Below are 57,671 nucleotides of genomic sequence, written 5' to 3' on the forward strand. Positions count from 1 at the left end.
AACTCGACGTGCACTGCATCGTGGACAACTATGGCAGTCACAAGCATCCCAAGGTCAAGGCGTGGCTCGCAGCAAAGCCCCGCTGGCACATGCATTTCATTCCTACCTACAGTTCGTGGCTTAACCAGGTCGAACGCTTCTTTGCGCTGATCACCGACAAGGCCATCCGCAGGGGCTCGTTTGGTTCGGTCAAACAACTGATCACGCGTATCGATCAGTTCGTTTCCCACTACAACGAAAACTGCAAACCATTCATGTGGACCGCATCCGCTGATTCCATCCTCGAAAAGCTACACAGACTTTGTTCGCGAATCAGCGGAACGGAACACTAGTAGTCAGCGGTCCAAGCGTGAAGGCTCGGTCCGCTGATTCGAAGTAACTCCCCTCGCGGTTGGGCTGTATTACAGCTATGCCTACGCGAACTGAGCGCCGCATGTCACGGGGTTCACGCCATCCGGTTTCAGCTGTTTCCGTACCGGCCTCGTGGCCCCTGCCATCGTCATCGGCTGCTTCAGTCAGGGGCAAAATAGCCAGCTATAACCTTCACCTCCGAGAAGTCGTGCAGGCCGAATTCGCCCCCCTCGCGGCCGTTCCCTGACTGCTTGTAACCCCCGAACGGAAGGCTCACATCCCACTCGGGATAGTTGAGTTCGACGCTACCGGCCCGGAGTTGGCTCGCGATCCGTCGTGCGTGATCGATATCCGCCGACTGCACGTACGCAGCCAATCCGTACACGCTGTCATTTGCCATGTCCACCGCTTCTTCCTCTGTGCGATATGTGGAGATAGAGAGGACTGGGCCGAAGATTTCTTCACGGAAGATCGACATTGAGGGGTGCACTCGTCCAAATACAGTCGGCTTCACGTAAAAGCCCTGCTCAAGACCCTCAGGACGCCCGACGCCTCCAGCGACAAGCTCAGCGCCATCGCCCAACCCGACCTCGATCATCTGTTGTACTTTTTTGTGCTGGCGACGGTTCGCAAGCGGACCCATGAAGGTCTGCGGGTCGGATGGCACGCCTACAATGGATTCATGCACGACCCGACGCGCAATCGCCGCGGCGTCGTCATATCTCTCGGCCGGAACCAGCATCCTGGTCGGTGCGCTACAGGACTGGCCCGTGTTATAGAAACACGAACGAACACCACGTTTGACTGCAGCCTCAAACGGCGCGTCAGGCAGAATGATGTTTGCCGACTTTCCGCCAAGTTCCAGCAGCACACGTTTTACGGTGGGCGCAGCCGCCATTGAAACGGCGACACCTGCACGGGTCGAACCGGTCAGCGAGACAACATCGACTTCCGAGTGTCCCGACAGCACCTCGCCTACCGATGGCCCGTCACCGTTGATCATGTTGAACACCCCGCGTGGCAAATCAGCGGCAGCCATTACTTCCGCAAACACCATCGCACTCAAAGGCGCCACTTCGCTTGGCTTCAAAACGACCGTATTCCCCATGGCAAGGGCGGGTGCCAACTTGCTGACAATCTGGTTCATTGGCCAGTTCCAAGGGGTAATCAGCGCAGCGACCCCTACCGGTTCACGCACGATCGCAGCCCTTCCCTGCATGGAGACCAAATCGATATTCTTCAAGGCTTCGATAGTTGCCTGCAGATGACCGATGCCAGCTTGCACTTGGGCATTTCGTGCCATCGTGATCGGAGCGCCCATCTCAAGGGAGATCGCCTGCGCCATATCTTCGGCGCGCGCAGCGTAGGCCCGCAGAATCCTGTTTAGCAATTCGATTCGAAACGACTTCTCGGACATCGAGAAGCGTTCGAAGGCGCGTCGTGCCGCTGCAACTGCGGCGTTAACGTCGGCTGCTTCGCCCATCGCGACTTTCCCGATCACGCCTTCGGTGGCAGGATTGACGACATCGGTTGTCGCAAGGCTCACCGGAGAAACCCACCGGCCATCGATGTAAAAGTTCTTCAGATTCGATTGGTCAAGCATGCTGGTTTTGCCTCAGGGAAGTATGTCGTGAGTAGGTTAATCAAAGCCGCATGCGCCCGGACGCAACGCATGCAGCGCCACGGAAGCTCAGGCTGCGAGCGACGCTTGAGCTCGTATTCCCCGGGCTCGCAGAAATTGCACCGTGAGCAGCAGCAGCACCGAAATGACCGTAAGCACCGTCGCGGCAGCAAGGATAGTCGGGCTCAACTCCTCGCGAATTCCCCCCCACATCTGTAGCGGAATTGTTCGCTGATCAACCCCCGCAAGAAAGATCGTCGTGACAACTTCATCGAGCGACGTGGCAAAGGCAAATACAGCTCCGGAGACCACACCCGGCAAAATGAGCGGCAGGGTGATCTTCATGAACGTGGTGAAAGGCGACGCAGCGAGGCTGTGGGATGCCTTGATCAGATCCCGGTCAAAATTCGAGAGGGTCGCCATGACGGTCATTACGACCATAGGTACCGCGAGAATGGTGTGCGCTACGACCAGTCCGGGCAAACTTTGGGTCAGACCGATTCTCGAAAATGCGAAGTAGAGGCCAGCCGCCGTCACCACGACGGGGACGATCATCGGTGCAAGAACGACTCCGAGAACCACGGATCTAAACGGAAGGTTGCGGTCCGTCAGCCCAATTGCGGCAATCGTTCCCAAGATCGTGGCAACCACGGTCGTAGACAGACCGACAATCATGGAATTGACTATCGCTCGATGCCAATTATCGGAAGTGAAGAAATCGTGATACCACCTTGTCGAGAACGCATCAGGGCGCAGTTCCAGCATTCGTGTTGAGATCGTCAGATACTCTCCCGAACTAAACGAGAGCGGCACTAACACGATCAGCGGCAGGAGAAGGAATCCAAGGACGGCCGTGCACACGAGAAGATATAAAGCACGAGTCATTTTGCCACCCCCATCTTTTCAAGCCCGACGACGCGGTTGAAAACGTAGAACACTAGCCATACCGCGACCAGTAAGACAGCAGACAGCCCTGCGGCTAAGCCCCAATTCAATGAACTCTGCATGTGATAGGCGATCATGTTCCCGATCATCTGTCCACTGCTGCCGCCAACCAGCGCCGGCGTGATGTACACCCCAAGCGTAGTAATGAAAACAAGTACAGATCCCGTGGCGATCCCGGGCGCCACCTGCGGCAAGTACACGCTCCAGAACGTTCTCAACGGGCTCGCGCCAAGAGAAAGTGATGCTCGAACGTAATCTTTCGGCACACCTTTCATGACGCTGTACAGCGACAGAATCATGATCGGCAACAAAATGTGCGAAATGGCGACCAATGACGCAAACATCGTATATGCAAGCTGCGGCCGATTTTGCCCGTCGATCAGCTTCAGCGACGCCAAAAGGTCGAGTAGCGGACCGTCGCGCTGAAGCAGTACGATCCAGCTTGTCGTTCGGACCAGAAGCGACGTCCAGAACGGCACTAACACACACATCATCAAAACACTCGCGATCCGCCCGGACGCGTTGGCCAGCAGATGAGCAAGCGGAAAACCCATCAGAAGAACAATGGCGGTGACAGCAAGACCCACGATAGCCGTGCGTTTGTACAGCTCGACGTATATGCGCTGATCTTCGGGTTGTTCAACTATGTGTCCTTCCGTGTCTAGACGTGCATCGAATGAGCCCAGCAGGTGCGCGCTCGTGACGGCCCCGGTCTGATCCTTCAACGTTGCCCAGACCGAAAGCTGAGTCCACGCAGTGTCAATAGAAGATAGACGGTCCATACAACTAGTGCCAGCTTCCTCGCCAATTCGACGGGCGGTTTTGAACAGCACGCGGTTGATACCCGATCGCTGGTAACCCAGTTCCCGCGCGACAGGACCGAGGCGCTCCTGTTCCCGTGCCTGATTCAAATCAGCAATCAAGGCCCGGCACGCTTGCTCGCCAGGTAGCGATTTTCTGTCCCATTCAGCCAGTGCCCTGTGCGTGCGGGGAAGGACATCCGATATGCTGCGATTGTCGATCGAACGACTGAGCATCTGCGCGATGGGTGCCACAAAGAAAATGCACAGGAACGCGAGAAGTGGCAGCACGAAAAGAAATGCCTTGACGCGCGCGCGCCGCAGCGCTCGCTGCGCCGGATTCGCTGTTGACGCCTTGATATCTATGGGCAACGCGACCTCAGTTGCGGAACCGTTCATTCTGTCACCCGTGCACTTGTGCTGCCAAAGGCGGAGCAGTCCTCTGCGTGGAAGCCGGCTATCACCACCGACCCAGCCTCGAGCAAATCTGCTCCCCGTTTGTTGGGGATCTTGGCTACAAGGATTTCCTCGGAAGGCGCCTGCAACTTCACGCGCACGTGATCGCCCTGATAAATGCGATCGAGCACCCGGCAGGGAAAATGGTTATCTGCCTTCTGCGCAATATCACCTAGCAGCAGTCGCTCGGGACGGATCGACATGCTCAGACCCTTCCCGACGCCGGGCGAGTCGGTTCGCCCGATCGCTCGGATCTGCCCGCCCCCGCGCATATCGACTGTCCAGGACGATCCCTGCACATTGGCCAATCGCCCCGACAGCTGATTGTTCTCACCAATGAATGCCGCGACAAAAGCGTTTGCCGGATGCTCATACAGGTCCATTGGAGGTGCTAGTTGCTGAATTACTCCCTCGCTGAAGATCGCGATACGGTCTGACATCGTCAGCGCTTCGCCCTGATCATGGGTGACATAAACGACTGTAATTCCAAGGCGCTCGTGCAGTTGCTTGATCTCGTACTGCATATGCTCACGAAGTTGCTTGTCGAGGGCGCCCAGAGGCTCGTCCATGAGTACAAGACGAGGTTGGAAGACGATCGCCCTCGCCAAAGCGACGCGCTGCTTCTGTCCACCTGAAAGTTGCGCTGGCTTCCTGTCCTCGAATCCCCGCAACTTCACCGTGTCGATTGCCTTCTTAACCTTCTCGTTGATTTCTGCTTGACTAGCACGCCTTACACGTAGGGGATACGCCAGGTTCTCGGCGACTGTCATATGCGGGAAAAGCGCGTAGCTTTGGAAGACCACTCCAATCCCTCGCTTGTGCGCCGGAGTGTCTGTAACGCAGCGGCCGTCGACAATGATGTCCCCATGACTAGGCGTTTCGAAGCCCGCAAGCATCATGAGGGTCGTTGTCTTCCCCGACCCGGACGGTCCAAGCAGCGTAAGGAATTCACCCTGCGCGACTTTCAGATCCAGATTGCGCACGACCATCGACCGTCCATCATAGGTCTTTTGAACGCCGCGAAACTCAACCATAGACTCTGTCATGTTGTCCTCACCAAGCGCGGTTGCGCGCCATAAATTCAGAAATTGCACCGTGCGTTCAAACTTCAGTCGATAGGAAATAAATCCAGGACTCGCACGGATTCAAGCGCGATCAGACATTATGAATCGCAGCCGCGATGGCTTGCCCGACTTCTGCGGTCGTCCCGCTCCCGCCGAGGTCCCTAGTACGCGGGCCTCCCGCTACGACTTTTTCAATCGCCCTCAAAATGCAGTCGTGGGCCTCCTTATAAACGGCTGAGCCGGCACCAAGGAAATCGATCATCATTGCGACTGACCAGATCATGGCCACCGGGTTCGCGATCTGCTTTCCATAGATATCCGGTGCCGATCCATGGACCGGCTCAAAAAGCGACGGATAGCGCCTTTCCGGGTTCAGATTTGCAGAGGCGGCCAGACCGATTGTTCCGGTGCAAGCGGGGCCGAGATCCGAAAGAATGTCGCCAAACAGGTTCGATGCGACCACTACATCGAAACGGTCAGGTTTCAGCACGAAATGAGCGGCGAGAATGTCGACGTGCGCTTTCGTCCACGCCACATCGGGGTAACCTTTCGCAATTTCCGCAACACGCTCATCCCAGTAGGGCATGCTGATCGCGATTCCGTTCGACTTCGTGGCTGCCGTGAGTGTCTTCCTCGGCCGATTGTTGGCAAGTTCAAAGGCGTAACGCAGGACACGGTCTACACCGATCCGTGTAAATACCGACTCCTGGATGACAAGCTCACGATCCGTGTTCTCGAACATCCGGCCGCCAACCGAAGTGTATTCCCCTTCCGTGTTCTCGCGGACGACATAAAAATCGATGCCCCCCGGACTTCGGCCGGCCAACGGACACGGGACACCGGGCAACAATCGTACCGGTCTGAGATTGATATATTGGTCGAAATGACGCCTGAATTTCAGCAGCGAGCCCCAAAGTGAAATGTGATCAGGCACGGTATCTGGCCAACCTGCTGCCCCGAAGAGGATCGCGTCTTTGTCATGAAGTCGTTCGAACCAGTCGTCCGGCATCATCACATCGTGTTGGGTGTAGTAGTCGCAACTTGCCCATTCGATATGATCGATCTCAATTCCGATGCCGAACCGTGTAGCCACAGCCTCCAGAGCGCGCATGCCCTCCGGCATCACCTCTTTTCCAATCCCATCGCCCGCAATTACAGCGATCTTGTGTGTCTTCATCATGTGATCCGAAAGCGCTCCCCGGCGTGGCGTCCACGCAGGTATACGCAGGTTATTTCGCCGCGACACGGGCGATCCGCGGTCGATCTACCTGTCGATGCCACCCACGCAGAGGTACTTTGTCGTCAGATATTCGTCTAGCCCGTAACGGGAGCCTTCGCGCCCAAAGCCCGATTGCTTTATCCCACCGAAAGGTGCTACCTCGTTAGAGATCAAGCCAGTATTGATGCCTATCATCCCGTACTCCAAGGCCTCCGCCACTCGCCATATCCGTCCGATGTCACGGCTGAAAAAATATCCGGCGAGTCCGAACTCCGTGTCGTTCGCGAAGGCAACAACCTCGTCGTCGGTGGTGAACCTGAACAGCGGGGCAAGCGGACCGAATGTTTCTTCCTTCGCCACCAGCATCGTTTGATCAGCCCCGATCATGACGGTGGGTTCAAAGAAATTTCCGCCCAGCGAATGACGCCTGCCGCCCTGAATGACTTGTGCGCCTTTTTTCTGCGCGTCCTCGATATGCTCCTCAATCTTTCGCACCGCGCTTAGATTGATGAGAGGACCCTGGGTGACTCCTTCGTGCCTGCCATCGCCAACGTTAAGCCGCTTTACCGCTTCGACCAACCTCCTGCTAAATTCTTCGTACACCTTGTCATGCACGTACAAACGGTTCGCACACACGCACGTCTGGCCGGCGTTCCTAAACTTCGATGCGATTGCACCTTCAACCGCCATCTCCAAATCCGCGTCATCGAAAACGATGAACGGCGCATTACCGCCTAGTTCGAGCGATAGCTTCTTGACGGTCGAAGCGCAACGGCTCATCAAGGCCCGGCCGATCTCGGTGGAGCCCGTGAAGGAGACCTTGCGTACCAGAGGGTTCGACGTGAGCTCATCGCCGATTTCGCGCGCGTCACCGGTCACAACAGATAAGACGCCGCGGGGCATGCCGGCTCGCTCGGCCAACCTCGCAAGGGCGAGCGCCGAAAGCGGAGTCGCGCTTGCGGGTTTGACGACGACCGCACACCCGGCTGCGATTGCCGGCGCAGCCTTTCGGGTGATCATCGCGGCCGGGAAATTCCACGGTGTAATCGCAGCACAAACACCGATCGGCTCTTTAACGACAATCAACCGCTTGTCAGAGGAAGGGGAAGGGATCGTTTCCCCGTAAGCCCGCTTTCCTTCTTCGGCAAACCACTCAACGAAGGAAGCCGCATAAGCGATCTCGCCTCTCGCTTCTGCCAGCGGCTTCCCCTGCTCTTCCGTCATAATCCTTGCAAGGTCTTCGGAATTTTTCAGAATCAATTCGTACCATTTGCGAAGAATTGCGGCACGATCCTTCGCCGGCCGTTTCCGCCATCCATGCATCGCTTCGTTCGCCTCCTGGATCGCAGTCCGAACCTCGCTTACGCCCAGACGCGGCACCCGAGCGACAACGTTTCCGTTTGCCGGGTTGACCACTTCAAACGTTGCACCATTGAGTGCCTGGATCCACTCTCCTTTCACGAAAGCAGATTCCGTCAGGAGCGACATATCGTTCAAGTTTTCCACGTTTTAGCCTCGAAAGATGATTGAAATTCGGTTGCACTGCACTGTGTGGGGGAAGTCATTGGTCTCGGCGGTGAACCTAAGCGTCAGAGATCAAGAACCAAGCGAGGCGATTTTGAACGGGAAACGCACGGTGTCATGCAGTTGTTGGCTGCCTTATCATCGTCGCTCAGGCAGAGATCATTGTGATCGGGAACGCCATCGAGCACGCGGGTTATACATGTGCCGCAGAACCCTTGAGTGCACGAAACGGGAACGTCTAGTCCCGACTCGTGCAAGACATCAACCAGCGTGCGCTCAGGCGGGACTTGTAGTACCTGACCCGTGCTGGCAATTTCGACCTCGAAGCTTTGAGTGTCGCCGGCCGGCACCGTAGCGCCGGCGAAATATTCAACGTGCACGGACCCATCAGGCCAACTGTTGGCGCACGTGCAAACTAAATCCATGAACGGCCCCGGCCCGCAGACATAAAGATGATCACCGGCATCCCTCGCCGATGCGATCGCCCGGGCTTGCTCAGTTGTCTCTGACGGCGAACAACCAAAATGGAAAGTGACATCACCTCGAAGGTTCGGCGCGGACAGATCGTCGACGAACGCAGCATGCTCCCGAGAACGCGCGAAATAATGCAGGTGAAACTGATCGCCCCGAGAGGCCAGATGCCTTGCCATACTGATCAGCGGCGTGATACCAATCCCGCCCGCAACAAGAACATGGCGACTAGCGCCGCCGGAAAGCGGAAATTTATTGCGGGGATGTCCCACCAATAGTGTGTCGCCCACATGGACGTTTGCATGCATGAAAGACGATCCCCCACGAGATACGGGCTCTCTCTTTACGGCAATCACGTAGCGACCATCGGCTCTTGCACTATCGCAGATCGAATACTGGCGCACCATCTGCGGCGAGATATGGACGTCCACGTGAGCGCCTGGCTCGACCGCAGGTAGCTGACCGCCATCTAATCTCGCGAGCTCGAACGACGCGATGTCGATGGCTTCTCGGTTCACGGCACAAACCAACAGGGGCAGAGCACTAAGACTTTCCATACCGACTCGACGAGTAACTGAGGGTAAACCTGATGCCGGCTCCGGAAATCTAAGTGCCAAGCATCCGCATATTCCGATTTTAGTTCTACAATTCCGTTTTTCAAAATTATGTTTCGGCTGGGCTAGCTTTGATATGCGGGTTTCCCCCTGACCGCGGTCACGAAATCGGTTCGGACAAAGCAAGTAGCGCTCGGGTCAGGGCTCTCGCCCCGATCGCCAGGTCTTCAGGGTTCGTGTCTTCTGCCGGATGGTGGCTAAGGCCGCCAATGCTCGGTACGAAAAGCATCGCTGTCGGACAATGTCTCGCCAGATACATTGAGTCGTGAAATGCGCCTGACAGCATCTCTATGGCATGGCTGTCGCAAGTCCGAGCGGCGGTTCGGACGACGTGCACCATTTCCCTGGGAAAGTGGGTGGGAGGATTACTCATGATGCGTTCAACGCGGACGTCGCAGCCCTGATGGCTGCCACTCCACGATCTGAACAGCGTCTCGAGGCTATCTAGCCGCTCGTCGTTTGGGTGTCGTAGGTCGATAGTGAACTCCACGCCCGCGGCAACGGTGTTGACGGCTCCGGGGTCGACATTGAATCTCCCGACGGTGAGGCGAAGCTGTGGATCACTTCCGTCCGATTGAGCATACGCTTGGATCACCAGGTCTGCGGCACACCTCACTGCGTCAAGCCGCGCCTCGAAAGGTGTGGTACCAGCGTGGGACGAGCGTCCCACGACCGTGAACCGGAACCATCTGACGCCTTGGATACCGGTAACGATGCCGAGCTTCGCGCCTGCCAGTTCCAGAATCGGTCCCTGCTCGATATGGGCTTCTACAAAAGCGCGAAATGGCACTGACATTGCCCGTTTAGGTACATCGAAAAACGTGCTGTCAACGACCTCGAGCTCCTCTGCGAATGAGCGACCCTTGTCGTCCTTTGATGCAGCGAACTCCTGCATTCGGTCTGCCTGGACGAACGCGGCCGACCCCATCGACCCGGGTGCAAACCGACATCCTTCTTCGTTTGTCCACACGGCAACCTCGATCGGATGTGCCGTGGAGATGCCGGCATCGTTTAGCGCGGCAATCGTCTCTAGACCCGCACAAACCCCATAGGCTCCATCTAATCGCCCCCCCGTTGGTTGAGTGTCGATGTGGCTGCCCGTCACGACGGGGGAACCATCCTTGCCACCCGGCCTGCGAAAGAACAGATTTGCTGCGTCATCTCGCAGCACCGAGCAGCCCAACTCTTGCGCGTACCCGATCAGATAGGCCCTCGCCCGGATGTCATCAGGCGTGAGCGCCTGCCTGTTGACGCCCCCGGATTTATCGCCTCCGAACGACGCCAGAGAAGCGATCAGCCGCTGAAGTCGGGGAGGAGAAACTGCCGCTGCGGCCCGATCAACGGGGCTGCCCACGAAATGATCGATAGGTCGGGGGTTCATGACTGCTTCCTTTTGGGGGCGCCCCTCATGTCGCAAGGCCGCGCGTTTTGACTGGTTGACATCCCTGGAAATACGCTGCAATATTTCTTAAAACGGAAGTTTATTCCGTATTTAGGAACTTCACAACTCGAAGGATATGTCATGAGCGAAAGCCCGTCGGCCTCATTTCTGGACTCCGGTGTGGTGCCGCGGTTCGCGGAACCTGCCACGTTTATGCGCGCGCCATACACGCGCAGCCTCGAAGGTGTCGATATCGCTCTTGCGGGCGTTCCGTACGATCTTGGCTGCACGAACAGGAACGGGCCGAGACAGGGACCCGCTCAGGTTCGAGAAATGTCGCGCCTGATTCGGAAGATCAATCCCTATAGTGGAATCTGCCCGTTTGACCTTGCAAACGTGGCGGACATTGGCGACGCACCGGTCAATCCCCTCGACAACAACTGGAGCCTCGACGCGATCACTGCGTTCTATGCACAGCTGCGCGAGAAAAACATCGCCGTTGTTTCCTGCGGCGGCGACCACACGGTCACCTACCCGATTCTTAGAGGTCTAGCGCCCAAGAACCAACCGATCGGCGTGATCCATTTCGATGCGCATTCCGATACGCTGGACGAGTTGTACGGCAGCAAGATCAATCATGGGACAGTGTTCCGGCGCGGGGTCGAGGACGGGATCATCGATCCTCATCGAGTCATTCAAATTGGCCTGCGCGGTACACGCTTTAGCGAAAGTGATGTTCAGTACGCGTATGACAGCGGAATGGCGGTGGTCACGATGGACGACTACGAACGCATGGGACGCGACGCCGTGATCAAGCAGATGCTCGAAACTGTGGCGGGCGGCCCGGTTTATATCACCTTCGACATCGACGGACTGGATCCCGTCTACGCCATCGGAACGGGAGCGCCGGAGCCGGGCGGCCTCTCGATGCGCGATGTGCAGGTGATCATTCGCGCCTCTCAGGGCTTGAACATCTTTGGCGGCGATGTTTGCGAAGTCGCGCCGCCTTTGGACCCTTCGGGTCATACAGCGCTAAACGCCGCCAACCTGATGTTTGAGATTCTCTGCGTCACCGCCGACGCTCGCGCACGCAGCCGCGCCAAGTAACCATCCAAAGCCAGGTGACGCCCATGAACGATATTCAAGCAGCCGGTCGCCCAGCAGTGGGAGGCCCGCAGGATCTGTTTTACTCGACCGCGAACACCGTCGGCCTACCTCGCATTGTTCGCGGCGAGAACATCTATGTTTGGGATGATCAGGGACGCCGCCTCGCCGACGTTTCGTCCGGCGCAATCGTGAGCAACATCGGCCAAGGAAACGAACGCGTCTTACGTGCGATGTACGAGCAGGGGAAAAAACTTTCGTTCAGCTATGTCCGCGTCTCCAGACACGACCCCAACTCGGATCTGTCGGAAAAACTCGCTAAGCTCGCCGGTCCGGGCTATGAACGATGCCATTTCACGTCCGGAGGCTCGGAAGCGAACGAAATGGCTATCAAATTCTGTCGCCAGTATGCCTATGCGACCGGCCAGACCCGGAAAACGCGGGTTATCTCCTGTATGCCGTCGTACCACGGCGGCACCCTCGGCACCATTGCAGTGACTGGCGACCTGGACTTCGCGCCGGTATACGGTGACATGGTCACATTCTCCGCGAAAGTGCCGAGCCCATTTACTTACCGGGTTCCGCAAGGACACACGGCCGAGACATACGCACTCGAGTGCGCACGGCAACTGGAAACGACGATCGTTGAATTGGGTCCGGAGAACGTCCTCTGCTTCATCTTCGAACCGGTGGGAGGGTTATCTACCGGCGCCAACGTACCTCCTGCTGCCTATTTTCGTGAAATTCGCCGGATCTGCAGCCGATACGGCGTGTTCCTCGTTTTTGACGAGGTGATGGCCGGCGCCGGTCGCACCGGAAAGTTTCTGGCAGCCGACCATTGGCCTGAGGCCAAGCCCGACCTGATCGTACTCGCCAAAGGGCTTGCGGCGGGCTACACGCCATTGGGAGCCGTTCTGGCGCCCGCGCGCCTGGTTGACGAACTTGCTTCGCTAACTGGATTCAATCTCGCCCACACCTATAACGCCAACCCGATCACATGCGCAGGTGCATGCGCCGTGCTCGATGAAACCGTTGAGTCCCGGCTAGTTGAAAACGCCGCGAGCATGGGGCGTTACATGTTTTCTCAGCTTCGTGAGCTCGCGGCAACGAGCCCGATCATCGGCGATGTCCGGGGCAAAGGGTTTCTCTGCGCAATTGAACTGGTTAAAAACAAAGATACGAAAGAGATGCTCGCCCCGCACGTGCGCGCTGCGGATCGCGTACGTCAGATTGCAATGGAACACGGCATGCTGATCTATGCCCGTCGAACCAGCGGCGGCAGATTTGGCGAATGGTTTATGGCCTCACCGCCGTTGATCACCACGCAATCTCAGGTCGACGAAATCGTTGCAGGGATCGGAGCCACGCTCGGAGACTTGACCGACGAGCTTCATCGCGCGAACGCACTGTAACGAGGCATGTGATGGCAATTCCTTATGCAGAATATGAACACCTACTGTTCGATCACAAGCCGAACGGGGTGTTGCTGGTCACGATCAACCGCCCCGAAAAATACAACGCGACGAATGAGCGGCTTCACTGGGAACTGAGCAAAGTGTGGCTTACCGTTGGCGAAGATGCCAATACGAAAGTCGTGGTGATAACCGGAGCGGGCAAAGCGTTTTCGGCGGGCGGCGACCTCGATATGGTCACACGCAATCTCGATGACTATTGGGGCGTCCTCCGCACTGGACAAGAGGCGCTCGATATCGTCTACAACATGCTCAATCTGGAAAAGCCGATCATTTCCGCTATCAACGGCGTAGCCGTAGGGGCCGGGCTGGCAACCGCCCTAACGGCTGATATCAGCATCATTGCTGAGGACGCCCGGTTTACCGACGGCCACACCAAGTTGGGGGTAGCGTCGGGAGATCACGCGCTGATGATGTGGCCGTTGCTCTGCGGCATGGCCAAAGCGAAGTACTACCTCCTGACGGCAGATTTCATCGATGGACGAGAAGCCGAGCGCATCGGGCTGGTTAGCCGATGCGTCAAAGCCGAAGAGCTCCTGCCAACCGCCCTTGCCACGGCGGATAAGCTGGCCGCCGGCAGTCAGCTTGCAATCCGATGGACGAAGCGATCGTTGAATCACTGGTATAAGGCAGCCGGGCCCATCTTCGATTTATCGGTCGCATTGGAAATGCTGAACTTCGTCGACGACGACGCTCGGGAAGGCGTCAGATCCGTGCGAGAAAAGCGACCGCCTCAATTCCCCTCGGCTCGGGAAGGCACCTATCAGGAAGCTGGCCCTGGCAATGTCTTACGCTCACGAAAGGGGATCGAATAATGCATGCAGCTTACTGGCTTCAACGCTCCGCCCAACGCACGCCGAACAATGCGCTTTGGATCACCGAGAGCAGAACAATCACTTATCGAGAGGGCGCCGAGAGAGTCAATCGACTCGCCCATGCAATGCTTGCTCGCGGAGCCAGCAAGAATCGCGCGGCAATTCTCTCGAGCAACCGGTTTGAAGGGCTAGAAACGTTTCTAGCGTGCATGACATCGGGCAACATCCCGGTCCCAATGAATCCTCGATTACATCCACAGGAATACGCTTTTCTGCTGGAGGATTCAGGTGCTAGGTTCGTTTTCTACAGCGAAGACTTCGCCGATCAGGTTGCGCGCCTGAGAACACTCGTTTCTGGGGTGGAGTTTTGGGTGTGTATTGGAGCTGGAGATGATCAGTCCATCGGATACGAGTCGCTTTTAGCCGACGCGCCCGCGGACACGCACCCGAATGTCCAAATCGATCCGGACGACGTTGCATGGCTCTTTTACACGTCCGGAACAACGGGGAAGCCGAAAGGCGCGATGGAAACCCATCGCAACCTGATCACGATGTGCCAGCAGTTCCTGCTTGGGATCGTGCCCGACGTCGCCGCGTCAGATGTAATGCTTCACGTCGCCCCGATCTCTCACGGGACGGCGAGCTGCATGATGCCGCACCTCGCGGTCGGCGCCGGGAACGCGTTTCCCTTAAGCAAAAGTTTCTCTCCAGACAAGGTGTTCGAGGCAATCGACCGATTCCGTGTGACTTCGACGTTCATGGCGCCAACCATGATCAACATGTTGGTCAAAAGCGATGTTCGACATAGGTATCAACTATCGTCGCTAAAAAACGTAATCTACGGCGGCGGCCCGATGTACGTCGAACAATTACGCCAGGCGTTGGACTTACTCGGCAACGTGTTTGTCCAGATTTACGGACAGGGCGAAGCGCCGATGACAGTCACCTCGCTACCCAAAGACGAACATCTTGTCGGAACGGACAAACAAAAAACCGCGCGGCTTCGATCCTGTGGCCGAGAACTCCCGGCCGTGCGGGTTGCGATCCTCGATGATCACGACTGCGTTTTGCCGGCCGGACAGTTTGGAGAGGTATGCGTGCGCTCAGACCTCGTGATGCGTGGCTACTGGAATCGACCGGATGCGACTGCCGAAACGTTGCGATCTGGCTGGCTACATACAGGCGACATTGGGTTCCTCGATTCGGACGGCTACCTCTTTCTTACCGATCGGAAGAAGGATCTGATCATCTCAGGTGGATCGAATATCTATCCAAGAGAGATCGAGGAAGTGATATGCGAGCACCCATCGGTAGCTGATGTGGCGGTCGTTGGTATTCCGGACGAACTATGGGGTGAGGCCGTAAAAGCAGTGGTCGTCAGGAGAGCGGGCAAAGATGTCTCCGAAGCCGAAATCATCGACCACTGCAAGAATCACCTGGCATCCTATAAAAAACCGACCAAAATCGAGTTTGTTGCGGAATTGCCCAAGAATGCAGCCGGCAAGGTGTTGAAGCGCGAACTGCGGTAGCGCTCAGGTGTAGCGGTGAGCGGCGACGGGTCCCCGATCACCGCTCGGGTGTAGTTAGCCCATCACCGCAAGTAGCAGCACTCACCCTGGCGCTGCGAGCAGGGTCGCGATTCCAGGCCATCGTTCTACCGCGGATCGGATCTCAGATGCGAGTCGCGATAGCGGTGCCCCCTCAAGCATGCGTTGCTTCAAGCCGACAACGCCGATCGCAAAACTAGGGCTATCTCGCCAGACGCCGAGGACGGGGCAACAGATTGCTAACACGTCGGGGTCGAACCGAGCATCGTTGATGGCGTACGCCACGCGTTTCACTTCCGCTAATTCGTCCCAAAGTTCGTCTAGATGCCCTAACCATTCTGCGCTGTTGTTCTCTCCCAACGCCTTTATAGCCGCTACGGTCTTATCCTTGCTCTGATACGCGAACAGTGCCTTTCCCGCAGCGGTGCTGCACGGATGAAAGAGTTCCTCCGGCATTACGAGGTTACGTCCCGACGTCTGCGGCTGCATCGTTCCGACCAGCTCGGCTCCCCGGTTCGAGAGCGTCACCAGATAAGCCACCTCGCCTGATGAATCGGCCAGTTGCTGCAACAGAGGGATCGCCGCCTGCAATGCAGATGCTGATACCGGCGCCTCCTTGAAGATTTCCGAAAGCCGCCCCCCCAGCCGATACCGTGATCGGCCTCCGCCACCATCGAGCAATCGTGCAGCGATAAGCGCATTCACCAGACGATGTGCCGACGGCGGAGAAAGGGATGCCTGGACGGTGATTTCACCCAGCGTAAGACCGCTCCTGGCCGTGCTAACCAGCTCGAGCACTCTTGCAACTTTATCTAGGCGGGTTCCTTGCGATTCAATGGCGCGATTCACAGAAGTCGTGGGCAGCGTGGCAACATGCCCATAATGAGCAGTACTTCCGTTTTTCACAAGAAAATTTCGTTTTTTGTCGTTAGAGGCTCATCGAGCCACCGGGATGGACAGAGTCGGTTGCCTCGCAAAGGCACTCTTCCGCACCGCCTCAGGTCATTTTGTCCCCAACGTCGCAGAACTCAAGGATCCCTTGACACTACAATTTGGCAGGACAACACTAGTTCCGATTAGTGCGTTTATATTCCGATTTTTTCAACGCAAGCAGCGATGCTAGTCCGACCGTCTATAAGCCCAATTGTTGGAGGCGCAAAATGCGTGAACGCCTGTTGCCGATCACCCCTGAACTCATTTGCATGGAAATCGCGAGCTTGGAAAGTCTCAGGCTGGCTTGTTCGCCTGACGGCACGACGCGAGATTGCGCCCCGCCGCTGCGAGATTCTGCCCGGTATGGGCCGAGGCAGTATTTTCGGACTCTTCTGAGCCGCTTTTGCGACGGCGGCCTGGTTACTAATCGGAACTCACCCGGCGGACCCGCGAGCGATGTAGTCAAGGACGATTCCGCCAAAGACAACCGCACCTAGCATTCCATTATGCGCAAAGGCAGCAAGGCAACCCTCCTTAGTCCGGCCTGCGATGAGCTTGTAGTGCTTAGCAACGCAGCAGATCGCTAGAGCGATACCGAGCCAGTAGAATAGCCCCGCCTGTTCTATAGCCCCAATTGCGATAAAACACGCGAGCGCGCCAGCATAACAGGTCATTACGGCGACAACATCGAACTTTCCGAGAGTCAGCGCGGAACTTCGCATACCCGTGTACCGATCCTCCTCCCGGTCAGCCATTGCATACTCCGTGTCGTACGCCAACGCCCAAAAAATGTTGCCGCAGAACAAGATCCATGCGATCAGCGGCAGCGCCTGACGGACCTGTGCAAACGCCATTAATATCCCGAATCCGAACGCGACGCCCAGATGGAGTTGCGGCACAGCGAACCAACGCTTGGCGAGGGGGTAGGTCGCAGCGACTAACACCGCTCCGACTGCCATGAGCCTGGCCTCGCTGGTCAGGCCCGACGCCACGACGGCAGAAATCGAAACGAGCGAAACAAAGATTGCCACTGCCTCGCTCGATCGAACTTTCCCACTTGCGAGTGGCCGCGCCCTGGTTCGAGCCACTTGTCCATCCAACCTGATATCGAACAGATCGTTAATCGCACATCCCGCGGACCGCATCAGGACGGTTCCGGCAGCAAAGATGCCAATCAACCGCCAGCTCGGACATCCGTTCGAGGCAATCCACAAGGCCGAAAGTGTCGGCCACATCAGCAGGGCGATGCCGATTGGCTGACGGATGCGAATGAGCGAACCGTAGTTCGCGAGTTTTTCGTACATCTATGTGTAACCCTTTGGATTAAGCCATGCAGAGGATTTCCAGAAAGCTCAACCTGCGATCAACAAAGGACGCCTGACCACCACGGTTCACCGGAAACCACTCGCCGACAAACACACTTATGCGTCGGCGTCGATGTCGATCACCACCTTCCCCACGTGAGTTTTTTTCATAAACTCGACCTGCGCCTCCCGAAGCGATCGAAGCGGAAAGGTCTTTTCAACAAGCGGCTTGATCTCTCCCGCCTCGATGTAACGCGCGAGGTTTAACATGGTTTGAGCTACCGGATTGGCAATCCCGTACATTTCGAGATCTTTGTAGATGAGATCACGGAGGTCAATCTCTACCATCGCTCCGGCGATAGCGCCGCCGGTGGTAAAGCGCCCGCCCCGTTTCAGCACCCGAAGGAGTTCAACGGTATTTTCACCGCCCACCACATCGGCAACGACGTCGACAGTTCGCTCGCCTACTAGCTCATAAACCTGCTCGGCAAGTCGGCCACTTTCACGCGCGATGAAATGATCCGCGCCAAGCTCAAAAAGCTTTTCTCGCTTTGTTTCACCCGCCACAGCGATGACAGTCGCACCTCGTCGCTTTGCCAACTGCACCGCAGCCGAGCCAACGCCACCGGCGGCACCTGTCACGAGCACCATGTGCCCCGAACTCACTCGACCGCGCTCGAGCATTTCTTCCGCGGTCGTGAACGCGCACGGGAACGACGATAGCTCGACGTAAGTCAGATCCGAGCGCACTTCAATAGCGTTGGCGCTGGGCACGGAAGCGAATTCAGCATAACCGCCATCGCACTCGCTTCCGATAAACTTTATCCCTTCCTCCCGATATGGTTTCGTCAGATCACGAACGACCGGATCGACAAAGACCCTAGCTCCGATACGCTCCTGGCTAACCCCGTCACCAACAGCAACAATTCGCCCTGCGATAGCTGCTCCCTGGATTCGAGGAAAGCCGAGCGAGCTTCGGTCCCAGTTCGCCAGGTCGTCCACTGCATCAGTGACGCCCTTTTCACCGAGTTCTGCTGTCATTCCGCCGCGAACGCTCGGGCTGTACCATCCGGTGCGAGTGTTGAGATCGGTATTATTCAGACTGCATGCCCCCACCTTGATGAGAACATCGTCGCGCCCAATTGACGGCACCTGCACGTCTTCCCGATACTCCAGCTTGTCCAGCCCGCCATGCCCCGTGAGCACCACCGCTCGCATTGTCTTGCCCATCTTTCACCTCCTCCGTAGTCACAATTGCTGACGCCACCTTTACGGTGCACGGCCAGCCCTTGATCAGAACCGTCGGAGAGCCATGCATCCAATGCTGATGTATGGCGCCCACCGGGATCGTGCCGTTTGGCTTTCGCACAGAACCGCGCAAATTCCGATTATTAGATCAAACTTCCGTTTTTTTATCAATCAGGATGAACGCCGAGATCAACGTGGGCTCTCCGATCGAGCGTAGTAGAGTCTCAGAGAACGCGAACCGGTCGTACCTCGATATTCCCCTTTCCGGAACCTTTGGTTGTCGCATGAAAAGTGCGCTAGGATGACGGAAATCTCTCCTCGCGAAACAACCTGGATATCCCGGTATCGAGCTAATCCGGCGTGCGGTCGCCGAGAGCCCCGATACCGTCGGAAACAACCTGGTGAACGGTGACTAATGGATATGTCGGATGTAAGTAAGGTGGACAAAACTCCCCGCCTTGAACGAGTAGCGCAAGTACTCGAACTGATTAGTGCGTCGCCGGACGGCTTGGCACTGGCCGAGGTGTCATCGCGTACGGGCATGCCGATGCCGTCGACCCATCGGCTGCTCAACAGCCTTTTAGAGGCCGGCTTTGTCGTGGGACAGCGCGGGCGTTCGCGCTACCGGATTGGCCCCCGGATCGTCCGGATCTTTCAGAACTCGCTGAGCAACGAAGCGTTGCAGGCCATCGCAGAACCGATCCTTCTAGCGATCGCCAACAAGTTCGGCGAGGTCGCTTACATGGTTCGGTTCGTCAACGGAGAAATCCAGCCGGCGGTGACGACGCCCCCAAGCCAGGGAACGCGGACGCTGGTCTATCCAGGCAACGATTTCCCGCTCAATGCAAGTGCCTCGGCCAAAGCGATCGTGGCGTTTCAAGACCAGGAAGTGATCGACAGGTTTTTGGCCGGACCTCACGAACGGTATCGCCCTAACACCGTGGTAGATCAAGCGAAGCTGGCCTCCATCTTGAAACAGGTGCGAGAAGCCGGTTACGCGATCAATGACGACGAATACGATCCGGGCGTGTATTCCGTTTGTTGCCCAGTGCAGGTTGAAGCCGGGGGGGTACTTTATGGCGTAGGCGTTGTCGCCTTTAAGGAAAGACTCTTAATGGCACACGACGTAGATGACCTTGTTCGAGATCTGAAGGACGCTAGCGAATTGCTCGGTAAGGCTCTCCGGCGACTTCCCGACTCCTTTCTCCAAGCCGAGTGAAATATTCGCGAAACGTGTGCCCTTGTCGGACACACCAACGGTACGGACCGCCGAAGACGGATAGCACCCATTCCGAGTGAGCAGGGCGGCTACCGTATCGATACTACGCGCGCGCTCCTGCAAGAGTCATCGATCGTGTGTGAGTAAACGTGGAGGAAACTCCATTCCCAAAACAAAAGGACCTACGGCATGACACCGTAGGTCCTTGTTTGATCTGGTCGGGGCGAGAGGATTTGAACCTCCGACCACCTGCACCCCATGAAGAACTACGGTGAGTGCCTTGTGTGCTGATGAAAAGGGAAAGCCGAAAACTGGCACGTGTCGATAAATAGACGAGACCCTTGGCGTTTCCGGTGCGGCTGCTCTGCAATAACCTTCCGGCCGCTGCTCGGCAGAGACAATGTGTGGCCGCCGAAAACACGCGCCGGTTTCTACGCGATATGAATCAAGCCATGCACAGCACGCCGCCCGGCGGGAGCACCATTGGCCGTAGGGTCCTTCGCTATCCATCCGTCGAGCATGTCCGCCCATGCCTGCAGCATCGTCCTCCTCTGCTCGGCATACTCGGCCTTGTTATACACGGCGCGTACACCGCGCTGTTCATGCGCGAGACATTTTTCTATCCAGTCGCTGTTGAACCCCGCTTCGTGCAGCTGTGTGCTGGCCGTTCTCCGCAGATCGTGTACTGTGAAAGACTCGAAGTCTTCTGCCCCGCTGCTGTGAATAAGCTTGATCGTGCTGTCGATCACGCGATTGAGGGTCGCTGCACTGATAGGCAATTCCGTCTCGTAACGACCCGGGTGAAGATACGAGCTTGCACCGAAGCACGTCTTAAACGCAACCAGGATATCGACAGCCTGCTGGCTCAGATAGACATTGTGCGGGCGGCCAGCCTTCATTCTGTCTTTGGGAATGGTCCACATCGCTGCATTGAAGTCGATTTCATCCCACCTTGCCAGGATAAATTCCGACTTGCGCACCATTGTCAGCAGCATGAACTTAATCGCCAGACGCAGTGTGGGCAGGGTGGGCGTCCGCTCCAGCGCCTTGAAAAATACGTGGATCTCTGCGGGCGTCAGTGCGCGGTCGCGCGACTTGAACGTGGCAATAGCCGATGGCCGGATATCTGCTGCCGGATTGGCCACTTTTAGCCCTCTCGCCTGCACGAAACGGTACACCTGCAGCACGATATCGCGCGCCTGGACGGCGGGAGCAGCCGCTCCTCTTTCCTTGATCTTCTCGCATCTCGCTATGAGACGAGAGGGGGTGATTTCTTCAAGCTTCAATCGCCCGAATTCCGCGGCGAGATTCCGGTCGTAGACGGACTTCCTCATTGCACGGGTAGACTCCGCCAGCGTGGCTTCCGCGAAGTACTTCTCGGCCCACTTTCCGAACGTCAGTGCCTCGACCGCTTCCACCCGCTTGTCGACCTTGGCTCTCGACGGACTGACACCCAGCTCAACTTCCCGGCGCGCTCGTTCGAGCAAAAGCCTCGCTTCCGCAAGACTCAGTGACATACCGAAGTTCAGTTCCTCGGCATGACGCGTTCCGCGGGCAGGCAGCCGCGGATCGTAGCGACCTATGACCAACGTCTCGCGACGCCCATTGAGGCGATAGTCAAAACGGAAACTGACCACCCCAGATGACGTAACCGCCACATACAGGCCACGTTGGTCGGCCACCTTGTAGATACTGCCGGTCGGCTTGAGCGCCCGCAACCCGAGATCCGTAAGCATGCAATACTCCCACTCGATTGTCAATCGGGTGGCCGAGACCCTTGTATAGACGGGCTTTCCGGCCGGTCAGGTGGCGACGATACCGCCAGAGATACCGAGGAATCCAGTCAGCAGTTGTGGGCTCTGAACAGACTGCATCGGAAAGTCCAACGTAAGTTCTCGTTCAAACATTGCGACCCGCGGCATCCGAATACGACTTCTGCGGGAATACCGTCGATGCCGTCAGCCACTTTCCAATTAAATCTAGCAAAGTCTCAAGAAACCATAGTGCGGTCACGCCTTCCATCAGACCGCATACAACGCTTGCCGCAACCGTGGCGAGCAAAGCGCGTCGACCGCTCGACAGGAAGATGCTGTGCAACCGCGCCCCGAAGGGTATTCTAAGCATCAATCTGTGCGATCGACCTGTGTCAGGGCGCAATTTCGCATGCGCCCGCGACGGGCTGCCGCCTATCGCGCTGTCACGAAATCAAAGGCACGTAATGGAGCGGTCTGATGATCCAGGCCAACTTCTCGGAGACATCAGTTCGGCCATTGCCGAAGTCCAGGTGACGATGTTTGTGAGGCAGTTGTAGATCGGGCCCCTGCCGTTCGCCTATCAATTGGCCCAATGCCGGGTCTGGATGTCGGCGAACGCGTGCGGCCCTTCCCCAGGGAAACGGCCGGTCCAGAGCCGGTCACCACAGCCAACGATCACGAGACTATATTTCGTTCAAGCTTCACTGCTGGTTTTGGTAACCCGCCTTCAGTGCGTCGACTACAAGCTGGACCGCTCGCGAAGATTTTCGCCCGGTCGAATAGTAGACGTGATGTCCAACGAAGGTTGGGTACCAATCGTCAAGCACCCATGCAAGCCTCCCAGCGCGGACGTACTGCTCAACCAGATCCTTCGGCACGTATGCAAGGCCAAATCCGGCAAGGGCCGCATCGACCATCTGATAGACGTTATTGAACGTGAGCTGACCTTCGACTCTTACTTGTAAATCGCGCCGGCCCTTCGACAACTCCCAAGGCAGTAACGATTCTCGCGTTGGCAGGCGCAGATTGATGCAGTTATGCAAAGTCAGGTCCTGCGGCTTCTTTGCCTGAGGCCTTGACTGCAGGTAGCTTGGCGAACCCACGATCGACATGGTCATGTCAGGCGCAATACGTACTGCGACCATATCTTTCGCGACCTGGTCGCCAAGCCTCACGCCGACGTCGAAGCGATCGGCCACGATGTCGGCCAAGCCGTAGTCATTCACCAACTCGATCTTGAGCTCGGGATATTGGCGAAGCAAAGCCTGCAACCGCGGCCAGACGTAGGTGGTTGCGGCGTAATCCGTGGTGGTAATGCGCACCGTGCCGCTCGGCCGATCTGTCATCCCTCGTAAAGAAGCGACTTCTGCCTCGATTTCCTCGAACCGTGGCCTGATCGCGGAGAGCAGTCGCTCTCCCGCCTCAGTTAGCGAGACGCTGCGGGTCGTTCGACTTAGAAGTTGCAGACCAATGCTTCGCTCCAATCCTGCGACGGTTCGACTCAGCGCCGACTGTGAAACCCCCAGTTGCGCAGCCGCTCGGGTGAAGTTGCGTTCGCGAGCAACGGTGATAAAACCGACGAGGTCGTTGAAATCTTCCTTCATTAATGCTCCACAGCATAAGGGCATGCCAATTTTGCCATCTAGTGCATGGCTCCGCATAGGCTTACATTATGGGCAGTGCCTTTTTGACATCGGCGAGGAAATCATGCAACTGAAACGCGCTGGCTCACAGCCATCAATGAAAGGCCCCGAGGAATGGTTCACCGGTACTGTCCGGATCGACCCACTCAACGCTCCGCCGCCGCCGGCGCGAGTGTCGTGCGCTGCCGTTACGTTCGAGCCGGGCGCGCGCACGGCGTGGCACACCCATCCGCTCGGGCAGACGCTTCTCATCACGGCCGGATGCGGCTGGACTCAATGTGAAGGCGAAGCACGGGTTGAGATTCGTGCGGGCGACGTCATCTGGTGCCCGCCGGGCCATAAACACTGGCACGGCGCGACATCGACCACGGCGATGACTCACATCGCCATTCAGGAAGCGCTCGACGGCAAGAATGTCGAGTGGCTAGAGAAGGTGACAGATGAGCAGTATCTCGCGAGCGGTGGTCAGCAGTGAGCAAGCGCGCATCGATGACCGTCGCCATTGCGGTGCTGCTATCCGCGTCCTTCTCGACCTTTGCTGCCGACATCCAGGGCGAATCAATCACGGTTGCGCGTAGCGGCTCTCAGCCTTCCGTACCAGGCGGCATGCAACGCTTTTCCGGCAGCGTACGGATCGACCCGCTGTTCCAGTCCGCAGCGCCATCGCGTTTGTCCGGAGGCTTGGTAACGTTCGAGCCCGGTGCCCGTACCGCCTGGCATACGCATCCGCTCGGGCAGACGTTGCTCATTACGTCCGGCAGAGGATGGATACAGCAGTGGGGCCACGAAAAGCAGGAGGTTGTCGCTGGTGAGGTGGTGTCGATTCCGCCGGGCGTAAAGCACTGGCATGGCGCAACGTCCACCACCGGGATGACGCACGTCGCTCTACAGGAAGCGCTCGATAGCAAGAACGTCAACTGGCTCGAACAGGTAACCGATGAGCAATATCGCCAACCGTGACCCGCAGGCACGCGGCATCGCGCGCCTCGTCGTGGTGGCTGCTATGGCGGTATTTGTGAGCGCCTGCGCTGATTCGCAAAGAATGAGATCCATGCAAGAACCGATTACATCTGCCGACTCGAAGTCTGTATCGCCGGCGTTTGAGCGGTACACGAAGCAGACCGTCTTTGGCGGTTTGTGGAAACGGCCCCAACTCTCCGCACGCGACCGGAGCGTTGTGACGCTGTCGGTGCTCATCGCCCGCAATCAGACCATCGAGATGCCGTTTTACTTCGCTCTTGCCCTCGATAACGGCGTGAAGCCCGCAGAGATTTGTGAAATGATTGCGCATCTGGCTTTCTATTCCGGGTGGGCGAATGCAACGGCTGCTTCGCAGATCGCCAAGCGAGTTTTCGATGAACGTGCCATTGGTCCCGGCGAACTCGCTCCCGCCGATGTTGAACTCTTGCCTTTAAACGAGGCCACCGAGAAACAGCGCGCGGAGACGGTTCAGGAGAACTTCGGCGCAGTCGCTCCCGGTGTCGTCCAATACACGACGGATGCACTGTTTCGCGATCTTTGGCTGCGGCCCGGACTCGCACCGCGCGACAGGAGCCTAGTGACGGTGAGCGCTCTCGTTGCCAATGGTCAGGTTGCGCAAATTCCGTATCACCTCAATCGCGCGATGGATAACGGGCTCACCAAAGCCGAGGCATCCGAAGTGCTGACACAACTCGCGTTCTACGCAGGTTGGCCGAACGTCTTTTCAGCGATGCCCGTGTTCAAAGACGTCTTGTCGAAACGGCCTGGCTAGCCGTCGCGCCGAACGAAAACCATCATGCACGAATTCCAGTCTTAACCGGCGCGCCCGCGCGGGCCTCTGCTCGTGCGCACCGACGCGCCAGCATGAACAGCATAGAGGTAAGTCATGAGCGAGAACATTAACGGCAAAGTCGTTGTCATTACCGGCGCAAGTAGCGGGCTTGGCGCTGAGACTGCGCGCCACCTCAGCCGGCAAGGCGCGAAAGTGGTCTTGGGTGCACGGCGTCTTGACCGACTGAACGCGCTTGCGAGCGCGTTGGGGCTTAATGCGAAAGCGATCGTGCAAACCGACGTCACGGACCGGGCACAGGTTAAGGCGCTGGTCGATCGCGCTGTCGAGCTACACGGGCGAATTGATGTGCTGTTGAACAACGCGGGTCTCATGCCGAGTTCCATGCTGGAGAAGCTGAAGGTCGACGAGTGGGACCAGATGATCGACGTCAATATCAAGGGTGTGTTGTATGGCATCGCGGCTGCGCTGCCTCACATGCAGGCGCAAAAGTCCGGGCAGATTGTCAACGTTTCCTCTGTTGCCGGTCACAAGGTCGGTCCTGGCGGCACAGTGTACGCCAGCACAAAGTGGGCCGTTCGCGCCATTTCGGAAGGGCTCCGCCAGGAGGGGCAATCGTCAACTGCTCGTCGCTTGGAGGCTTGGTGGGTTTGCCGGACGCGCGTCGTACCACGGCACGAAACATGCCGTCCTTGGTATGACTAAAAGCGCTGGTGTCGAATACGCACCTCGCGGCATCCGCATCAAAGCAGTCTGCCCTGGGACGATCGACACGCCCATGGTTCAGGACATGCTCAAGGGTCAGTCCGACGCGATGGCCGAAATCATGAAGCAACAGCCTATCGGCCGCCTAGGTCTGGCCGACGAGATTGCAGCCGCAGTTCTCTGGCTTTGCAGTCCGGGTTTGTACAGCGTATGCGAGCGCGCCTCGATGTCCGGCCGATAGACTTCGTCCTTCCAGCGGTCTGACGTGATCTCTTCAAAACCTACGGAAACCGACTCTTCCCCGTAGCCCAAAATGTGCATCACATTTTGCGTGATAGCGTCCTCTACTCTTGCCCCGTGTATCGGTTACCTCGGAGTTCGCATCGGCAAGCGCTGGACGATACAGCGCATATTTGACCGCGCCAATGCTAACGTCGATCCCTTTACGCCCGGCCTCCTGGACGATCTCTTCGAGCGTATAGCCCTTCGCCTGCGTCGCAGCGATCTGCGCGCGCTTCTCTTTCATCGCGTCGCTGACCGTTAGGCGTTGCTCGTTCCGGGGTTTCTCTGGCAATGCTTCCAGCGCACGGAAAAATTCGTCCCACTCCGCTCGCGTATAGCTCTTTGCACCCCGCACGATTTGCTCCCATACGTCACCGTCGAGATCATCATGCGAATCAATATAAGGCTCGTCAATACCCCGTCCGACGCGCAAACGGCACTTCCGGAAGCGCTCGGACTACCTAGGAAATAGACGGAACAGGGAAATATTTTTGTCGATCTTTGCAAGCGAACAACTTTCGAAGAACGAGCGTCGCGGAATGGAACGAGTGACGCTGCAAACTACGGCACGGTGGGCGGCAAACCGCAGGCACTGCAAACCACGAACTAGGATCGGCGAACATGCAACCGCCACCGGACGAAGCCGACAAAACTTGAGCATTCGCGCTGGCAGATTTTATGGCGCGCCGATACAGACTGATTAACCGCGCATCGCAAAACGAGCCGTTGGAGTGGGCCGACGTCTGTCGGCGATCAGTCAGACTGTGACTACCGATTGAAGCGACGCGAGGGAGCGTCCCTCCCAGATTTGACCTTCTCGCGAAAGGCCGGATCCGGACTGTGTAGCCACTGCTGCACCCGATGCGGACGAACATCGCCGGCCTGCAAGATGCGCTGCACGTGGCTGCGGCTGATCTGTTCAATCCCGCGCTCGACAGCGCGCGTCATGATCTCATCGAGCGTTGGGGTAACCCGACCGTGCGCGTCCTGGACCTCGCAGGCCAGCGCGATCAGTTGCAGCCGCGCTTCGTGCGTGATGCGCACCGGCCGACCGCAACGCTCGCCCTCCCGGATACCTCGTGCACCTTGCCGCGCAATGCGCTGGCGCCACAAGCTGACCGTTTGAACGGACACGCCCAGTTCCTGCCCGATCGCTGCGCCTGAGTAGCCCTCATGCGCCATTAACGCGATGCGCGCCCGCGTCACATCACGCTGGGCCGCCGTCGTGCACCTGATCAGCGCCTGCAGCTCCTCTCTGTCCTTCCTGGCCAGCGTCACTGGCGTTGCATGACGACCTCGGCTCATGACGCCAGGATAAACCATGTAACTAATTATTAAAAGTAGTTGCGGGATGTTGTACTAGCATCTGCTCCACTAATGAGCCCCAGTCATAGCTTCAAGAAAGCAGGGCAACTTAATCTCTATGAAGAAATTCGATACAGTGAACAGCAACGTCCATCCGGTCGACTGCGGCGGCACCGCGATGGATTGAGCCAGCCCCGAGCCGAACTCCGCACGCGCGCATTTCGGGCATCGTCACCTTGGGGGGTGCGCATAACTTCCCAAGCAAAGGAGCAGAATTTGGACACGAAGGTTTGCCGATCGGTTGCGCTAGCTGTTGCATTGGCAACGATTACTCTCCCTTTTGTGAGCCATGCCGCGTCTCCATTAAAGAGCCAAACCAATCCGGGTAACGTACAGACCGCTTCAGCAAAACAAGACGCAACCATGTCCAACAAATCAACCGCGCCGGCCCGAATCAGGCTGAGCTTCGACGGTAAGCAAGCGGTGGTGGAACTCAGCGACAACCCTGCCAGCCGCGACTTTGTTTCCATGCTGCCGCTAACGCTGAATTTCCGGGACTACAACGGAGTGGAGAAAGTAGCCTATCCTCCGCGCAAGCTCTCAACCACGGGCGCGCCGTTTGGATTGACACCCTCAGTGGGTGACTTTGCCTTGTATGCGCCGTGGGGAAACCTCGTGGCCTACTATCGCGGGTTTCGACACTCCAACGATCTACTCCATCTCGGTCGCTTCACTTCGGGCATAGAAGAACTGTCAAAGATGGAAGGCGAATTCAGCGTCCGTATTGAAGCCGTGCAGTAGTCGGCTTCTGCACCTTCGCTGCCCACTAGACTGCTCCCGCAACCATTCTTAGGTATCCAACATGATTGAAGATAAAGTCGTAATCATCACCGGTGCATCATCTGGAATCGGTGAAGCGACGGCCAAGCTGCTTGCACGCGACGGCGCCAAACTGGTGCTAGGTGCACGCCGTATCGACAAGCTGGAGAAAATTGCCGTCGACATCCGTCACAACGGTGGCGTCGCCGTTTATCAGGCGTTGGACGTCACACAACAATCAGCCAACGACGATATCGTAAAGCTGGCGCAAGATACCTTCGGCAAGGTCGACGTTATGTTTCTGAATGCGGGCGTGATGCCGAATTCACCGCTTTCTGCGCTGAAAACAGACGATTGGCATCAGATGGTTGACGTCAACGTGAAAGGTGTCCTGAATGGAGTCGCGGCAGTACTGCCTGTGTTCATGAAGCAGAAGTCTGGACACATCATCGCGACCTCTTCTGTCGCAGGCCTTAAAGCGTATCCCGGCGGCGCGGTCTACGGAGGAACGAAGTGGTTCGTGCGCGACTTCATGGAAGTGCTCCGGATGGAGTCTGCCGCCGAAGGTACAAACATCCGGACTGCTACTATTTATCCCGCTGCCATCAATACTGAACTGTTGAAAACTATCAGCCAGAAGGAAACACTCGAGCAGATGCGAGGTGTGTACGACAAGTACGGAATCGCGCCAGAGCGCATCGCCAACGCGGTCGCTTTTGCCATAGACCAGCCCGAGGATACGACGGTCAACGAGATCACGGTCGGCCCAGCCAATCAACCTTGGTAAGGCGAGAGAGATCGGTGGTGCCCGATTGCCGCGTTGATTACTTTCGTGCGCGAAGTTAGTTGGTGCTGCCGAATGCGTCACCGTTTCGGCCTGTCAGCACGGCTTCGGGCGCGCGTTGTTAATTTATATTGCTGACCGCGACGTAGCTCGAAGCACGTCGAGAAAATGTGATACGAGCGGACTTGCTCGATTAGGGTCCCATATGACCCCGATGTCGGGAAAGCACATATCGGGCTCAACTCGCACTTTCTCGAGCCCTTGCGACTGGTACAACTGCAATTCAGAGCCCAGCAGAACGGACAGGTAGTTGTTCTCGCCCATAAGAAGCTGTGCCCTGATGGATGAGCTTGCCTCGACGCAAGGCGTTGGAGGCGCCAGGCCTTGTGCCGCAAACGCGGCGTCGAAGATGCCCCGCATCACGGCGCCCGAAGGTGGAAGAAGCCACGAGTATTCGAGAAGCTCGCTCCATCGGGGCGCCCCATTCCGAAAGCATGGATGCCCTTGCCGCGCGACCATCTGCACGCTGTCGGGTATCAGCGCTTCGGTGGCAAATCCGGACCCGAGTGCGGTCGCTCCCAGTGCCGCAATAATCACGTCGATGCTTTGATTCGCGAGCATTTCCAGCAGCGTGGTGAATGGCGCTTCGACAACGGAAACGAAGATGCCTGGACGAGTTCCCTGCAGGTTGGCGATTGCCTCAGGCAAAAGCACGCGAGGAAGACCAGTGCCCACGTGTAGCCGTCCATGCAACCCCGACTGTACCGCCTTCAATTCTGCGTCTGTCCGATAGACGTCTCCCAGCACTCGCTCCGCGTGCAAACGCAGCACCTCGCCGGCCCAGGTCAACTCAAGGCGGCGATTACGCAGAAAGACCGCATGCCCTACGACGCTTTCCAGATCGGATAACCAGTGGGACAACGCGGGTTGCGTCATATGCAAGCGGGTAGCTGCGGCTGTGATATTCCGCGTTTCATGAAGCGCCAGCAAAACTTCGAGGTGCCGCAGCTTCAGCTTGCGCGCCCATGGGACGCTGTTGAGGGTCTTCTCCATCGATCAATCATCCCAGGTCATGCGTCATTGTTTATGGACGTATCCAGTTTATTCATTTCCCGGCCGCCCGGCCAACCTGGATAATTTCCCGGCGGTTAGATAAATGTGACTGCACGTCGAGCCTGATCAATTCGCAAGAGGTCCCCGACAGATGCAGTCGTCGTGCGGGCACCTGCCGTCAAGGTGCTCCACGGCATATTGAAGTTCACGGCACCCGATCAGAAAGGTACATAACCATGGAAGTCTACGACTACATCATCGTCGGTGCGGGGTCGGCCGGATGCGTCGTCGCTCGAACGCTGACCGACAATCCCGCGAATAAAGTCTTGTTGCTGGAAGCGGGACCACCCTCGAACAAATTTTGGGTACACACGCCAGCAGGAATGGCGAAGCTCTATTTCGACAAAAAGCTCAATTGGAACTACTTCACGGAGTCCATGCCCGCATTGCGCAACCGGAAGATGTACTGGCCGCGTGGCAAAGGCCTGGGCGGATCGAGTTCCATCAACGGCATGATTTATATCCGGGGCCATAGGAACGATTTCGATAACTGGAGGAATCTTGGCAATCCAGGGTGGGGTTACGACGACGTCTTGCCATATTTCAGGCAGATCGAGCATAACGAGCGTGGAGCCGATGAATACCGCGGCGCTGCCGGCCCGCTGTGGATCAGCGATCCGGCTTTGAAGGCTCCCAGCTCGTTTGATTTTATAGCGTCCGCCGAACGTATTGGAATTCCACGCACAGAGGACCTGAACGGTGCGCTTCACGATGGCGTCGGTTTCATGCAGCACACCATTCGTGATGGACGGCGCCAGTCGGCATACGTCGCTTTCATCGAGCCCGTTCTTGATCGCCCAAATCTGACCGTTCGCACGGACTGCGCGGTCAATCGCGTTCTGATTGACGGCAACCGGCAGGCGACAGGCGTCGAAGTTCTCCGCGGCGGACAGCTTCAGTCGATCGCTGCCGCGAAGGAGGTCATCCTGTCAGCGGGCTCGTTAAATTCTCCTCAAGTGCTCATGCTTTCCGGCGTGGGGCCCGGGGCGGAACTCAAGCGGCATGGTATCCAGCAGATTGCCGACGTTCCAGGCGTGGGTCGAAATCTGCAGGATCACTTTTATGTGCACACCACATTTACGTCGACGGCATCGAGTTCGTATAACCGCAATATCCGTGGCCTTTGGAAGTACCTCGAAGGTGCTCGCTATCTGCTGACGCGCAACGGTTACCTTGCGTTAGGCTCGTCACAGGTCGCCGCATTCGTGAAGAGTGGCCCCGAGGTCGAGTACGCCGATCTTCAGATCAGCTTCCGGCCAATGACCTTCACTTACCACGCGAGCGGACACGTCGAAGTGGACCGGCAACCGGGCTTGGGCGTCTCGGCATTCATATTACGTCCTCGTACAACCGGCGCAGTGACGCTTCGGTCCGCCAACCCCGCCGACGCGCCCGTGTTCACGCCAAATTTTCTGACGAACGAGGACGACATCCGCGTCATGATGAGTGGTGTCCGGCAGATTCGTCAGATCATGGCTACGGAGCCCATTGCTTCACGAGTTGTGAGCGAACATTTACCTGGGGCGCAGGTTCGAAGCGGTAAGCAATTGCTGGATTTCATGGCGGAAACCGGTAATACGGCTTCTCATCAAAGCGGCACCTGCAAGATGGGACGTGACATGCTCTCGGTTGTGGACGAGCGACTCCGTGTACGCGGCGTGGAACGGCTACGCGTGGTGGACGCTTCGATCATGCCTCACGTCACGTCGGGCAACACCAACGCACCAACGCTCATGATCGGCGCCAAGGGCGCTGACATGATTGCACAGGACGCTGTTGCGCGCCGCCCGATTGACTAGCGAAGCCAGGCTGGCGTGCGATGATGAACATGATCGCCGCTTTCGTCGTCTGTTGAAAGACGGCGCCGCTGTGCGGCGGCACCGTTCTCCGAGTCGAGCAAGTGGATTTCCCGACAACCGCGACATCCGCGACGTCCGCTGGCTAGAACAACGTCATAACACCCGCGATCGCACCGAATTGACTGTGACCGTAGTTAGGCGAGACGTTTCCGGGCGCGCCGCCCTGCGTTTGGTTCGGCCCATACGGATCGATGTAGCCATTGCCGAGCCCGAGATTGGAAGTCGAGCTGTTGTGCAGATACGCAAGCTCTGTATAAAAGAACGTCCGTTTCGATAAGTTGTACGTCCCTCCGAGCGTGTACATTGTCGCGTTGCCGTTGCCACCGTTTGCATTCGCGTGGAATACGGCGCCTGTCACATAAGCAGCAGGGTTGATTCTGTAGCCAAGACCGATCCACTCATGATCCACTGCTGTCGGCACACCGCGCACGCCGGATGGCAAGGTTCCGCTCGCGACGCCGTAGCTCGATAATGATGCGTCCGGCGCGCTCAGATGCTGATAGCCGGCATAGGCTTTCAGCGGTCCCCACATGTAGGTGGCGCCGGCCAGCGCAGACCGTGAACTCACATACACATTGCTGAATTTCCCGTTCGGGTCGCGCGTTTCATCGTAGATCGCGAGCAGTTCGATATTGCTGCCGTTGTACACCGCCTTGATGCCGTCGGCGCGTCCCTGTGCGCCCCCAAGCTGGTTCGGCCCCGAACCCGAAACTCCAGTGCTCGACGCTGCCGTATTCCAGCCGTTCGCATTGTTCGTAACATCGTACTGCCCCTTCAGCGCGAAGCCGCCAATAGTGGGCGACGAGTACTCCATCCCATTTCCCGCCTGGGACCAGTTGCGGCCACGCACCAGCGTGGAGAGCGCGAACTGCTGGAAGACCTGCGGATCGAGATCGTAACTGTCCTGCATGATTTCGCCGGCGCCCAGATTGCCCATCTTGAACGTCCCGTACCGGTCGTTGGCCACGCCAACCCATGCATGGCGCCCGAACAGGCCACCGTTCTGAACGGCTCCGTTAAGCGTGTTGATCCCGCTTTCGAGCTTGAAAATCGCGCTATTGCCCCCTCCAAGATCCTCCGTGCCCTGGATGCCCCACCACGACTCTCCAAAACTCCCGCTCTCCGCCCCGATCAGGTGACCGTCGGCGCGGCCGCTCCAATAGGTCAATCCGTTATCGATACGGCCGTACAGCGTGACGCTGCTTTGTGCATGCCCGATTGCCGCGAATGCAAGCAGCAAAAGCCCAATAGTCCCCTTTGTTTTCATGCGACTTCCTCAGTTGACGTGTCTCCATCCCGATAGACAGGGCCTGCAACGAGCCCTCTCCTTGTCGATCCGCGCTGACGCAGCTCGTGGCGAACTATATTTATCGAGGAGTCGTTTTGTGATTTAGAGAAACCGCTAATCAGAATCCTGTTGAGTGTTCTTTTTTTCTCTTCGACCTTGCGCGTTATGACCACATAACGTGACCACAATCGCCGGACGAGCTCGATGCGTCGTTGGGGCAACTGCAACTGATCGAGTCGGCTGAGGTTGGGCGAACGCACGCGCCAACAGTACCAGCGCGAGTACCAGCACGATCCGCTTTCGTCATCGGACGTTGTTGTTGCAAACAAGCAACTTCAACGGTCGAGATTTCCGCTCTGTGCTAACCCCACGATGACTGCATCAAGCCGTGAACAGCCTTGTTTCTTGACCAGTTGACTACGCGCGGTCAATACGGCGTCGACGATACGCCGGCGGTGCGATTGGGGCGTGGCGCCGCACCTCCGACACCTTCGTTCCGATCATCGGAACTGATACTGATCATCAAAATACATGCTAGTATGAATCACACCTGCTCGATAAATCGTGCTCGTCACCATTGTTCTCAGGCCGCGCATTTAGTCAGACAAAGAAAACACCATAAATCGACACGAAGTAGTGGATCGTTGTTCAGGAGCAGATGTGCGTGGAGGGAACGAGCATGAGAACTCCATGTTGATACTGCTGACGTCAGGGGTCCACGCCACGATCGATATTCATTAGGAGATTGAAATAATGTCGTCTTCATCAGGAGCTCAATCACCTGTCAGCGCTGGGCATAGAAAGGCGCTTGACTGGCTGAATTCCGGCCCTAAGCGGCTGCTAATCGGTGGCGAATGGGTCGAAGCAGTATCGGGCCGGAGATTCACGACGAGTGACCCGGCAACGGAAGAAATACTCGCTGAAGTTGCCGAAGCGGATAGCGCCGACATCGACAGGGCGGTGATTGCCGCACGCAAGGCGTTCGAATCCAGTACCTGGAGCGGCATCTCTCCTCACACACGCGCCCGCTATTTGCTCAGGATTGCGGACACGATCGAGCAGCATGCGGAAGAACTGGCGGTGCTCGAAACCCTCGACATGGGCAGTCCTGTCGCGGCCTCTCTCGGTCGGGTGGGTGCAGCTGCTGATCTGTTCCGCTACTACGCCGGCTGGGTCACGAAAATCCACGGCACGACCAGTCCAACAGACGACTCTCGATTCATCTACATGCTGCGGGAGCCGATGGGCGTGTGCGCGCTGATTAATGCCTGGAATGTGCCGATCGTCATGGCGGCGTCCAAGCTTGGCCCGGCATTGGCGTGCGGCAACACCGCTATCCTGAAGCCGGCCGAACAGGCGCCGCTTTCCACTGTGCGCCTTGCGGAACTGATCCATGAACTGGGTCTGCCACCGGGTGTGGTCAACGTCGTCCCCGGGTTTGGAGCAACCGCCGGCGCGGCGATGTCGGCTCATCCCGACATCGACAAGATCGCTTTCACCGGCTCCACCGGCGTCGGAAAACAGATCTTGCAGGCGTCTGCGGGAAATATGAAGAAAGTGACGCTCGAGCTTGGCGGCAAGTCACCCAACATCATTTTCCCCGACGCCGATCTGGACAAGGCCGTCGAGGCGGCCGTCGTCGCGTTTTGTCGAAATTCTGGCCAGATTTGCTCGGCGGGCACGCGCCTGTTCGTACACGAAAGCCTGCACGATGAAATCGCGGAGCGCGTTTCGGCTATCGCGTCGCAGTACCGGATCGGTTCGCCGTTACTGCACGATACCCAAATGGGTCCGCTTGTCTCCCAAAGGCAAATGGAGCGCGTGCTTTCCTACGTCGACTCGGGCAAGTCAGATGGAGCACGCCTGAACATCGGCGGCCAGCGCGTCGGCAACGTCGGGTATTTCGTACAGCCCACGGTGTTTTCCAATGTCTCCAACGACATGCGGATCGCGCAAGAAGAGATCTTCGGCCCCGTGCTGTCGATCATTCCGTTTCGTGACGAAGAGGACGCCGTTCTCAAGGGCAACGATACGCTGTATGGGCTGGCGGCAGCTGTCTGGACGCGCGACATCGGCCGGGCGCACCGCATCGCACGGGCGCTCAAATCCGGCCGCGTCTGGATCAACACCTATGCGGAAACCGACGCGGTGATGTCGATCGGCGGATACAAGCAGTCAGGTTACGGGCGAGAAATGGGCGCCGAGTCGATCGAAGCGTACACCCAGACGAAATCGGTTCTCATGCGCCTTTGATTGACAGCGGTCGCCAGCTTGCAATCGCGCAAGCCCGTCGCAGTTATTTTGCGCTGCGAAATGTTGTCGACGCGGGTCCGGCGCAATAGCGGCTCTGGCCCCGCGCGGCATCCCGGACAGAGCCGGCAGGCGCTTTGCGTCTGCTGGCCACCCGCTTTCGCGTAAGTCATCTGTTCGCAATATGCATTAGCAAAACCAACCCAAAAATTGGGGGAGACAAAAATGGCTAAGTCCAGTACTCGGCGCACCCTGGCCGCCGGTTCCATCGGAAACTTTGGCGAGATATACGATTTCGCCGTTTTCGGATTTTCCGTACCGGTGCTGGCCGGACACTTTTTCCCGGGAAGCAACAGGACCGCGGCAATACTCAGCACGTTCGCCGTCTATGCGGTCGCATTTCTTGCCCGACCGCTTGGCGGCCTGATGTTCGGTATGCTCGCGGACCGAATCGGGCGAGTCAAAGTCATGGCGATGACGGTCTGGCTCATGGCGCTCGGCACCGCGCTCATCGGTTTGCTGCCGACGTACGCCGAGATCGGCCTTGCAGCGCCGATCTTGCTGGTGCTGTGCCGTGTCGCCCAAGGGCTTGCGCTGGGCGGCGAGACATCCGGTACGACGAGCTATATCATCGAGGCCGCGCCAAGCGATAAACGGGGTCAATGGCTAGGCTTCACGCTAGTCTTTTCTCACCTGCCGAATGCAGTTGTCGCAGGACTCCTGATCGCGCTGCAGGCTGTAGGTTCGGCCGCATACACGGAGTGGCTCTGGCGAGTGCCGTTTCTGCTAGGCGGCCTGATCGGCGTGGTCGGTTTCTGGCTCCGGCGCAGCATTGAAGAGCCTGAGGAATTCAGGCAAGCCGCGCGCAAGAACAAGCTGGATAGCCCTTTGCGCGCTGCGCTCAGTTCCGGAGGCCTGAAGGGCATGATGCACGTCATCATGATCCAGCCAGTGTATGCGGTCGGCGCTTACCTGCTGCTCGGCTTCATGTACACGTTCCTCGTCAGAGTGGCCAAGCTCCAGCCGATGTCGGCGCTCCTGTCGAATGCGGCCGCGGTGGTCGTGCTCTCTTTGATGCTTCCATTGGGAGGCTTCCTGAGCGATCGATTTGGTCGCAAGCGAGTCATGACGTTCGGCGCGGCCTGGCTCGCGCTCGGCGCCTACCCGGCAATATATCTTGCGGCTTCCGGCACACTTTCGGGTGCCATGTTGGGGCAGATTCTGTTAGCGATCGGACTCGGAATTAACGGTGGTGCGAGCTTCGTGACCGCTCCGGAATTTTTCCCTACCTCGTTTCGGGCAACCGGACACGCGATCTCATACCAGATCAGCGTCGCTGTGTTCGGCGGCACGAGCCCCTTCATCGCCACGTTTCTGACGCAGGCAACCGGTACACCGTTCGCGCCGGCGCTCTATGTCACGATGATCGCAGTAGCATGCCTGATTGCGACGCAGTTCGTGCCTGAAACGCGGGGCGTCCGGCTTCGGACGTCGGTCGAAGAAGATCCGCACGACGCACGCCCCGCAGCGCTCCACGACGCGCCATAATCTAGCACCGGCCGCGCCGGCGCTCCCGCCGGCCGGTCCGCTTGCACTATGCTCGACAACGCCAGGAATCGCATGGACGTCGGCTTTGGCGCAGAGGCGATCGACGTTACGAAGCGGAGTTGGTGGAGGAGCTTTGCACGCAGTGGCGAAAATGGATGTAAGAACGAACCTGATTGCCAGATTGCGGGACGTGGCCATCCATGACGTTCCTCCCAGAATAGCGTGCTTGGCGGATAAGCTTTTCATTGGAGCGCTTCTGCCTAAACGCCCTCCCCCCACACGGCACGTCTATCTCTGGGCGGCGATACGCACCACGAACCGTCACCGTGCCGAAAGAAAAATATCGCCAATTCGCGCCCCGCCACAGTCGTGACTACACGAACACAGCGTGCCTCATAGGGACGACCAAGGCCCGAGCGCGTCAAACGTATGCCGCGTCCGGCCGTTCCGCCAAACCATTTTTCGACCAGACAGCGCAATGATTGACCATTCTGCATCGTCGCGACTCCCGCTCTCACTAGCAGCGAGCCCAGATTGTCTCGCGATCAAACTTCGATCATTTCAAAGTCGGCTTTTGTCGCCGAGCACTCGGGGCAAATCCAATTGTCAGGGACGTCTTCCCAACGCGTTCCGGCGGGAATGTCCTCAGCTGGAAGTCCTTCGGCCTCGTCGTAAACGAATCCACACAAAACGCATTGCCAGACCTTGAATTCCGTCTGCGCCGGCTGCGCAGGAGAGTTATCGCCGGTTACCATGTTTTCCACTTTTGCACCTGCCTATCTGAACTACGAACAAACCAACTTTCGGATACGGATCACGGCGGACGAGGCAACCGAGAGTTGCCCGCCCGGCACATGGCCCTTCTATTGCATGCGCCCCTTCACATCGCGCAGCAAGCCACCACTTTGAGCCATTTCCGCCAGCAGACGACTCGGCTCCCAGCGCTTGCCGTATCGCTCGTGCCACTCGCAGACCTGTCGATAAATCTCTTTCGCGCCAATCGAATCGGCCCAGTACATTACGCCTCCCCGATGACGGGGAAAACCAAAGCCATACAGCCACATGACGTCGATGTCGCTCGCCCGATATGCCTTGCCGTCTTCGAGAATCTTGCAAGCCTCGTTAATCGAAGCGAACAACATCCGTCTCAGGATTTCCTCGTCAGTGAAAGTGCGTTGCGCAATCCCAAGTTCTTCCGCAACGCCCGCAATGATCTGCCTGACCTCGTCGTCCGGATATGGCGTCCGGTCACCTTCGTTGTATCGATACCAGCCGGCACCCGATTTCTGGCCCTTTCGACCCATTTCGACCATGCGATCCGGTACATGAAGCTTGCGATAGGTCGGATCCGCCGCGGCGCGACGCTTGCGCGTGTCGTAACTGACGTCGAGACCGGACAGGTCGCTGACGGCAAACGGCCCCATCGGATAGCCGAATTCGACCATCACCTTGTCGATCTGCTCCGGCAGCGCGCCCTCCTCGAGCATCAACATCATTTCCGTGACGAGCAGCGCGCGGCTGCGGTTTGCGGCGAAGCCGTCGCACGTACCCGACACTACGCTTACCTTGCCGAGATCCCTGCCCATCTTCGCTGCCCGAACAATCGTCTCGATCGACGTCTGATCGCCTCTGACGACCTCGCACAGCTTCATGACGTTCGCCGGAGCGAAGAAGTGCGCGCCGGCCACATCGGCGGGCCGTCCGGTCATTGCGCCCATTGTGTTGATGTCGATCGCAGACGAATTGGTGAGCAGCAAGGCGCCTTCTTTCATCACGGCGTCGAGCTTCGAAAACACCTCTTTCTTGAGATCGATTCGCTCGAACACCGCCTCGACGACCACATCGCAATGGCCGATTTCTTCATAGCGCCCGGCTGGTTCGATATAGCCCATCCGCGCATCCATTTCCTGTTGCGTGAGGCTGCCCCGTTTGACCTTCGTCGCGTACGTGTCTCGAATGCGCTTCAGGCCTCGCTCCAATGCTTCGGGCGTGGCTTCCAGCAGTTTCACCGGAATGCCCGCATCCGCGAAACACATCGCGATGCCACTGCCCATCGTACCGGCGCCTATCACGGCCGCCAAGCGCACGCTTTTGGGCTTCAAAGCGGCGGGAACGCCGGGGATCTTCGCAGCCTCCCGTTCCGCAAAAAACGCATAGCGCAGTGCCTTGGCCTGGTCCGAAGTCTCCAGCTCGGCAAACAATCGCTGCTCCAATTGAATGCCTTCGTCGAACGGTTTATCGAGTGCGGCCTCGATACAGGCAATCGCACAATGAGGCGCCTTCACAAACTTTGCTCTGCGGGCTGCCTTCTCGCGCGCGGCGTCCCATTGCGCACGCTCAAAGCTCGTTGCTCCGATGCGCTCTGTCCTGTCACGTAGGCGCGGTAATGGTCTGACGTCAGCAACGCGCTTTGCCAAAGAGAGCGCGGCCGGACGCAATTGATTCAAATGCACGACGTCCGTAACGATACCCAGGCGCAGCGCCTCGTCCGCCAAGACATGACGCCCCGTCACGATGATGTCCAACGCAGCCTCCGGGCCGATTAAGCGCGGAAGTCGCTGCGTGCCGCCGCCCGCCGGGATGACACCGATCGCGACCTCGGGCAGGCCTACCTTCGCATCCTCCGATGCAATCCGATAATGGCATGCGAGCGCGTGTTCAAGCCCGGCCCCGAGTGCGTAGCCGTGTAGCGCGGCAATCACAGGCTTCTCGCTCGCGTCCAGCGCGCCGGTACTCACGCTGCTAGTCACGGTGCGCGCCTTGCCGAACTGCCGGATATCGGCGCCTGCGATGAAATTGCGACCCGCTCCAATAAGCACAATCGCCATCACGCCCGAATCGGCGTTCGCACGTGCAATCCCGTCGATGATGCTTTCGCGCATGCCTGGCGCCAGCGCATTGACAGGTGGATTGTCGACCGTGATGACGGCAACGCCGTCTTCCACCGTGTACTCCACTTGCTGAACTTCGCTCATCTCTCTTCCCTATCGTACGAACAAACCGGTCACGCACCGCGGCTGCCGAGAATCGCGAACCGCTCCCGCGTCCGCCGGCGCGTGGATGCAAGGACGGGATGCGAAGCTCCGTATCCCGCTATCGTCGTGTCCGTTTTTCGCTTGCTCGCGCATCGCTGTGCGACGTCGAACCAATGGTATCATGTGTTTTACTGTACAGCATTGATTCCACTCATTGAAACTCGAAATCGCGGACACCACGGCACGTCTGCATCAGCAGCACGGCGCCGCAGTCGTCGGCAATGCGCCGCGGTCACAGAGGCAAGAGCGCCAGTCAACGACTGATCGAATGTTTTCCAAGCAGCATTAAGGAGTGTCGAGGTATGACTATCAGAGGCAAGGCTTATATCGTAGGCGCGTACGAACACCCTTTGCGCAAGGCGCCGAACCACTCGGTCGCTCAATTGCACGCCGAAGTTGCCAAAGGCGCGCTCGAAGACGCCGGGCTCTCGAAGGACGATATCGACGGATACTTTTGCGCCGGTGACGCGCCTGGGACCAACGCATGGTCGATGTCGAACTACCTCAACCTGAACAAGCTGAAACACATCGATTCGACCGACATGGGCGGATGCTCTTATCTGATCCATGTCGCGCACGCAGCCCAGGCCATAGCAGCCGGCAAATGCAACGTCGCGCTGATTACACTCGCTGGACGTCCCAATTCAGAAGGCATTTCAGGCACTCAGGTGCGCGTGCGCGGAGTGAACCTGCCGGATGCGCCGTACGAAATGCCATACAGCCCGGTGACGGTGAATCTGTACGCGATGGCCGCGATGCGGCATATGCACGACTACGGCACCACCAGCGAGCAACTTGCATGGGTCAAGGTGGCTGCGTCGCAACATGCGCAATACAACCCCAATGCGATGCTGCAGAAAGTGGTGAGCGTGGAAGATGTCCTCAATTCGCCAATGATCTCCGATCCGTTACGCAGGCTGGACTCGTGCGTGGTCAGCGATGGCGGCGGCGCCGTGATCGTCGCGCGGCCGGAAATCGCGAAGTCGCTCAATCGTCCGCGAGTCAGGGTGATTGGCAGCGGCGAGTCCACCAAGCATCAGATGGGCGGCAAGATCGATCTCACGTACACAGGCGTCGCATGGGCCGGCCCGCGCGCGTTCGAAGAAGCCGGCGTACAACCGTCGGACATCCAATACGCGTCGATTTACGATAGCTTCACGATTACAGTCGTTATGCAACTGGAAGATCTCGGCTTCTGCAAAAAGGGCGACGGGGGCAAGTTCGCTGCCGACGGCAACCTGATATCGGGGGTGGGAAAACTTCCGTTCAACACCGACGGTGGCGGCCTTTGCAACAACCATCCTTCCAATCGCGGCGGGATCACGAAGATCATCGAGGCGGTCCGTCAACTGCGCGGCGAAGCGCACCCCAAGTTGCAGGTTCCCGATTGCGCGCTCGCGCTCGCCAGTGGCATCGGCGGCGCAATCGGACACCGTCATGGCGCAGCAACGCTCATCATGGAAAGGGAATGAACAAATGACGACCGACTATATCGACCGAAAGATCAACGATCCTGCGCTGAACCCGGGTGATGAGCCGTATTTCGACGCCGCGTCGGAAGGCAGATTGGTGGTCAAGCACTGCAACGCGTGCAAGCAATCGCACCACTATCCGAGAGCGCTATGCCCGTTCTGCTGGAGCTCCGACGTGGAATGGACGACCACGAACGGAACCGGGACCATCTACACGTTCAGCGTTACGCGGCGTGGAACGCCCGCGCCGTATTGCATTGCCTATGTGACACTCGACGACGGACCGACCATGCTGACCAACATCGTCGATACGGACCTCGATCGCGTCAGGATCGGCCAGCGCGTGAAAGTCGTATGCAAGAAGTCGGAAGGCGGCTTCTCGATTCCGATGTTCACGCCGAGCCACGATCAACAGGCATGAGCCGGCCGCCGGAAACGTTATCTTCGTGTTTCTTATGGTATTGCGAAGAGAGACCGGCTTGCAGTGTTACGTAATCAGCTGCGTGCGGGATGCACACCGTGAGCGATGGTGCGCACACCTGCCGCAGCGGAGCCTACTACCGGAGAATCAAATGGCAGGTACAGCTTTGTACAGCGCAGTCGACGACGTAATCACGCACTATGAAGTCGACGTCGACGCGGCCACGCTCACGAAGAAACACACGATCACCGTCCCCGCGAAGGTACAGTATGCGTGGCCTCATCCATCGGGCAGGCATCTATACGTTTCCACGAGTAACGGCGGCCCGCGAGTCACGTCCGACTATAACCATGTGAGTTCGCTCGCGATTGCGCCAGACGGTTCCTTGTCGCTGCATGGTGAACCGAAGCCGCTCAAGCGTCGGGCAGTCCACATGTGCGTCGATCCTTCTGGTCGATTCATCCTGAATGGCCACAACTTTCCGGCGAGCGGCATCACAGTGCATCGCATTTCGCCCGACGGTGCAATCGGTGATGAGATCGCGCAGACGGCAGACCTGGACTACGGAATTTATCCGCATCAGGTCATGGTGTTCCCCGCCGGATCGCCCGCATTGATCGTCGATCGCGGCAACAATGCCCAAGGCGAACGACCGGAGCAGCCAGGCGCGCTTCGAACCCTCGATTTCGTAGACGGAAGATTATCTGCGAGCGCTGTGGTCGCGCCCGACGGCGGATATGGGTTCGGCCCCCGGCATATCGATTTCCACCCATCGAAGCCCTGGCTCTATGCGTCAGATGAAAGAACCAATCGGCTGTACATGTTCCGCTTCAATGACGGCGCGATCGAGCCACGACCGGCCTACACATGCGACATGCTCGCGGCGCCGCAGCAGATGAATCCGCGGCAATTGGGCGGGCCCGTTCACGTTCACCCGAGCGGGCAATGGGTCTATGTTGCCAACCGCGCCGATTACACGGTGGAGGTCGATGGCCGGAAGGTGTTCGGCGGCGGGGAAAACAATATCGCCGTCTTTCGTATCGATCCAGAGTCTGGGCAGCCGACACTCGTTCAGCACGCAGACACGCAGTCGTTTCACGTTCGCACGTTTGCTTGCGATCCGGGTGGACGCCTGCTGGTCACCGCAAGCATCAAGGCGCTTGCCGTCCGTAACGGGGCGACGACGGCGTTGGTGCCCGCGGCACTATCAGTATTCCGCATCCTGCCGACCGGGCACCTCGAGTTCGTTCTGAAGTACGACGTGGAAACGACAGGTGCGCAGCTTCAGTACTGGATGGGCATTGTGGGCCTGCAATGACGCGTGGCGGCCCCGCTCGACACCGCAGTTCGCGTATGAACGCAGGCGGGCAGGCGGGGCACACAATTGCTTCGCCCCGCCTGCTCCGAGATCGTCAGATGCGGTTCAGAACGCGTCCGCCGTCGACGAGCACGGAAATGCCCGTAATAAAGTTCGCCTCGTCCGACGCGAGAAACAGCGCAGTGTTTGCAACGTCCCAGCCTGTCCCCTGTCGGCCCAGCGGCACCTTCGCATTGCGCTCGGCCTCGACCTGCTCGCGCGGCTGATTCCATTCGCGCACTCTCGTATCGACCGCCATGGGCGTCGCGATCAGCCCCGGCAGAATGCAGTTCGCCCGAATGCCGAACGACGCATTCTGAAGCGCCAGTTGCTCCGTGAATGCGATTACGCCCGCCTTTGTCGCCTTATAAGCCGCATACGGATATTTTCCCACCGCCGCGGCGGACGAAACATTGACGATGACCCCCGAGCGCTGTTCACGCATGATCGACACGGCATGCTTGCAAGCGAATATCGTGCCGCGCAGGTTGATCCGGCAGACGTTGTCGAACCGCTCTTCCGTCAGATCCATCAGATCGGCATCGCCGCCGCCGAGGCTTACGCCGACGTTGTTATGCAAAATGTCGAGAGAGCCCCAGCGTTGCCTGGCATCGAGCATTGCCTGGTGGAGTTCGCTCTCGCGCGTCACGTCCGCTGCAAATGCAACCGCTTCGAAACCTTCGCCGCGAATCAGCGCGGCCGTTTCCTCCGCAGACTCGATATTTCGGTCGACAGCGAGTACACGTGCGCCTTCACGGGCAAAGCGCATCGCCGTCGCGCGGCCGTTGCCGAACCCTTCGCCGGGGCTCTGTCCTGCACCGATGACCACGGCCACCTTGCCGTCGAGCCGCTTCTCAGGTGTCCAGCCGGGGCCACGATCAGATGAATTCATCCTGTTCTCCTCTTGCTCCAACGATTAATTTCACCGGCTCGCCCTGGCCGCGAAACGCAACGCACCGCCTCGCTGCGCAAGCAACGACGACCGCGCATTTCGTTGACCGACTTCGCGCGAGACCGAAAGGTACTCCTATCCAGCGTAGGAAGTGATGCTATCATAGGTTCTGGTTACCAGCATGCGTTCCGATCAATGAAACCAAATACATTGCCCGGCCTGCCTTGCATGCGTGAAAATGTGGTCTCGGCAGAACGGCTTACGGCCCTGAGGAGGAGCAGTGACAAAGCTACCATCGTTGTTGATCGCAGGGGATTGCGGCCCGGTTCACGGCCCGGCGGACGGTTTTCCGATCGAGGGGTACACCGAACTCGTCCGGCCCGCACTGGAGAGCGCCGACTTCCGCTTCATCAACTGCATGCGCGCCTATTCGGCGCGCGGCGTGAAGACGGAACATGCGCCTCAGGTCTGTCAACCGGTCGAGATGGCGCAGATCTTCACCAGCGGGCTGTTCGACGCCGTGACGATGGCAAACAATCATAGTCTGGACGCCGGCGCCGAAGCGATGCTCGATACGAGAGCGCTGATGACCGGGCGCGGCGTACTGGTGACGGGTGCCGGCAGGAACCGCGCTGAAGCCCGCCAGCCCGCGATTGTCGAAAAAAACGGCATAAAGGTCGGTTATCTCGGGTACACGTCGGTTGCCGCCCGCGGCACCGATGCCGGCCCGAACAAGCCGGGTGTGATGAATATCGGCATCAAGACCTGTTACGAAACCCGCGGACCTCATGAATCGGTTCGAATTAGAACCGAACCTGATCCGCGCGACCTCGAGATGTTGCTGGAAGACCTGACGGCGTTGCGCCGCCACGTCGACATAGCCGTTCTAGCTTTTCATGCCGGCGTGATTCGCCTGCCGCGCATCATCCCCGACTATCACGTCGCGGTCGCGCATGCGGCGATCGACGCGGGCGCCGACCTTGTCGTCGGGCATTCTCCGCATATACCGAAGGCGATCGAGGTGTATAAGGGCAAGACTATTTTCTACAGCCTCGGCGTATTCGCAATGACCAAGCCGTTCGCCGCGCCGTCCTGGCGAGAAGAACCCGCGTGGGCGCATGGTGCCGTGCGAAATCACACGGATCTCGATCCGGATTATCCGCTGATGCCATATGGGAAAGCGTGCACGTTAAGCTTGCTGGCAAAGGCACAGGTGTCCGGGGAAGGCATCGTACGTACATCGTTCCTGCCAATGGCAATCGACAGGCAGTATCGTCCCGAGGTGCTCCGTGCGGACGACCGCCGGTTCAACGAAGTGCTCTCGTACATGGAGTGGGTGTCGCAAGACATGCCGCACCGCTTTAGCGTCGAGGGTGACGAGGTGATCGTTTCCGCTTGACGAGGCCTGCCCCGCATTCCTTTTACATCAGCTTTGAGAGCATGAACATGGACTTAGGGATCAATGGAAAGACGGCCCTCGTGACTGCGTCGAGCGGCGGAATGGGCAAAAACATTGCGCACGCACTGGCTGCGGAAGGCGTGAACGTCGTGCTGTTTGCGCGATCGGCCGACACGCTGCGCACGGTGGCCGACGAGATCGAGCAGAAATATCGTGTCCGAGCCGTGGGGGTGCCGGGCGACATGCGCGTCGAAAATGATGTACAGCGGCTCGCGACCGTACTCGAGGGCGAATTTGGCGGCCCGGACATCGTCGTGCTCAATACAAGCCGCCCGCCTAACCCGATCCGCGCAACGGTGGACGAATCGGACGCGGCACGGTGGGACGAGGCTTATCGGAATCAGTTGTGGAGCGCCATTCACGTACTTGGCCGGATGATTCCGCTCATGCAGGATCGCGGCTGGGGCCGCCTCATCGCGGTCACGTCGGCTTCCGTGAAGTCGCCAATGCCGCACCATAGCCTGTCGACCGTGTTCCGCGCGGGCGTGACCGCCTACATGAAGCATCTGGCGAATGAGCTCGGCTCCAAAGGCATCACCGCCAACTGCGTGGCGCCGGCGCTCATTGAAACGCCGCACCGCACGGGTACGGCCGCCTACACTGCGGATCAGGCCACGGCTCGTAAGAAGCTCACACCGTTGGGACGCATGGGCACGCAGGAAGAACTCGCCGGCGTCGTAACGTTTCTCGCCTCCATGCAAGCGGGATTCATCACGGGGTCGACCATCGCCGTTGAAGGAGGCATGGTCGGCTCGCTCTTCTAACCGTGGCCAGAGGAAGGCTCGGACACGGGCTTTCTCTATGTCACGTTTTTCCGCCGAATTGCCGCGAAATGTCCTTGGCTGCATTCACGGCGAGCTTGATGAATTCCTTCTCGTGCATTTGCATTCTGACGGTTGGCGCACCGACGGACAGACAGTAGTGCACCTCGTCGTTGAAATCCCTGATCGGTGCCGAAATCGCCGAGATGCCGAGGAGCCGCTCGCCGTGGGAGACCGCATAACCCTGCTCACGAACCCGTTCCAGTTCCTCGAGCACGTCACTCTTGGTTCGCTTGCCGGCGCGCGCAACGTTGGTGACGATCGGCGCCAGTTCCGTTTTCGGCAAATATGCCATTAGCACCTTCGACGCCGAACCCTTCAGCAACGGAATATGTTCTCCGGCCTGAACGACGGCACGCAGCGGCGCCGACGCGGTTGAAACGGAATCGATGCAGACGCGATCCGTGCCGCTGATCGTATGGATAGAAACCGTTTCCTTCGTTTCCTCCGCCAGCGTCAGCAGGAACGGACGGGCAATCTCGCGAATGCCGAGCGTGCTGCGAACAAGACCTGCCAGGCTCGTGAATCGGAACGACAGGCAATATTGACTGTCCTCCAGACGGACCAGATACCCCGCGCGCTCCAGGCTTTGCACGATCCGGAACGTGGTGGACTTCGGCAATTCGATCCGGTCTGCGATCTCCTGGAGCGACAGACTGCTTCGCTCGGCACTGAAACTTTCAAAAACGGCGAGGATACGTTGAACTGAGCGCATCATATCGGCAGTATTCCATCGTGGGATTTGTTTAGACTTGGTGTGCCAAGTGCCGGCCAACGCAAAAGGCGGCGACCGGCGAAACGGGCGATGTAGCCCGCGTATGTTAGCACGTGGTTCCACTGACCGGGATACGTTTCATTGAGCCATCGTCGTTTGGCGGCGGAATTGCCGCGACCCGGCTCTGCCAGCCGCCGCGCTCATGTGGCGATGACAGAACGCCGGGCAAACGTCAGCGGCTAGAACCAGCCCGCATCGCCGCGCTCGTATCAGTTCGCATCAGCTCGTATCAAGCGCGCGATTCCCTCGCGACCGGACCACCGGCCTCGTCACTTGCCCTGGAATGTCGGCTTTCGCTTCTCCTTGAAAGCCTGGATCGCTTCCTTGTAATCGGCAGTCGATTGCACGACCGCCATGTGCGATGCGACCGATTCGAGGCTCGTTCGCAAGTCGGTTTTCATCGACTGATACATGAGCTTCTTGATGTCACGCAACTGGATCGGCGGTCCGTCGGCGAGGCGCTTCGCGAATGCGAGCGTTTCGTCGATCAGGGACTCGTCGCTGAACATGCGATTGACGATCCCGATCCTCAGAGCCTCTTCGGCGGACACGAACTCACCCGTCCATAGAAGCTCGAGCGCCTTCGCGGGACCGACGAGCCGCGGCAAAAAATAACAGCCGCCATTGCCGGGTAGCAACCCGACACGGATGTACGCTTCCGCGAATCGGGCGGAAACGCCGGCGAAACGCATGTCGCACATCAGCGACAGATCCATCCCCGCGCCGACCGCGGCGCCATTCACCGCCGCAATCAGAGGCTTTTCGAATTCCTCCACCGCGAGCGCAACCTTGTGCGTAACGTTCTGCAGGCGATGTCTGCGTTCGAGCGGCGTGGGATCGAGCGCCGCGTCTTCCGCCGAGCGCCGCCCGAGATCGCCGCCCGAGCAAAACGCATCGCCCGCTCCCGTGATGACGAAACAGCCAATCGCGGCGTCGTCATTGGCCGATCTCAGCGCGTTTCGAAGCAGTTCCAGCATGTCTTCGCTGAGCGCATTTTTCGTTTGCGGCCGATTCAACCGCGCGACCATTACGCGATCGACGATACTGATTTCAAGATCCGCCATTCTGAGCTCCCTTCTCCTTTTTGAAATCCTTCCGTAGCCTTTTCCGGGAGTACCTGCTCGGTCCGGATTTAACGTCACTGCGCGGCACGTGCCCGATGGCGTGCGTGTTCTTCCCGTGCCTCGGCCAACGCAGCCTTCAATGCGCGATTAATCCAGCGCTTGTTGTCCGCGAACACCGCGGCATCCTTTTCGCCGAGCTTTGTGGCAACCGCCATCGCCGCGCTCGTGAGGCCGTCGCGCGACGCCACACTCTGCAGCAGCCCGCGGCTCATCGCCTCGCTTGCGGGCATTCTCCGCCCGCTCTGTATCAGATCCAGTGCCAGCGCACGTCCACCAATCGTCGCGAGAATGTTTGCGCCGGAATAGGTCGCGATGCCGAGATCTATTTCAGGCAATGCGAGTTCCGCCGTGTCCACCGCGACACACGCGTCGGCGAGAAGTGCGAGCATCGCACCACCGCCGATTGCTGCACCGTTGAGCACGACCACCACGGGTTTGGGCGCATCGATCACCGCATCCTGCAGTGCCGCCAAGGCGCGCGAGCGCCGCTCGCGTTGGCGCGCGACGTCGCCGTCTTCTGCTTTCTCGCGGACGTCCACGCCTGCTGTAAAGAGCCGCTCGCCAGCTCCCGTCAGCAATACCGCCCGGATCGCCGGGTCCCCGCCACCCGCGACGATTGCCTCGCTTATCTGCTCGACCATTGCGACCGTCATTGCATTCGCTTTCTCCGGACGATTGACCGTAATCCAGAGCACGTCGTCGTGTCTGTCGACAATTACATGGCTCACCGCTGTTTCCATTTCGAACCCTGTTGATCTCTGATTGACTTGCACATCGCAGCGCCAGGCCTTCCCGCTTACGGATTCGACGGTGTGCTCGACACGAACATGTCCGCGTAGAACTCGCTTTCCGGAAGCTTGCACTCCGCGGTGAAATCCTGCTGTGCGGATTGAACGACGATGGGTGCACCACACGCGTAAACCTGATGGCCGGACAGATCCGGAAAATCCTCCATCACCGCGCGATGCACGAACCCCGTCCGCCCGGTCCATCGATCTTCCGGCCGAGGATCGGAGACGACGGGGACATAGGTGATGCCGTGTTCCTTCACCCACTGTTGCGCAAGCGTATCGAGGTAGAGGTCGGAGGGTCGCCGGCCGCCCCAGTAGAGCCTCATCGAACGACGACTTTGCTTGCGTACTTCGTGTTCGATCATCGACTTGATCGGCGCGAACCCGGTCCCGCTTGCGACAAAGACAATCGGCTTTTCGCTCTCATCTCGAATAAAAAATGTTCCCATCGGGCCCTCGAGACGAAGCAGATCGCTGACCTTCATCTTGTTGAACACGTGGGTGCTGAACGGGCCACCGTAGTTGCGCAGGTGAAGCTCGATGAATTCGCCGTCGTTCGGCGAGCTGGCCACCGAAAGGCTGCGGCGAATTCCGCCATTCATCAGGATGTCGATGTATTGACCCGGCAGATACTTGATCGGATCCTTCGCCGGCATCTTGAGCCTGATGCGCATCACGTCGTCCGCAAGCCGGTCCAGTTCGTGAACGCGGGCAGCAACGCGCCGGAGCGGCACGCCCTCGACGGCATTGACAACCTGGCAAACGACCGTCACCGCGGAAAGCGGCTTTGCCTGGCAGAGTAACGCGAAACCCTCGCTCTGCTCCTTTTCCGAAATGCCGCGACACGCCGTTTCCCCGTGATCGACCAGGCCTTGCGTGACCTTCGCCTTGCACGAGCCGCAGATCCCATTCCTGCAGTTATATGCCAACGGGTAACCGCTCGCGAGCGCCGCGGAAAGTATTGTCTCCGCCCGCCGCACGGCGAGAGTGCGGTCGAGCGGTTCGAACGTCACAGGGTAGCTGTCGCCAATCGCGAGTTCATCGTTCATAAGAAGGTCACCTGAATGTTCCACATCGCTCACCGCTCATGCTCCATCATTCCGAACGCGCGCCGGCGGTCCCGCGAGCAACGATGAGTGCATCGGCTGCGACGACACCCTCGGGCAGTGCAAAGAGCGGATTGATATCGATCTCCTGAACGCTTTCCCGGTTCTCCCATGCGAAGCGGGACAGCGCGGCCAGTGCAGAAGCAATCGCGTCGACGTCGAGCGCGGCGCCACCCCTTGCGCCGTCCATGATGCGGCGGCACTGAAGCTCATCGACCATTTCGCGCGCGGTTTTTTCGTCGAAAGGAGCGAGCCGGCAGGCCGAGTCGCCAAGCAGCTCCGCATAAATTCCGCCCGCACCCACTACCACGACAGGACCGAACACGACATCGTTCACGACGCCCGCAATGAGCTCGAACCCGCCGCGCACCATCTCCGATACGAGCACGCCGTCGATACGCGCGGTCGGGACATGTTTTCTCGCATTCGCGAGAACTTCGTCGATCGCTTGCTTCAGGTCGGCCCTTGTTTGAATGCCAACCTTGACGCCGCCCACTTCGGTCTTATGTGGAATGTCCGCGGACACGACCTTCACCACCAACGGCGCCTTGAGGTCGTCGAACACCGCGCCGTCGGCGGTGGTTACGATGACGTCCCTCGTTACAGGGATGCCTGCCGCAGCCAAAATCTTCTTTGAATCATTCTCGGAGAGTGCACCGCCAGTCGCCGTAATGCGTCCGTCCGCCGGGCTCGTGGCAACGGAATTCGCCCCCTGCTCGCGAGACACGCGACGCTTCGCCTGTTCATACCGTGCAAGCATCGCGATCGATCTCGCAGCACCCGACGGCGATGGGAGCACAGCAATGTTTGCCTCGTCGAATCGCGCAAGCGCGTCGCCGATTTCGCTTGCCGGTGCAGACGAGAACACGACGATCGGCTTGGTTGCCGCCGCTGCCAGGCGGGCGAGCACTTCCGCCGCGGCGAGACTTCCCACCTTGCCGGTAGTGGCGAGATTGACGCAGACTGCATGGACATTCGGCGCGTCCAGCACGGCCTGCACCGCCGTCGCGAGCTTCTCGCCGTTATTCGGAGAGAAGTAGCCAGCCGTAAGATCGATCGGGTTATGCACTGCGCCGATGTTCGGCACGACTGCCTGCAACTTGTGCTGCGTCTGTACGTCGAGTTCGCACAACGACAGCCCTTCCGGCTCTCCCGCATCCGCGAAAACAATCGCAGAGCCGCCGGAAACGCCCATTACGGCGACACCGTTTCCCTGCGGATATTTCGCGCCGGCGAGCGCTTTGAGATAATCGGCCGCCTCGTGAATTTCATTGATCTCAATGATGCCGGTTTGCTTGAACAGCGCTCGGTAAAAGTCGTAAGTACCCGTCATGCTGGCTGTGTGCGACGCGGCCGCGCGCGCACCTTGCTCGGTAACGCCCCCCTTCCAGAGCAGCACGGGTTTTCCCACCGCCATCGCCCGGCGCCCCACGTCGAGCAAAGCGCGGCCGTCGCGGGTCCCCTCGATGTACGCGAGGATGATTTGCGTCTCGGGATCGTCGAGCAACGCATCGATCAGCTGAACGGTGTCGATGTCCGTCTCGTTGCCGGTCGCGATCACGTGACGAAACCCAATTCCCGCCGCAGAACACGCCAGTGCCAGGCTGTACCCGAAACCGCCGCTTTGGGTAACCAGCGACACGCCGCCGCGTTTCAGCTTCGGCTCCCGCGTGATGCTGCCGAAGGCCGCGTAAACATTCGAATGGATGTTTGCAAAGCCGAGGCAGTTCGGCCCGATAATGCGCATACCGCCACGGCGGGCGAGCTCAAGCATGCGCTGCTCGCGTTCGATGCCTTCCGGACCGCTTTCGCGGAATCCGCCGCTCAGCACAACGGCGAAGGGGACGTGCTTCTCCACGCTGGCTTCGAGAACCGGCAACACGCCGGCTGCGGGCACGCCAACCACAACCAGATCGATCGGCTCGTCAATCTCGGACACCGAGCCAAAGCATCGCAGTCCTTCGAACTGCTCATATTTCGGGTTAACGGGAAAGATCTTTCCGGCGTAACCATTGTTCAGGAGCGCACGGACAGCCTGCGAACCGGGCCGCCCTGCATCGTCGGAAACGCCCACCACCGCAATCGACCGCGGCTCGAACAGATATTTGAAGTCTTTGTCGCTCATGTCGTTACTGTTACCACATCATGAATTAGAAATCGGAGGGATCGGAACACATAGTCAGACGCAGGCTGCTATGTCGATGTCGCATCCCCATCGCGAAGACGCGCTGGAACGATCTGCAAGACCACGTCGATAAAACCAACTGTAGACCGCTCGACGACGGACAGCGCGCGCCTACCTGGCAAGATAGAAAACCGTCAAGCTCCAGAAGCGGGGAACGCCGGCACATCAACCTGAACTGTATGCACGACGCCGTTTCGTTTGCGCGCAACCAGTTCGTCGAGCGTGCCGCTATAAGATGTGCAAAAGAGCTGGCGTCCATCGTCGCCTCCCAGCGTGCAGGAGATCGCATGACCTTTCAGTTCGATGACATCGGTAATCGCCCCTCCAGCACGCACGCGAAGGAACTCGCCGGTATTGAAGGAAGCGGTCCAGATGCCGCCATCCGCGTCTGCGCAAATGCCGTCCGGCTGACGTTCGCCGAGTTCCGCAAACACGCGTCGATTTCCGAGCACTCCGTGTTCGTCTATGTCAAACGCGGTCAGTCGTCCGATCCACGTCTCTGCCACGATAAGCGTCCTGCCGCCGTCGACGATGACCGCCCCATTCGGGAAATCCAGCCCCACCGCCGCGACGCTGATCGAGCCATCAGGGTCGACCCGGTGCAGTGCGGTAACTGCTCGCGGCTCGCCAGCGTCGTAGTCGTAACCGAAGTTGCCAACGTAGATCCGGCCCAGAGCATCGACGGCGAAATCATTGAGGTCGCCCGACGCGAATCCTGACAGGTCCGCGTACTCCACAATCGTATCGCCGACGATCTTCATCAGCCTGCGGTCCTTCGATGACACAACGACCGGTGTTCCGTCCGGCAGAAAATCAAGGCCGGAAGGCCGATGCGGCACAGTGCAGACTTTCTCGCGCACGCCGTTCAGACCGAGCACGTATACAGTGTGATCGAATACGTCCGAAACCCAGAGCCGGTTATCTCGCCAACGCGGCGCTTCGAGGAAAATGAAATCTTCTGCGAAAAGCAACGGCTGGTATGTTCTCATGTCCCCTCCCGCTGTTTTCTCCACAGCGCTCAAGATGCGCCGGCCACCTGGACCAGCGGCCGGTTCTTGCGTTACCAACCTCCGTCGATCTGGATGTTTTGTCCTGAGACTGCGTCGGACTGCGACGACGAGAGAAAAACCGCGAGGTTCGCGACGTCGACGGCCTGAATCCGCCGCTTCAGGCTCTGGTTCTCAAGAATCCAGTTATGGTATTGCTCGCGGGTGTCCGCACGATCACGGAATTCGGCTTCCGAAACAACGGCTCCCGGTGAAATGCCGTTCACGTTGATGCCATGAGCGCCGAGTTCACGCGCGAGCCCCTTGATCAGCCCGTAGAGAGCGCCCTTCGAAGCGATGTACGGCACATAGCCATCCCAGCGGCCCGTCAGCGTGAGCGACGTGACGTTGACGATCTTCCCGTATTTTTTTGCCTTCATCGCGGGGCTGCACGCTCGTGCCAGCACGAACGCGGCCGAGGAATTGATCCGGACCTGATCTTCGTATTCCTCGATCGAAAAACTCTCGAACGGTTTCATGATGACGAGCGCCGCGTTGTTGATCAGCACGTCGATTCCGCCCACCTCGTCGGCCAGTTTCGACACGGCAGTCTCGGTAGCGGACAGCTGGTTCAGATCGCAGCCGAAATATCGCACGTCCTTGCCTAACGTTTCCTGCGCACTCGCGGCGTCCGGCCGGTCGAGCGCGATGACCGTTGCACCTTCTTCTGCGAAACGCGATACCAGCGCACGCCCGATCGTGCCCAACGCACCGGTGATGAGTACCTTCTTGCCTGCCAGTTGAGTCATTGTCCTTTGCCCTCCAATTTCCTTCGTTGCGCCCCGGTACCGTTAGTACAGCAGGACTCCTGCACGGATCACCATTCGGCCGGACAAACCGAAAGATTTTCCTTCGTGATTGCCGGAGTGTCATAGGTGATGAATTGCGCCTTCGCCGTGTTCTTACCGGTGGCGGCGTCATAAAGCGCCTTGGCCGTCAGCCTGCCGAGTGTCTCCGGTTTGGTACAGACGGAGCCGTAGATCCGGCCGCTTTTGATTGCGTCGTTGCCCAGACGGGAGCCACCGGCCGTGGCAATGATCTTCGTTTTGGCATTGCTCGACCGGACGGCGCGCGCGCAGCCAATCGCCATGTCGTCGGCTTGACTAAAGAACAGGTCCAGGTCCTGATGAGCGACCAGAACATTCTGGCAAACGGACTCGCCTTTCTCGGGCGTCCAGTCCGTTGGCTGCGATGCAACGATCGTATACTTGATCCCTGCCTTATCGAGCGCTTCCTTAAAGCCGGCACTACGCTGCCGAACCGCCGCAAATCCCGGCGCCCCTTCGATGACCGCAATCGTTACAACGCGATCCTTCGGGAGCACTTTCGCGGCAAGTTCGCCCGCTCGGGCGCCCGCGGCAACGTCATCGGTGGTGACAAGCGCGGTGAGTTTTGTGTAGACGTCTTTGAGCGGCGTCTTATTCGGGTCGCCAATCTGCGCCGCAGCCGACACGATCGGGACGTTGTTTTGCGCGGCTTTGTCCACCGAAGCTCGTGCGGCAACCGAGTCAACCGGAATCATCGCGATGCCGTCGACCTTCTGGGTGATCAGATCGTCGACAGCGTTCGCCTGCTTCGCGACGCTAGCCTGCGCGTCCAGCACGAGCGCCTTGCAGCCGAGTTCCTTGCACGCCTCCTGAAACCCCTTCCCTAGCGAAACGTCATACGGGAACTGCATGCTGTCGGCTATATAAGCCAGCGTGATCTGCTTTGCCTGCACTACGCCAGCCGTCAGCGAAACGATGGCAGTAAGTCCTGCCAACTTGATTGTCCTCGACATCCTGTTCATGTTTGTCTCCTGAATTGTCATTTGTTTTTGCCGATGTAGCCGAATGCCGAAGCATCCGCTGCCCAGTACCACGGGAACCTCGCTACGCCCGCACCTGTCACCCCGTATCGGCATTCTGCAATTACCGACTCAGAGACTGTCACCACTCTAGACTTGCCGATATCAACCGTCAACATAAATGAAATACGTTCCAATCACCGAAACTTCTGCGGCAGCCAAGCGGAAGCGACATGTATCTGATTCGCTCCCTACCCTCGCTGCAGCGGCTTTACCCGTGACTCACCAGATCGTCTCCACATAGACGAGTTTGCGCAGTCGCGCGTCCGGCGTAACAAGTTCGCAACCGAGCATGATCGCTGTGGCGGCAATCAGTCGTTCGTTTGAAGCAAGCTCGGACGGAAACACCGCAGCCCGGAGCGTGACCGCCATATCGACTGGCATCACATGCAGACCTTCGATCGACGTCAACGCCATCAGCCATCTGCGCTTATCTATCGACAACTGAAGCCTGCCGTCGTCGATGTAGCGGCCCAACTCCAGAACGCTGATTACCGAAATAGCGGTTTCCCCCGCCTCCCGTTCGCGCTCGATCTTCTCGCGTGCGGCAGTGCTCAGTGTTCCCTGGCCGGTGATCCACGCGACCAGTGCCTGTGTATCGAGCATGATCACGGTTGATCTCCCGGGTTGCTGGACGCGAGGCCTGTCAATCGGTGACGCAACGCACGACCGCGGCTCGCAGCACGTCGAAAGGATTCTTTTGCTGCACCGGATAACGCCGAACCTCGATAGTCGGCCGTCCGTGATCGGTTACGATGACACTCTCGCCCAGCATTTCTACCTGCCTGAACAATTCGCAGGCCTTTGCTTTGAAGTTCGCTTTCGACACCCGTTTTTCCATCGCCGATCTCCCGTCGCTCCCGTCACCATCAGGCGCTGCATATCGCTGCAAAGCAGCGCATAACCGCGCTTCCCAATCAATGCGATTTTCCGCCCCGGCGCGACCCGCCGACCGTGTAGATGGCGGCGGCAATAATGATGACGGTGCCCTCGATCAAACCTTGATAATTCGCGCCGAGGTTCAGAATATTGAAGCCGTTTGCCAGCGTGACGAGCAGCAGCGTCCCGGCCAGGGTCTTGATCACGCTGCCTGAACCACCGTAGAGCGAGGTGCCGCCAAGGATCGCCGAAGCAATGACCGCAAGTTCCTGGCCCTGCATCGCCGTCGGGTTGATCGCGCCGAGCCGGCTGCCGAACAACACACCGCCCACGCCCGCTACCCCGCTGCAGAGAATGAACGCCGCCATCTTGTAGCGCTTTACATTAATCCCGGACAAGCGCGCTGCCTCAGGGTTGCCGCCGACGGCATAGATCCTTCTGCCCGTCGTCGTGAACGTCAGAACAAACCAGACAACCGCCGTAAAGGCCGCCATGTAAACGACGGGCTTTTGAACGGTCAGTTCCGAACCGCCAAGCGCGGGCATCGCGATCAGGCACAGGCCGCCTACGATCGTGAATACCGAGGATGTCATTCCACGCCCTGCACGCCGCGCCCGCGAAGCAACCAGCAGCCCTCTCGCGACCAACGCAATCCCGAGAACGAGCAGCGTCAACGCAATGTGCACCCGTCCAGCCTCGAACGTTTGCATGGCGGACAGCGCGTCGGAATCCGACACGGTCAGCGAGCGGCCATCGGTCACGATCTGCACGACGCCGCGTATCGCGGTCAGCGTGCCGAGCGTCACGATGAACGCATTGATGCCGAGATACTGGACGATCGCGCCATTCAACACGCCGACCAGCATGGCGACGAAAACGCCAAGGAACGCCGCGGGCCAGAAGCCGACGGCATCGGCCGCAGTGACCATCACGGCAGCCGACAGCGCCGCTACTGATGCAACCGATAGATCGAAGTTTCCCGTAATGAGAATGACCGTCATGGCCACCGCGATCATCGCGACTAGCGAAGACTGGTAAAGCACATTCGTAATGTTGTTGACGGAAAGATAGTTAGCCTGTCCCGTATAGGCGGTGATTGCCGAAAGAATAAGCACCAGAAAAATCAGTGCGTAATAAACGCCCATCTCCCGAACACCCAGCAGGCGGCGCAACGGCATGGACGGTGGCTGCGCGCCCGCTCCGCCGGTGCGGTTGACGGCCGGCTGGCCGCTGGCGGCGTCGAACGATTGGAC

52 protein-coding genes (1 of these 52 running past the window's edge) are annotated in these 57,671 nt (G+C 58.5%); 21 read left to right on the forward strand and 31 right to left on the reverse strand.

Translation table 11 applies throughout. The features are described 5' to 3' along the window. The coding region (locus tag BUE39_RS20550; protein WP_200799516.1) for a transposase at positions 1-332 on the forward strand (332 nt) is incomplete at its 5' end. Positions 333-511: 179 nt separating this feature from the next. On the opposite strand, the gene BUE39_RS20555 is transcribed toward BUE39_RS20550, so the two are convergent. The 8 genes from BUE39_RS20555 to BUE39_RS20590 form a co-directional block, all read right to left on the reverse strand. After that, entirely contained in the window at positions 512-1,954 is a 1,443-nt protein-coding gene (locus tag BUE39_RS20555; RefSeq protein ID WP_073430566.1) for an aldehyde dehydrogenase family protein, read from the reverse strand. A gap of 87 nt (positions 1,955-2,041) precedes the next feature. Continuing rightward, positions 2,042-2,857: an ABC transporter permease gene (locus BUE39_RS20560; protein ID WP_073430567.1), complete on the reverse strand. Its 816-nt coding sequence runs from the start codon at positions 2,855-2,857 to the stop codon at positions 2,042-2,044. Next, a complete protein-coding gene (locus tag BUE39_RS20565) occupies positions 2,854-4,116 on the reverse strand; it encodes an ABC transporter permease (protein ID WP_084561452.1) in 1,263 nt (420 codons plus the stop codon). The genes BUE39_RS20560 and BUE39_RS20565 overlap by 4 nt, the downstream gene beginning before the upstream one ends. Then, entirely contained in the window at positions 4,113-5,267 is a 1,155-nt protein-coding gene (locus BUE39_RS20570; protein WP_318268290.1) for an ABC transporter ATP-binding protein, read from the reverse strand. The genes BUE39_RS20565 and BUE39_RS20570 overlap by 4 nt, the downstream gene beginning before the upstream one ends. A gap of 61 nt (positions 5,268-5,328) precedes the next feature. After that, positions 5,329-6,417, reverse strand: a complete 1,089-nt coding sequence (locus BUE39_RS20575; RefSeq protein WP_176035817.1) for a tartrate dehydrogenase — start codon at positions 6,415-6,417, stop codon at positions 5,329-5,331. Positions 6,418-6,501: 84 nt separating this feature from the next. Continuing rightward, complete coding sequence (locus BUE39_RS20580; protein ID WP_073430570.1) at positions 6,502-7,944, reverse strand: NAD-dependent succinate-semialdehyde dehydrogenase; 1,443 nt, start codon at positions 7,942-7,944, stop codon at positions 6,502-6,504. Positions 7,945-8,045: 101 nt separating this feature from the next. Further along, the gene (locus BUE39_RS20585) at positions 8,046-9,008 is read right to left on the reverse strand and encodes a PDR/VanB family oxidoreductase (protein WP_073430571.1); all 963 of its coding nucleotides are present in this window, start codon (positions 9,006-9,008) and stop codon (positions 8,046-8,048) included. Positions 9,009-9,165: 157 nt separating this feature from the next. Then, a complete protein-coding gene (locus tag BUE39_RS20590) occupies positions 9,166-10,446 on the reverse strand; it encodes a M20 family metallo-hydrolase (protein ID WP_073430572.1) in 1,281 nt (426 codons plus the stop codon). A gap of 141 nt (positions 10,447-10,587) precedes the next feature. Here BUE39_RS20590 and speB point away from each other — a divergent pair, with 141 nt between their 5' ends. Genes speB through BUE39_RS20610 form a run of 4 tightly spaced genes read left to right on the forward strand, consistent with a single transcriptional unit; the run spans position 10,588 to position 15,366 of the window. After that, a complete protein-coding gene (gene speB, locus BUE39_RS20595; RefSeq protein ID WP_073430573.1) occupies positions 10,588-11,553 on the forward strand; it encodes an agmatinase in 966 nt (321 codons plus the stop codon). 23 nt (positions 11,554-11,576) lie between these two features. Further along, complete coding sequence (locus BUE39_RS20600; RefSeq protein WP_073430574.1) at positions 11,577-12,962, forward strand: aminotransferase family protein; 1,386 nt, start codon at positions 11,577-11,579, stop codon at positions 12,960-12,962. A 17-nt stretch (positions 12,963-12,979) separates the two neighbouring features. Next, on the forward strand, positions 12,980-13,837 hold the full coding sequence (locus BUE39_RS20605) for an enoyl-CoA hydratase/isomerase family protein (RefSeq protein WP_073430638.1): 858 nt from the start codon (positions 12,980-12,982) through the stop codon (positions 13,835-13,837). Then, on the forward strand, positions 13,837-15,366 hold the full coding sequence (locus BUE39_RS20610) for an acyl-CoA synthetase (RefSeq protein ID WP_073430575.1): 1,530 nt from the start codon (positions 13,837-13,839) through the stop codon (positions 15,364-15,366). Before BUE39_RS20605 ends, BUE39_RS20610 begins: the two co-directional genes overlap by 1 nt. 81 nt (positions 15,367-15,447) lie before the next feature. Here the strand turns inward: BUE39_RS20610 and BUE39_RS20615 are convergent, their stop codons facing one another. The 3 genes from BUE39_RS20615 to BUE39_RS20625 form a co-directional block, all read right to left on the reverse strand. After that, entirely contained in the window at positions 15,448-16,290 is an 843-nt protein-coding gene (locus BUE39_RS20615) for an IclR family transcriptional regulator (RefSeq protein ID WP_084561453.1), read from the reverse strand. 461 nt (positions 16,291-16,751) lie between these two features. Continuing rightward, a complete protein-coding gene (gene ubiA, locus BUE39_RS20620; RefSeq protein WP_073430577.1) occupies positions 16,752-17,621 on the reverse strand; it encodes a 4-hydroxybenzoate octaprenyltransferase in 870 nt (289 codons plus the stop codon). A 117-nt stretch (positions 17,622-17,738) separates the two neighbouring features. After that, entirely contained in the window at positions 17,739-18,851 is a 1,113-nt protein-coding gene (locus BUE39_RS20625) for a zinc-binding dehydrogenase (RefSeq protein ID WP_073430578.1), read from the reverse strand. A gap of 433 nt (positions 18,852-19,284) precedes the next feature. Between BUE39_RS20625 and BUE39_RS20630 the strand changes: the two genes are divergently transcribed. Beyond that, on the forward strand, positions 19,285-20,088 hold the full coding sequence (locus BUE39_RS20630) for an IclR family transcriptional regulator (protein ID WP_073430579.1): 804 nt from the start codon (positions 19,285-19,287) through the stop codon (positions 20,086-20,088). Positions 20,089-20,519: 431 nt separating this feature from the next. Here the strand turns inward: BUE39_RS20630 and BUE39_RS20635 are convergent, their stop codons facing one another. Then, positions 20,520-21,824 (reverse strand): tyrosine-type recombinase/integrase, encoded by a 1,305-nt coding sequence (locus BUE39_RS20635; RefSeq protein ID WP_073430580.1) that lies wholly within the window; start codon positions 21,822-21,824, stop codon positions 20,520-20,522. Positions 21,825-22,543: 719 nt separating this feature from the next. Next, the gene (locus tag BUE39_RS20640; protein WP_073430581.1) at positions 22,544-23,446 is read right to left on the reverse strand and encodes a LysR family transcriptional regulator; all 903 of its coding nucleotides are present in this window, start codon (positions 23,444-23,446) and stop codon (positions 22,544-22,546) included. Between the two features lie 103 nt (positions 23,447-23,549). On the opposite strand from BUE39_RS20640, the gene BUE39_RS20645 reads away from it, so the two are divergent. The 5 genes from BUE39_RS20645 (at position 23,550) to BUE39_RS35925 (ending at position 26,202) form a co-directional block, all read left to right on the forward strand. Then, positions 23,550-23,960: a (R)-mandelonitrile lyase gene (locus tag BUE39_RS20645; RefSeq protein WP_073430639.1), complete on the forward strand. Its 411-nt coding sequence runs from the start codon at positions 23,550-23,552 to the stop codon at positions 23,958-23,960. Between the two features lie 86 nt (positions 23,961-24,046). Next, positions 24,047-24,445 (forward strand): (R)-mandelonitrile lyase, encoded by a 399-nt coding sequence (locus BUE39_RS20650; protein WP_235004914.1) that lies wholly within the window; start codon positions 24,047-24,049, stop codon positions 24,443-24,445. An 82-nt stretch (positions 24,446-24,527) separates the two neighbouring features. Next, positions 24,528-25,238, forward strand: a complete 711-nt coding sequence (locus BUE39_RS20655) for a carboxymuconolactone decarboxylase family protein (protein ID WP_412534866.1) — start codon at positions 24,528-24,530, stop codon at positions 25,236-25,238. Positions 25,239-25,352: 114 nt separating this feature from the next. Beyond that, complete coding sequence (locus BUE39_RS20660; protein ID WP_084561455.1) at positions 25,353-25,961, forward strand: SDR family oxidoreductase; 609 nt, start codon at positions 25,353-25,355, stop codon at positions 25,959-25,961. Then, on the forward strand, positions 25,954-26,202 hold the full coding sequence (locus tag BUE39_RS35925; protein ID WP_167363297.1) for an SDR family NAD(P)-dependent oxidoreductase: 249 nt from the start codon (positions 25,954-25,956) through the stop codon (positions 26,200-26,202). The genes BUE39_RS20660 and BUE39_RS35925 overlap by 8 nt, the downstream gene beginning before the upstream one ends. Positions 26,203-26,235: 33 nt before the next feature. Here BUE39_RS35925 and BUE39_RS34905 read toward each other — a convergent pair whose 3' ends face one another. Both BUE39_RS34905 and BUE39_RS20675 read right to left on the reverse strand, forming a co-directional pair. Beyond that, positions 26,236-26,676, reverse strand: coding sequence for a hypothetical protein (locus tag BUE39_RS34905; protein ID WP_159442582.1), 441 nt, complete (start codon positions 26,674-26,676; stop codon positions 26,236-26,238). A 335-nt stretch (positions 26,677-27,011) separates the two neighbouring features. Next, the gene (locus tag BUE39_RS20675; protein ID WP_235004906.1) at positions 27,012-27,521 is read right to left on the reverse strand and encodes a helix-turn-helix domain-containing protein; all 510 of its coding nucleotides are present in this window, start codon (positions 27,519-27,521) and stop codon (positions 27,012-27,014) included. Between the two features lie 303 nt (positions 27,522-27,824). Between BUE39_RS20675 and BUE39_RS20680 the strand changes: the two genes are divergently transcribed. Continuing rightward, positions 27,825-28,349 carry a cyclophilin-like fold protein gene (locus BUE39_RS20680; RefSeq protein ID WP_235004907.1) on the forward strand — a complete coding sequence of 175 codons (525 nt, stop codon included), beginning with the start codon at positions 27,825-27,827 and terminating at the stop codon, positions 28,347-28,349. A 61-nt stretch (positions 28,350-28,410) separates the two neighbouring features. Beyond that, complete coding sequence (locus BUE39_RS20685; RefSeq protein ID WP_073430585.1) at positions 28,411-29,154, forward strand: SDR family oxidoreductase; 744 nt, start codon at positions 28,411-28,413, stop codon at positions 29,152-29,154. 123 nt (positions 29,155-29,277) lie between these two features. Here BUE39_RS20685 and BUE39_RS20690 read toward each other — a convergent pair whose 3' ends face one another. Then, positions 29,278-30,204, reverse strand: a complete 927-nt coding sequence (locus BUE39_RS20690; protein ID WP_073430586.1) for a LysR family transcriptional regulator — start codon at positions 30,202-30,204, stop codon at positions 29,278-29,280. A 236-nt stretch (positions 30,205-30,440) separates the two neighbouring features. Here BUE39_RS20690 and BUE39_RS20695 point away from each other — a divergent pair, with 236 nt between their 5' ends. Next, positions 30,441-32,063 carry a GMC family oxidoreductase gene (locus tag BUE39_RS20695; protein WP_073430587.1) on the forward strand — a complete coding sequence of 541 codons (1,623 nt, stop codon included), beginning with the start codon at positions 30,441-30,443 and terminating at the stop codon, positions 32,061-32,063. A 142-nt stretch (positions 32,064-32,205) separates the two neighbouring features. Here BUE39_RS20695 and BUE39_RS20700 read toward each other — a convergent pair whose 3' ends face one another. Continuing rightward, on the reverse strand, positions 32,206-33,390 hold the full coding sequence (locus BUE39_RS20700; RefSeq protein WP_073430588.1) for a porin: 1,185 nt from the start codon (positions 33,388-33,390) through the stop codon (positions 32,206-32,208). Between the two features lie 774 nt (positions 33,391-34,164). Here BUE39_RS20700 and BUE39_RS20705 point away from each other — a divergent pair. Both BUE39_RS20705 and BUE39_RS20710 read left to right on the forward strand, forming a co-directional pair. Continuing rightward, entirely contained in the window at positions 34,165-35,664 is a 1,500-nt protein-coding gene (locus BUE39_RS20705; protein WP_073430589.1) for an aldehyde dehydrogenase family protein, read from the forward strand. 222 nt (positions 35,665-35,886) lie between these two features. Then, on the forward strand, positions 35,887-37,209 hold the full coding sequence (locus BUE39_RS20710) for an MFS transporter (RefSeq protein ID WP_073430590.1): 1,323 nt from the start codon (positions 35,887-35,889) through the stop codon (positions 37,207-37,209). Between the two features lie 545 nt (positions 37,210-37,754). Here the strand turns inward: BUE39_RS20710 and BUE39_RS20720 are convergent. Beyond that, complete coding sequence (locus tag BUE39_RS20720) at positions 37,755-37,964, reverse strand: rubredoxin (RefSeq protein WP_073430591.1); 210 nt, start codon at positions 37,962-37,964, stop codon at positions 37,755-37,757. 108 nt (positions 37,965-38,072) lie between these two features. Continuing rightward, positions 38,073-40,184 (reverse strand): 3-hydroxyacyl-CoA dehydrogenase NAD-binding domain-containing protein, encoded by a 2,112-nt coding sequence (locus BUE39_RS20725; protein ID WP_073430592.1) that lies wholly within the window; start codon positions 40,182-40,184, stop codon positions 38,073-38,075. Positions 40,185-40,546: 362 nt separating this feature from the next. Here BUE39_RS20725 and BUE39_RS20730 point away from each other — a divergent pair, with 362 nt between their 5' ends. From BUE39_RS20730 to BUE39_RS20740, 3 genes are all read left to right on the forward strand, one after another. Further along, positions 40,547-41,716 carry a thiolase domain-containing protein gene (locus tag BUE39_RS20730; protein WP_073430593.1) on the forward strand — a complete coding sequence of 390 codons (1,170 nt, stop codon included), beginning with the start codon at positions 40,547-40,549 and terminating at the stop codon, positions 41,714-41,716. Positions 41,717-41,720: 4 nt separating this feature from the next. Next, a complete protein-coding gene (locus tag BUE39_RS20735; RefSeq protein WP_073430594.1) occupies positions 41,721-42,137 on the forward strand; it encodes a Zn-ribbon domain-containing OB-fold protein in 417 nt (138 codons plus the stop codon). Positions 42,138-42,288: 151 nt separating this feature from the next. Next, positions 42,289-43,455 carry a lactonase family protein gene (locus BUE39_RS20740; RefSeq protein ID WP_073430595.1) on the forward strand — a complete coding sequence of 389 codons (1,167 nt, stop codon included), beginning with the start codon at positions 42,289-42,291 and terminating at the stop codon, positions 43,453-43,455. A 94-nt stretch (positions 43,456-43,549) separates the two neighbouring features. On the opposite strand, the gene BUE39_RS20745 is transcribed toward BUE39_RS20740, so the two are convergent. After that, positions 43,550-44,386, reverse strand: a complete 837-nt coding sequence (locus BUE39_RS20745; protein ID WP_073430596.1) for an SDR family NAD(P)-dependent oxidoreductase — start codon at positions 44,384-44,386, stop codon at positions 43,550-43,552. 280 nt (positions 44,387-44,666) lie between these two features. On the opposite strand from BUE39_RS20745, the gene BUE39_RS20750 reads away from it, so the two are divergent. Beyond that, positions 44,667-45,785: a CapA family protein gene (locus BUE39_RS20750; RefSeq protein WP_073430597.1), complete on the forward strand. Its 1,119-nt coding sequence runs from the start codon at positions 44,667-44,669 to the stop codon at positions 45,783-45,785. Further along, complete coding sequence (locus BUE39_RS20755) at positions 45,782-46,609, forward strand: SDR family oxidoreductase (RefSeq protein WP_235004908.1); 828 nt, start codon at positions 45,782-45,784, stop codon at positions 46,607-46,609. The genes BUE39_RS20750 and BUE39_RS20755 overlap by 4 nt, the downstream gene beginning before the upstream one ends. 40 nt (positions 46,610-46,649) lie before the next feature. Here BUE39_RS20755 and BUE39_RS20760 read toward each other — a convergent pair whose 3' ends face one another. The 11 genes from BUE39_RS20760 to BUE39_RS20810 all read right to left on the reverse strand — a co-directional run. Next, entirely contained in the window at positions 46,650-47,441 is a 792-nt protein-coding gene (locus tag BUE39_RS20760; RefSeq protein ID WP_235004909.1) for an IclR family transcriptional regulator, read from the reverse strand. 269 nt (positions 47,442-47,710) lie between these two features. After that, positions 47,711-48,505: an enoyl-CoA hydratase/isomerase family protein gene (locus BUE39_RS20765; RefSeq protein ID WP_073430600.1), complete on the reverse strand. Its 795-nt coding sequence runs from the start codon at positions 48,503-48,505 to the stop codon at positions 47,711-47,713. 74 nt (positions 48,506-48,579) lie between these two features. Continuing rightward, complete coding sequence (locus BUE39_RS20770; RefSeq protein WP_235004910.1) at positions 48,580-49,338, reverse strand: enoyl-CoA hydratase/isomerase family protein; 759 nt, start codon at positions 49,336-49,338, stop codon at positions 48,580-48,582. Between the two features lie 23 nt (positions 49,339-49,361). Further along, positions 49,362-50,405, reverse strand: a complete 1,044-nt coding sequence (locus BUE39_RS20775; protein ID WP_084561457.1) for a CDP-6-deoxy-delta-3,4-glucoseen reductase — start codon at positions 50,403-50,405, stop codon at positions 49,362-49,364. 46 nt (positions 50,406-50,451) lie between these two features. After that, positions 50,452-52,587 (reverse strand): acetate--CoA ligase family protein, encoded by a 2,136-nt coding sequence (locus BUE39_RS20780; protein WP_073430602.1) that lies wholly within the window; start codon positions 52,585-52,587, stop codon positions 50,452-50,454. Positions 52,588-52,781: 194 nt separating this feature from the next. Next, positions 52,782-53,636, reverse strand: coding sequence for an SMP-30/gluconolactonase/LRE family protein (locus BUE39_RS20785; protein WP_073430603.1), 855 nt, complete (start codon positions 53,634-53,636; stop codon positions 52,782-52,784). A gap of 71 nt (positions 53,637-53,707) precedes the next feature. Beyond that, positions 53,708-54,442: an SDR family oxidoreductase gene (locus tag BUE39_RS20790; protein WP_073430604.1), complete on the reverse strand. Its 735-nt coding sequence runs from the start codon at positions 54,440-54,442 to the stop codon at positions 53,708-53,710. Positions 54,443-54,510: 68 nt separating this feature from the next. After that, positions 54,511-55,482, reverse strand: a complete 972-nt coding sequence (locus tag BUE39_RS20795) for a sugar ABC transporter substrate-binding protein (protein ID WP_073430605.1) — start codon at positions 55,480-55,482, stop codon at positions 54,511-54,513. A gap of 279 nt (positions 55,483-55,761) precedes the next feature. Then, a complete protein-coding gene (locus tag BUE39_RS20800; RefSeq protein WP_235004916.1) occupies positions 55,762-56,145 on the reverse strand; it encodes a type II toxin-antitoxin system VapC family toxin in 384 nt (127 codons plus the stop codon). A 40-nt stretch (positions 56,146-56,185) separates the two neighbouring features. After that, complete coding sequence (locus BUE39_RS20805) at positions 56,186-56,380, reverse strand: type II toxin-antitoxin system Phd/YefM family antitoxin (RefSeq protein WP_073430607.1); 195 nt, start codon at positions 56,378-56,380, stop codon at positions 56,186-56,188. Between the two features lie 76 nt (positions 56,381-56,456). Then, positions 56,457-57,671: the 3' portion of an ABC transporter permease gene (locus BUE39_RS20810; RefSeq protein WP_084561458.1), read on the reverse strand. Its footprint extends 30 nt past the window's final position; 1,215 of the gene's 1,245 nt are visible here — the last part of the coding sequence; its start codon lies off the right edge, out of view — the gene reads right to left on this strand; its stop codon occupies positions 56,457-56,459.

Origin of the sequence: Paraburkholderia terricola (assembly GCF_900142195.1) — a bacterium.
Lineage (GTDB): Bacteria > Pseudomonadota > Gammaproteobacteria > Burkholderiales > Burkholderiaceae > Paraburkholderia > Paraburkholderia terricola.

Bases quoted from the DNA above. Each gene is read 5' to 3' on its own strand.
- BUE39_RS20730 (WP_073430593.1), top strand. From the start codon at position 40,547: ATGACTATCAGAGGCAAGGCTTATATCGTAGGCGCGTACGAACACCCT.
- BUE39_RS20685 (WP_073430585.1), top strand. From the start codon at position 28,411: ATGATTGAAGATAAAGTCGTAATCATCACCGGTGCATCATCTGGAATC.
- BUE39_RS20585 (WP_073430571.1), bottom strand. From the start codon at position 9,008: ATGGAAAGTCTTAGTGCTCTGCCCCTGTTGGTTTGTGCCGTGAACCGA.
- BUE39_RS20775 (WP_084561457.1), bottom strand. From the start codon at position 50,405: ATGAACGATGAACTCGCGATTGGCGACAGCTACCCTGTGACGTTCGAA.
- BUE39_RS20625 (WP_073430578.1), bottom strand. From the start codon at position 18,851: ATGGGCAAGACAATGCGAGCGGTGGTGCTCACGGGGCATGGCGGGCTG.
- BUE39_RS20560 (WP_073430567.1), bottom strand. From the start codon at position 2,857: ATGACTCGTGCTTTATATCTTCTCGTGTGCACGGCCGTCCTTGGATTC.
- BUE39_RS20580 (WP_073430570.1), bottom strand. From the start codon at position 7,944: ATGTCGCTCCTGACGGAATCTGCTTTCGTGAAAGGAGAGTGGATCCAG.
- ubiA (WP_073430577.1), bottom strand. From the start codon at position 17,621: ATGTACGAAAAACTCGCGAACTACGGTTCGCTCATTCGCATCCGTCAG.
- BUE39_RS20805 (WP_073430607.1), bottom strand. From the start codon at position 56,380: ATGGAAAAACGGGTGTCGAAAGCGAACTTCAAAGCAAAGGCCTGCGAA.
- BUE39_RS20745 (WP_073430596.1), bottom strand. From the start codon at position 44,386: ATGAATTCATCTGATCGTGGCCCCGGCTGGACACCTGAGAAGCGGCTC.
- BUE39_RS20590 (WP_073430572.1), bottom strand. From the start codon at position 10,446: ATGAACCCCCGACCTATCGATCATTTCGTGGGCAGCCCCGTTGATCGG.
- BUE39_RS20565 (WP_084561452.1), bottom strand. From the start codon at position 4,116: ATGAACGGTTCCGCAACTGAGGTCGCGTTGCCCATAGATATCAAGGCG.
- BUE39_RS20720 (WP_073430591.1), bottom strand. From the start codon at position 37,964: ATGGTAACCGGCGATAACTCTCCTGCGCAGCCGGCGCAGACGGAATTC.
- BUE39_RS20740 (WP_073430595.1), top strand. From the start codon at position 42,289: ATGGCAGGTACAGCTTTGTACAGCGCAGTCGACGACGTAATCACGCAC.
- BUE39_RS20710 (WP_073430590.1), top strand. From the start codon at position 35,887: ATGGCTAAGTCCAGTACTCGGCGCACCCTGGCCGCCGGTTCCATCGGA.
- BUE39_RS20800 (WP_235004916.1), bottom strand. From the start codon at position 56,145: ATGCTCGATACACAGGCACTGGTCGCGTGGATCACCGGCCAGGGAACA.
- BUE39_RS20660 (WP_084561455.1), top strand. From the start codon at position 25,353: ATGAGCGAGAACATTAACGGCAAAGTCGTTGTCATTACCGGCGCAAGT.
- BUE39_RS20655 (WP_412534866.1), top strand. From the start codon at position 24,528: ATGAGATCCATGCAAGAACCGATTACATCTGCCGACTCGAAGTCTGTA.
- BUE39_RS20610 (WP_073430575.1), top strand. From the start codon at position 13,837: ATGCATGCAGCTTACTGGCTTCAACGCTCCGCCCAACGCACGCCGAAC.
- BUE39_RS20725 (WP_073430592.1), bottom strand. From the start codon at position 40,184: ATGAGCGAAGTTCAGCAAGTGGAGTACACGGTGGAAGACGGCGTTGCC.
- BUE39_RS35925 (WP_167363297.1), top strand. From the start codon at position 25,954: ATGACTAAAAGCGCTGGTGTCGAATACGCACCTCGCGGCATCCGCATC.
- BUE39_RS20645 (WP_073430639.1), top strand. From the start codon at position 23,550: ATGCAACTGAAACGCGCTGGCTCACAGCCATCAATGAAAGGCCCCGAG.
- BUE39_RS20600 (WP_073430574.1), top strand. From the start codon at position 11,577: ATGAACGATATTCAAGCAGCCGGTCGCCCAGCAGTGGGAGGCCCGCAG.
- BUE39_RS20735 (WP_073430594.1), top strand. From the start codon at position 41,721: ATGACGACCGACTATATCGACCGAAAGATCAACGATCCTGCGCTGAAC.
- BUE39_RS20785 (WP_073430603.1), bottom strand. From the start codon at position 53,636: ATGAGAACATACCAGCCGTTGCTTTTCGCAGAAGATTTCATTTTCCTC.
- BUE39_RS20690 (WP_073430586.1), bottom strand. From the start codon at position 30,204: ATGGAGAAGACCCTCAACAGCGTCCCATGGGCGCGCAAGCTGAAGCTG.
- BUE39_RS20630 (WP_073430579.1), top strand. From the start codon at position 19,285: ATGGATATGTCGGATGTAAGTAAGGTGGACAAAACTCCCCGCCTTGAA.
- BUE39_RS20555 (WP_073430566.1), bottom strand. From the start codon at position 1,954: ATGCTTGACCAATCGAATCTGAAGAACTTTTACATCGATGGCCGGTGG.
- BUE39_RS20700 (WP_073430588.1), bottom strand. From the start codon at position 33,390: ATGAAAACAAAGGGGACTATTGGGCTTTTGCTGCTTGCATTCGCGGCA.
- BUE39_RS20575 (WP_176035817.1), bottom strand. From the start codon at position 6,417: ATGATGAAGACACACAAGATCGCTGTAATTGCGGGCGATGGGATTGGA.
- speB (WP_073430573.1), top strand. From the start codon at position 10,588: ATGAGCGAAAGCCCGTCGGCCTCATTTCTGGACTCCGGTGTGGTGCCG.
- BUE39_RS20640 (WP_073430581.1), bottom strand. From the start codon at position 23,446: ATGAAGGAAGATTTCAACGACCTCGTCGGTTTTATCACCGTTGCTCGC.
- BUE39_RS20795 (WP_073430605.1), bottom strand. From the start codon at position 55,482: ATGAACAGGATGTCGAGGACAATCAAGTTGGCAGGACTTACTGCCATC.
- BUE39_RS20765 (WP_073430600.1), bottom strand. From the start codon at position 48,505: ATGGCGGATCTTGAAATCAGTATCGTCGATCGCGTAATGGTCGCGCGG.
- BUE39_RS20780 (WP_073430602.1), bottom strand. From the start codon at position 52,587: ATGAGCGACAAAGACTTCAAATATCTGTTCGAGCCGCGGTCGATTGCG.
- BUE39_RS20705 (WP_073430589.1), top strand. From the start codon at position 34,165: ATGTCGTCTTCATCAGGAGCTCAATCACCTGTCAGCGCTGGGCATAGA.
- BUE39_RS20695 (WP_073430587.1), top strand. From the start codon at position 30,441: ATGGAAGTCTACGACTACATCATCGTCGGTGCGGGGTCGGCCGGATGC.
- BUE39_RS20790 (WP_073430604.1), bottom strand. From the start codon at position 54,442: ATGACTCAACTGGCAGGCAAGAAGGTACTCATCACCGGTGCGTTGGGC.
- BUE39_RS20635 (WP_073430580.1), bottom strand. From the start codon at position 21,824: ATGCTTACGGATCTCGGGTTGCGGGCGCTCAAGCCGACCGGCAGTATC.